40 protein-coding genes and 4 pseudogenes (1 of these 44 only partly in view) are annotated in these 57,671 nt (G+C 69.9%); 22 read left to right on the forward strand and 22 right to left on the reverse strand.

Annotated features, from left to right (window positions below):
- Positions 1-176, forward strand: a pseudogene (locus AB0D14_RS21420) (response regulator transcription factor) (its annotated part extends 550 nt beyond the left edge of the window); the annotation flags it as partial.
- Here AB0D14_RS21420 and AB0D14_RS21425 read toward each other — a convergent pair.
- From AB0D14_RS21425 to lanKC, 4 genes are all read right to left on the reverse strand, one after another.
- A complete protein-coding gene (locus tag AB0D14_RS21425) occupies positions 102-2,057 on the reverse strand; it encodes an ABC transporter ATP-binding protein (RefSeq protein ID WP_362781287.1) in 1,956 nt (651 codons plus the stop codon). The pseudogene AB0D14_RS21420 and the gene AB0D14_RS21425 sit on opposite strands and share 75 nt — an antisense overlap.
- Complete coding sequence (locus AB0D14_RS21430) at positions 2,054-3,760, reverse strand: ABC transporter ATP-binding protein (RefSeq protein ID WP_362781289.1); 1,707 nt, start codon at positions 3,758-3,760, stop codon at positions 2,054-2,056. Before AB0D14_RS21430 ends, AB0D14_RS21425 begins: the two co-directional genes overlap by 4 nt.
- A gap of 256 nt (positions 3,761-4,016) precedes the next feature.
- On the reverse strand, positions 4,017-4,133 hold the full coding sequence (locus AB0D14_RS21435) for a SapB/AmfS family lanthipeptide (protein WP_362781290.1): 117 nt from the start codon (positions 4,131-4,133) through the stop codon (positions 4,017-4,019).
- Positions 4,134-4,212: 79 nt separating this feature from the next.
- Entirely contained in the window at positions 4,213-6,861 is a 2,649-nt protein-coding gene (gene lanKC, locus AB0D14_RS21440) for a class III lanthionine synthetase LanKC (RefSeq protein ID WP_362781291.1), read from the reverse strand.
- 303 nt (positions 6,862-7,164) lie between these two features.
- Between lanKC and AB0D14_RS21445 the strand changes: the two genes are divergently transcribed.
- Positions 7,165-9,639, forward strand: a complete 2,475-nt coding sequence (locus tag AB0D14_RS21445) for a SpoIIE family protein phosphatase (protein ID WP_362781292.1) — start codon at positions 7,165-7,167, stop codon at positions 9,637-9,639.
- A 64-nt stretch (positions 9,640-9,703) separates the two neighbouring features.
- On the opposite strand, the gene AB0D14_RS21450 is transcribed toward AB0D14_RS21445, so the two are convergent.
- The 7 genes from AB0D14_RS21450 to AB0D14_RS21480 all read right to left on the reverse strand — a co-directional run bounded on the left by AB0D14_RS21450 (position 9,704) and on the right by AB0D14_RS21480 (position 17,876).
- Complete coding sequence (locus tag AB0D14_RS21450) at positions 9,704-10,804, reverse strand: XdhC/CoxI family protein (RefSeq protein ID WP_362781293.1); 1,101 nt, start codon at positions 10,802-10,804, stop codon at positions 9,704-9,706.
- The gene (locus AB0D14_RS21455) at positions 10,797-11,927 is read right to left on the reverse strand and encodes a VWA domain-containing protein (protein WP_362781295.1); all 1,131 of its coding nucleotides are present in this window, start codon (positions 11,925-11,927) and stop codon (positions 10,797-10,799) included. Before AB0D14_RS21455 ends, AB0D14_RS21450 begins: the two co-directional genes overlap by 8 nt.
- Entirely contained in the window at positions 11,924-12,793 is an 870-nt protein-coding gene (locus AB0D14_RS21460) for a MoxR family ATPase (protein WP_362781370.1), read from the reverse strand. The genes AB0D14_RS21455 and AB0D14_RS21460 overlap by 4 nt, the downstream gene beginning before the upstream one ends.
- Positions 12,794-12,894: 101 nt before the next feature.
- Positions 12,895-13,755 carry a xanthine dehydrogenase family protein subunit M gene (locus AB0D14_RS21465; RefSeq protein ID WP_362781296.1) on the reverse strand — a complete coding sequence of 287 codons (861 nt, stop codon included), beginning with the start codon at positions 13,753-13,755 and terminating at the stop codon, positions 12,895-12,897.
- Positions 13,752-16,166 (reverse strand): xanthine dehydrogenase family protein molybdopterin-binding subunit, encoded by a 2,415-nt coding sequence (locus AB0D14_RS21470; protein ID WP_362781297.1) that lies wholly within the window; start codon positions 16,164-16,166, stop codon positions 13,752-13,754. Before AB0D14_RS21470 ends, AB0D14_RS21465 begins: the two co-directional genes overlap by 4 nt.
- Entirely contained in the window at positions 16,163-16,678 is a 516-nt protein-coding gene (locus AB0D14_RS21475) for a (2Fe-2S)-binding protein (RefSeq protein ID WP_362781298.1), read from the reverse strand. Before AB0D14_RS21475 ends, AB0D14_RS21470 begins: the two co-directional genes overlap by 4 nt.
- 145 nt (positions 16,679-16,823) lie before the next feature.
- Positions 16,824-17,876 (reverse strand): Lrp/AsnC ligand binding domain-containing protein, encoded by a 1,053-nt coding sequence (locus tag AB0D14_RS21480; RefSeq protein WP_362781300.1) that lies wholly within the window; start codon positions 17,874-17,876, stop codon positions 16,824-16,826.
- Positions 17,877-17,992: 116 nt separating this feature from the next.
- On the opposite strand from AB0D14_RS21480, the gene AB0D14_RS21485 reads away from it, so the two are divergent.
- The 3 genes from AB0D14_RS21485 (at position 17,993) to AB0D14_RS21495 (ending at position 22,765) form a co-directional block, all read left to right on the forward strand.
- Positions 17,993-19,543 (forward strand): AbgT family transporter, encoded by a 1,551-nt coding sequence (locus tag AB0D14_RS21485; RefSeq protein WP_362781302.1) that lies wholly within the window; start codon positions 17,993-17,995, stop codon positions 19,541-19,543.
- Between the two features lie 24 nt (positions 19,544-19,567).
- Entirely contained in the window at positions 19,568-20,740 is a 1,173-nt protein-coding gene (locus AB0D14_RS21490) for a M20 family metallopeptidase (protein WP_362781303.1), read from the forward strand.
- Positions 20,741-20,902: 162 nt separating this feature from the next.
- The gene (locus AB0D14_RS21495; RefSeq protein WP_362781305.1) at positions 20,903-22,765 is read left to right on the forward strand and encodes an endoglycosylceramidase; all 1,863 of its coding nucleotides are present in this window, start codon (positions 20,903-20,905) and stop codon (positions 22,763-22,765) included.
- Between the two features lie 1,179 nt (positions 22,766-23,944).
- On the opposite strand, the gene AB0D14_RS21500 is transcribed toward AB0D14_RS21495, so the two are convergent.
- Both AB0D14_RS21500 and AB0D14_RS21505 read right to left on the reverse strand, forming a co-directional pair.
- A complete protein-coding gene (locus tag AB0D14_RS21500) occupies positions 23,945-24,178 on the reverse strand; it encodes a helix-turn-helix domain-containing protein (RefSeq protein ID WP_362781307.1) in 234 nt (77 codons plus the stop codon).
- Between the two features lie 296 nt (positions 24,179-24,474).
- Complete coding sequence (locus AB0D14_RS21505) at positions 24,475-24,933, reverse strand: hypothetical protein (RefSeq protein WP_362781309.1); 459 nt, start codon at positions 24,931-24,933, stop codon at positions 24,475-24,477.
- A 158-nt stretch (positions 24,934-25,091) separates the two neighbouring features.
- On the opposite strand from AB0D14_RS21505, the gene AB0D14_RS21510 reads away from it, so the two are divergent.
- Positions 25,092-25,316, forward strand: coding sequence for a transposase (locus tag AB0D14_RS21510; protein ID WP_362781311.1), 225 nt, complete (start codon positions 25,092-25,094; stop codon positions 25,314-25,316).
- Between the two features lie 671 nt (positions 25,317-25,987).
- On the forward strand, positions 25,988-27,769 hold the full coding sequence (locus AB0D14_RS21515; protein ID WP_362781312.1) for a reverse transcriptase domain-containing protein: 1,782 nt from the start codon (positions 25,988-25,990) through the stop codon (positions 27,767-27,769).
- Between the two features lie 198 nt (positions 27,770-27,967).
- Here the strand turns inward: AB0D14_RS21515 and AB0D14_RS21520 are convergent.
- Positions 27,968-28,282: pseudogene (locus AB0D14_RS21520) on the reverse strand (hypothetical protein); the annotation flags it as partial.
- Positions 28,283-28,329: 47 nt separating this feature from the next.
- Here AB0D14_RS21520 and AB0D14_RS21525 point away from each other — a divergent pair.
- Entirely contained in the window at positions 28,330-30,171 is a 1,842-nt protein-coding gene (locus AB0D14_RS21525; protein ID WP_362781314.1) for a helix-turn-helix domain-containing protein, read from the forward strand.
- Positions 30,172-30,197: 26 nt separating this feature from the next.
- On the opposite strand, the gene AB0D14_RS21530 is transcribed toward AB0D14_RS21525, so the two are convergent.
- A complete protein-coding gene (locus AB0D14_RS21530) occupies positions 30,198-31,340 on the reverse strand; it encodes an FHA domain-containing protein (protein ID WP_362781316.1) in 1,143 nt (380 codons plus the stop codon).
- A gap of 398 nt (positions 31,341-31,738) precedes the next feature.
- On the opposite strand from AB0D14_RS21530, the gene AB0D14_RS21535 reads away from it, so the two are divergent.
- From AB0D14_RS21535 to AB0D14_RS21575, 9 genes and pseudogenes are all read left to right on the forward strand, one after another.
- Entirely contained in the window at positions 31,739-32,581 is an 843-nt protein-coding gene (locus tag AB0D14_RS21535) for a hypothetical protein (RefSeq protein ID WP_362781318.1), read from the forward strand.
- A gap of 4 nt (positions 32,582-32,585) precedes the next feature.
- On the forward strand, positions 32,586-34,100 hold the full coding sequence (locus tag AB0D14_RS21540; protein WP_362781320.1) for a hypothetical protein: 1,515 nt from the start codon (positions 32,586-32,588) through the stop codon (positions 34,098-34,100).
- On the forward strand, positions 34,097-35,725 hold the full coding sequence (locus AB0D14_RS21545; RefSeq protein ID WP_362781322.1) for a vWA domain-containing protein: 1,629 nt from the start codon (positions 34,097-34,099) through the stop codon (positions 35,723-35,725). The genes AB0D14_RS21540 and AB0D14_RS21545 overlap by 4 nt, the downstream gene beginning before the upstream one ends.
- Entirely contained in the window at positions 35,722-36,744 is a 1,023-nt protein-coding gene (locus tag AB0D14_RS21550) for a hypothetical protein (RefSeq protein WP_362781323.1), read from the forward strand. The genes AB0D14_RS21545 and AB0D14_RS21550 overlap by 4 nt, the downstream gene beginning before the upstream one ends.
- The gene (locus AB0D14_RS21555) at positions 36,741-37,811 is read left to right on the forward strand and encodes a hypothetical protein (protein ID WP_362781325.1); all 1,071 of its coding nucleotides are present in this window, start codon (positions 36,741-36,743) and stop codon (positions 37,809-37,811) included. The genes AB0D14_RS21550 and AB0D14_RS21555 overlap by 4 nt, the downstream gene beginning before the upstream one ends.
- Entirely contained in the window at positions 37,811-41,287 is a 3,477-nt protein-coding gene (locus AB0D14_RS21560) for a hypothetical protein (protein ID WP_362781327.1), read from the forward strand. The genes AB0D14_RS21555 and AB0D14_RS21560 overlap by 1 nt, the downstream gene beginning before the upstream one ends.
- Positions 41,288-41,403: 116 nt before the next feature.
- Positions 41,404-41,840 (forward strand): annotated as a pseudogene (locus AB0D14_RS21565) (integrase); the annotation flags it as partial.
- 184 nt (positions 41,841-42,024) lie between these two features.
- Positions 42,025-42,285 (forward strand): hypothetical protein, encoded by a 261-nt coding sequence (locus tag AB0D14_RS21570; RefSeq protein ID WP_362781329.1) that lies wholly within the window; start codon positions 42,025-42,027, stop codon positions 42,283-42,285.
- 72 nt (positions 42,286-42,357) lie between these two features.
- Positions 42,358-42,831: pseudogene (locus AB0D14_RS21575) on the forward strand (transposase); the annotation flags it as partial.
- Positions 42,832-43,359: 528 nt separating this feature from the next.
- Here the strand turns inward: AB0D14_RS21575 and AB0D14_RS21580 are convergent.
- Positions 43,360-43,578 (reverse strand): hypothetical protein, encoded by a 219-nt coding sequence (locus AB0D14_RS21580; RefSeq protein ID WP_362781330.1) that lies wholly within the window; start codon positions 43,576-43,578, stop codon positions 43,360-43,362.
- Positions 43,579-43,643: 65 nt separating this feature from the next.
- On the opposite strand from AB0D14_RS21580, the gene AB0D14_RS21585 reads away from it, so the two are divergent.
- The 3 genes from AB0D14_RS21585 to AB0D14_RS21595 all read left to right on the forward strand — a co-directional run bounded on the left by AB0D14_RS21585 (position 43,644) and on the right by AB0D14_RS21595 (position 46,855).
- Complete coding sequence (locus AB0D14_RS21585) at positions 43,644-44,240, forward strand: SLATT domain-containing protein (RefSeq protein ID WP_362781332.1); 597 nt, start codon at positions 43,644-43,646, stop codon at positions 44,238-44,240.
- A 2-nt stretch (positions 44,241-44,242) separates the two neighbouring features.
- A complete protein-coding gene (locus AB0D14_RS21590) occupies positions 44,243-45,556 on the forward strand; it encodes a nucleotidyltransferase (RefSeq protein ID WP_362781333.1) in 1,314 nt (437 codons plus the stop codon).
- Between the two features lie 324 nt (positions 45,557-45,880).
- On the forward strand, positions 45,881-46,855 hold the full coding sequence (locus AB0D14_RS21595; protein ID WP_362781334.1) for a hypothetical protein: 975 nt from the start codon (positions 45,881-45,883) through the stop codon (positions 46,853-46,855).
- Positions 46,856-47,577: 722 nt separating this feature from the next.
- On the opposite strand, the gene AB0D14_RS21600 is transcribed toward AB0D14_RS21595, so the two are convergent.
- The 3 genes from AB0D14_RS21600 to AB0D14_RS21610 all read right to left on the reverse strand — a co-directional run bounded on the left by AB0D14_RS21600 (position 47,578) and on the right by AB0D14_RS21610 (position 49,779).
- A complete protein-coding gene (locus AB0D14_RS21600; RefSeq protein ID WP_362781336.1) occupies positions 47,578-47,892 on the reverse strand; it encodes a hypothetical protein in 315 nt (104 codons plus the stop codon).
- A 204-nt stretch (positions 47,893-48,096) separates the two neighbouring features.
- Positions 48,097-49,248: a HEAT repeat domain-containing protein gene (locus AB0D14_RS21605; protein WP_362781338.1), complete on the reverse strand. Its 1,152-nt coding sequence runs from the start codon at positions 49,246-49,248 to the stop codon at positions 48,097-48,099.
- 117 nt (positions 49,249-49,365) lie between these two features.
- Positions 49,366-49,779: an ANTAR domain-containing protein gene (locus AB0D14_RS21610; RefSeq protein WP_362781339.1), complete on the reverse strand. Its 414-nt coding sequence runs from the start codon at positions 49,777-49,779 to the stop codon at positions 49,366-49,368.
- Positions 49,780-50,505: 726 nt separating this feature from the next.
- Here AB0D14_RS21610 and AB0D14_RS21615 point away from each other — a divergent pair.
- On the forward strand, positions 50,506-52,392 hold the full coding sequence (locus tag AB0D14_RS21615; protein ID WP_362781341.1) for an AAA family ATPase: 1,887 nt from the start codon (positions 50,506-50,508) through the stop codon (positions 52,390-52,392).
- Positions 52,393-52,395: 3 nt separating this feature from the next.
- Positions 52,396-54,321 carry a UvrD-helicase domain-containing protein gene (locus AB0D14_RS21620; RefSeq protein WP_362781343.1) on the forward strand — a complete coding sequence of 642 codons (1,926 nt, stop codon included), beginning with the start codon at positions 52,396-52,398 and terminating at the stop codon, positions 54,319-54,321.
- Between the two features lie 63 nt (positions 54,322-54,384).
- On the opposite strand, the gene AB0D14_RS21625 is transcribed toward AB0D14_RS21620, so the two are convergent.
- The 3 genes from AB0D14_RS21625 to AB0D14_RS21635 are packed head-to-tail and all read right to left on the reverse strand — an operon-like array spanning position 54,385 to position 57,634.
- Positions 54,385-54,561 carry a hypothetical protein gene (locus tag AB0D14_RS21625; protein WP_362781344.1) on the reverse strand — a complete coding sequence of 59 codons (177 nt, stop codon included), beginning with the start codon at positions 54,559-54,561 and terminating at the stop codon, positions 54,385-54,387.
- The gene (locus tag AB0D14_RS21630; protein WP_362781346.1) at positions 54,558-55,295 is read right to left on the reverse strand and encodes a hypothetical protein; all 738 of its coding nucleotides are present in this window, start codon (positions 55,293-55,295) and stop codon (positions 54,558-54,560) included. The genes AB0D14_RS21625 and AB0D14_RS21630 overlap by 4 nt, the downstream gene beginning before the upstream one ends.
- A complete protein-coding gene (locus tag AB0D14_RS21635) occupies positions 55,292-57,634 on the reverse strand; it encodes a hypothetical protein (protein WP_362781347.1) in 2,343 nt (780 codons plus the stop codon). The genes AB0D14_RS21630 and AB0D14_RS21635 overlap by 4 nt, the downstream gene beginning before the upstream one ends.
- Positions 57,635-57,671 lie beyond the last annotated feature (37 nt).

Consider the following 57,671-nt stretch of genomic DNA (forward strand, 5'->3'; position numbering starts at 1 on the left):
GCAGTGTGGCCGCCGGCGAACGCTTCGTCGACGACTCGCTCGGCTTCGGTTTCCTCCAGGCGGCGCGGATGCCGCTGACCGGAAGAGAAGTGAGCGTGCTCTCACTGGCCGCCGACGGCGCCTCCGTCGCGGAGATCGCCGGCAGTCTCCACCTGTCCAACGGGACCGTACGCAACTACATGGCGGCCATCACACGGAAGACCGGCGCCCGCAACCGCGTCGACGCCATCCGGATCTCGCAGGGAGAAGGCTGGCTGTGAGGGCCCGGACCAGGCCCCGACCAGATCCCGGTAGAGCGCCGAGCGCTCCAGCAGCTCCGCGTGGTCCCCGTACGCGGTGCGACGTCCGTCCATGACCAGCACGCGGTCGGCTCGGAGTGCGGAGCTGACCCGGTGCGCCACCACCACGAGGGTGCCGCCCCGTCGAGCGAAGGCACCCTCCGCGCGGGCCTCCGCCTCCGGGTCGAGGTGACAGGTCGCCTCGTCGAGCAGGACGAGGGGGGCGTACGCGAGATGGGCGCGCGCCAGCGCGATGAGCTGACGCTCGCCCGCCGACAGGGTTCCCGGGGCGACCTCGGCCGTCAGTCCGCCCAGCCTGTCGAGCAGCGCGGTCAGCCCGACGTCCTCCGCCGCGGCCAGCAGCTCCGCCTCCGGCACGGGCGCCGGCCGCAGGTGCCCCAGGTTCTCCGCGAGCGTCCCGGTGTAGACGTACGCCTCCTGCGGGATCAGTACGCGGTGATGGTCCGTCGGGCGGACACCGGCCATCCGGCGCACCCGCACGGAGCCACCGGTCGGTTCGAGGAGTCCGGCGATGAGCGCGGTGAGCGTGGACTTGCCGATGCCGCTGGGGCCCACGATCGCCAGGTGGGTGCCGTGAGGGACGGACAGGTCGAGGTCCTCGATCACGGGCTCGCTGGAGGGGCCGTAGGCGAAAGTGACATGGGAGAGGGTGATGGCCGCGGGCGCGGCGGAGTGCGCTGACCCAGCCCCCGCTGCCCCTGCCCCATCTGCCGCCGTCGCCGCTGTGGCTGTGGCTGCCGATGCCGCTGTCGGGGCGGACGCGGTCGAGGGCCCCCCGGCGTCCGGAGCGGTCGAGGTCCCCGGGCCCGGGGACAGGCGGCGCAGGACCACTGCCAGCCTGGAGCCGCTCGTGCCCAGGCCGTGGATGAGGTTCTGCAGGGCGGGGAGCAGGGACTGGCCGACGTACGCGAGGGCGCCCACCAGGGCGCCCGCCGTGACGCCGTGCGCGAGAAGCCAGGGCGCGGTGGCGAGCAGGAGCACGATCGGGAGCTGTCCGCCGACCGCCAGGGACACCACGCGCAGTACGCCCCAGCGGGCCAGCGAGCGCGCGGCACGTTGCTCGGCCCCGATCCGCTCCCGCGCGGCGGCGGCGACCTGTTCCTCGGCACCGGCGGCCGTGATGTCCCGCAGCCCCGGGCAGACGGTGCCGAGTTGCGAGGCGAGTTCTTCGTCGGCGACGAGGAACGCCTCCTGGCGTCGGGTCAGCGGCCGCAGGGTCAGCGCGAATAGGGCCACTCCCGCGGCGAGCGGCGGCACGACCACGAGCAGCAGCAGCGGTGCGAGCGAGAACAGGCCGACCAGCGCGCCCACCGCGGTGAACACGAACGAACGCGACACCATCACGATGCCGGCGAACGTGTCGCGCGCGATCTCCACCTGCTGGGTGAGCCGGGACAGCGCGCCCCTGTCCGCGTCCCGCACCCCTCGGTCGACCACGTCCCGCACGAGCCGGTCCCGCAAGGGCTCGACCAGCGCGGCCACGGCCGAGTAGACGCGCCCGGTGCCGTAGGCCCCGGCGACCACGGCGAGGGCGGCGGCCCCGAGCCAGCCGAGCCCCACCGTCGCCCGCCCGGCCAGGAACCCCGCGTCGAGGGCCCGCGCGAGCGCGTACCCGGTGAGGAAGGTCTGCCCGGCCTCCAGCACGGACCAGGCGGCGAGCCGTGCGACCACCCGCCACCTGGCCCGCAGAAAACGGAACCCGCGCCGGTACACCCGGTGTTCGCGCATCCGGTGGTCGCGCACCCGGCTGCCGTTCATCGGCCGCCCCCGAACACCCGCCGGTACTCGGCCCTCGTCCACAGCTCGTCATGCCGCCCCACCGCCCGCACCCGGCCCCCGTCCAGCCATGCCACCGTGTCCGCCCGTGCCGCCGTCGACGCGCGGTGGGCGACGATCAGGCGGCTGCACCCGGGCTTGTTCCTGAAGAGCGCCTCGGTGACGTGGTGTTCGGTCACGGTGTCGAGGCTCGACAGCGCGTCGTCCAGGATCAGCAGCCGTCCGCCCCGGGCGAACGCCCGTGCCAGACCGAGGCGTTGGACCTCACCGCCGGACAGCGGGGCCTCGTCGCAGGGTGTCGCGTAGCCGCGCGGCAGACGTCGTACGAAAGCGTCGGCGCGGGCCGTGCGGGCGGCGGCCAGGACCCGGTGCGCGGGGGGCGTGGGCCGGCCGAAGCCGATCGTGGCCCCGATGCTGTCGCCGAGCAGGGCGGGACGCTCGAAGGCATAGCTGATCTCGCGGCGCAGTTCGCGCCGGTCCAGTTCGTGCAGCGGTACGCCGTCGAGCAGCACGGCACCGCCGTCCGGGTCGGCCAGCCGTCCGGCGAGGGCGGCGAGCAGCGACTTGCCCGTGCCCGAGCGCCCGACGACCGCCAGGGTCGTACCGCCGGGGACGACGAGGTCCACGCCGTCCAGCACGGTCCGCCCGCCGCGGCGTACCGTGACGTCCCGCAGTTCCAAGTGCCCCCGGCCGGGCGGGAGACGGCGGTCCCCGTGCTCTGTCGCGGGCTCGTCCAGCAGCTCGCCGAGGCGACGGGCGGAGGCCCGGGCCTCGATCAGCCCGCCGAGCCGGCCGACCAGCACGCCGACGCCGGACGCCAGCACCGCGTACCGGGAGGCGGCGAGCAGCTCGCCGACGCTGAGCCCGTGCCGGGTGAGCAGCAGGCCCGCCGTGGCCAGCACCGCGATCTGCAGCAGCGGCGCCACCGCGACGGCCTGTGCGGCGGCGCGTCCCTGGACGCGCCACGTCCGGTGGCCTTCGCGGGAGAGTTCGGGGAGCGGCCGCAGGATGCGCGCCACCTCCTTGTCGGCGGTCCCGGCCGCCGCGATGGTGCGCGCTCCGTCGATCGCCTCGGTGAGCGAGCCGGCGATCCGTCCTTGCGCGTCCTGGTAACGCGCCACGCACTGGGAGGAGTTGCGCGTGAACCGTTTGAGGACCGCCGCGACGACGGGCGCACCGCCGAGGAGGACCAGCGCCAGCCGGTAGTCGATCAGCCAGAGCGCCACGATCGCCCCGAGCGGAGCGGCCAGGGCGGCGAGGACACCGGCGAGGGCGGCGGGGGCGGCTCCCGCCTGACCGGCGTTGCCCACGAGGCGCGCGACGAGTTCGCCCGGACCGAAACGGTGGCCGGCCCGTGGCCCCGCGTCCAGCATGTGCCCGGTCAGACGCCCGCGCAGCCACGCGGTGGCGCGGGCGTTCGTGGTGGCGCCCAGCACCGTCTCGCAGGCGTCCAGCACGGCGAGCACGAGCACCAGGACCGTGCAGTACAGCACCCAGCGGGTGGCGCGGGAGGGGTCGGTGAGCAGGACGTCGAGCGTCCGGCCGAGCGCGGCCGGCAGCAGCAGGTTCGCCGCCGTCGCGGCCAGGGCCAGCAGGCCCAGGGTCACGCAGCGGACACCGCTGTGACGGGTCGCCGCGCGCAGCAGCGCATCGCCCGTCGGGGCGGGCCCGGGGGAATCAGTCACCGTGTGCGGCCTCCCGACACTAGGTCCTGTCTGGAGTTCCCCGCCGGATCAGCGAGCGGCGTTCGGTGCGTGCTCTCGGCGTGCCGTGCGAAGAGCCTCGTACTGGACGTACTTGGGTCTTCGCACGGTGCGGCGAGAGTGCGTGCCGGGCGTCGGGAGCCCGGCGGGGAACTCCAGACAGGGCCTAGGACCGACCCCGGACGGCCCTGCCTCGTGAAGAGAGGCGGAGCCGTCCGGAGCCGTGGGAACGGTACCGTCAGAGACAGAGAGTGACGCTGGCGGCGCTGACGCAGGAGAGCAGGCTGAGCGTGCTGGGACCGCCGCCGCCGGTGTGGTCGTCGGACTCCATCGTCTGCAGGTCGAGAAGGGCCATGATTGTTTTTCCTTTCCCTGTGTTCCCTTGTGTGGGGACGGGGTGGGTTGACGGTTCCGCCGGGCGGCGGAACCGGGTATCAGGGCCGCCGTCGTGGCGGCGGCAGGAACGGCAGTCGAGCGGGGACCTCGCCGTCGAGTGCGGCGCCGAGCGCCAGCAGGCACCCTGCCGTTCCGGTGCCCAGGTCCATGGAGAGGCGCATCATCTGGTGGCCGGGGAAAGCCAGTTGGCCTTGGAAGGGCATCGCGAACCAGCCGAGTCCGGCGACCTGCTCGGCGACCCGTTCGGGTGCGGCGCCGGTACGGCTCAGGTGCAGGACCATGCCGGCCCGGCCCTGGAACAGCCCGGGTTGCGCGTAGAAACGCGAGGTGGAGGCCGTCAGGATCCCGGCGCGCGCCCGCTCGAACTCACCGCGCCCCAACTCGCCGTCGCCGTCGTCGTCGTCCTCGGCGAGTCCGAGGTAGTCGTCGATCACCATGCCGAGCCCGGCGCTGCCGTCGCCCAGGTAGGGCAGTGTGCGCCAGCCCTCGTCGACCTCCAGGCTGCCGCCCGGATGCACGAGGCAGCACTCCAGGTCCCGCCGCAGCGCCTCGGCGGCCGACGCGAGGAGTGCGGGATCACCGGTCGACTCGTACCGGCGCAGCAGGAACAGGGCGGGTCCGCTCGCGCCGCGAAGGAGCCCGGCACGTCGTTTCTTGGTGTCGGTCGGCGGCTCGGCCAGGCGTTCCTGGAGGATCCGCGCCACGTCCACGGCCCGTGCCTCCAGTTCGGGTTCCCCGGTCGTCCGGCCCAGTTCGTCGAGGACCAGGCCCAGTCCGGCGAGCCCGCCCTGGAGGTCGGACGACAGCTTGTGCCACTTCTCGTGCAGGACGGTGTCGACGAGGTCCAGGGCCCGCTGCCGGTGCCCGAGCCGGTCGAGGACGTACGCGACGCCGGCGAGCCCGTCGTACAGCCCGAGCGGTGTTCCGGCCGGCAGCGGGTCCGTGTGGTCGAGCAGCCAGCGCTCGCCCTCCCCGTACCGGTCCGCTCCGGTCTCGGACAGGGCGTACAGGACGCCCGCCGCTCCGTACGCGAGCCCGAGCCCGCCGCCCTCGGAGAACTGCGTGATGTCGCCGGGGAAGAGACGGTCGTCGCGTTCGGGAGTGGCCGAGGCGAGGATCGCCTTGACCATCGAGTCACGGCTGTACGGCCAGTCGCCCGGCTCGGCGAGAGTGGCGTACGGGGAGGGGGAGGAGGACACCGCGGACGGTGCCGTGGTCGACGACGTGGTGGGCCGGGAGGACGCGGGTGTCCGGGTGATCTCGGCGACCGCCTCCTCCAGGAACGCCCTCGGCACGTCCGGGAACTGACCGAGGACGACCTCGGCGAGGTGTGCGGCCTTGGCCCGGTCGACCACGAACAGCGTGGTGACCGGCATGAACAGGGCGAGCCGCAGACACGCCAGCGCGTACCGGTCCACGTCCGCGCCCCTCCGGTCCGGCGGCGCGAAGAACCCGGGGTGGGCGACGACCTGGCGACCGTCCTCCTCGATGGGCGCCGCCGCCTCGAAGTCGAGGAGGGAGACGGACTGCTCGTCGGGGGCGACCATGATGTTGAAGACGTGCAGGTCGTTGAAGGCGATTCCGCGTCCGTGCACCGCCTCCACCGCCTCCTCCACCAGCCGGTGGACGCGCAGCGCCCAGGCCGTGTAGTCGGCGACGGCGGCCGGGTCCGGATCGGGGGAGAGCAGTGGATGGCGCTCGGCGAAGAAGGAGTTGAGCGGCCGCCCCTGAAGGAAGTCCATGACGAGGAAGCGGTGGTCGCCGAGGGTGAACCAGTCACGCACCTCGGGCACCATGCCGAGCCCGGACACCCGCTCCAGGGCGTACTTCTCCCGGGCGAGCCGGGTGACGGCGTCCGCCCCGTCGGCGGCGAGCCCCGCGTGCGGCCGGCCTTCCTTCAGGACGACCCGCTGTCCGTCCCGGGTGTCGACGCCCGAGTACACGCCACCGCCGTTGGAGAAGTGCAGCGCCTTCTCGATGCGGTACGGCAGGTCGCCGACCGTCGTGGTGTTGCGTGCCGCGAGCTGAGGTTCCAGGAACGCGGGCAGGGCCACCCACTCGGGCACCTGGAAGGAGGGCGCGCGCCGGTCGGGGACCAGCCGGCCCTCGCCGTCCGTCACCGCCGGCACCAGCGTGCCGCGGTCGTCGACGACGAACGACCTGGCGAAAGCGCCGTAGCGCACGTACAGCGGTCCGTCGTTCCAGCGCAGATCGGTGAGGATGTACGGGCCTTCGAGACCCTCAAGTAACGCGCCCAGCTCCTCCAGCACCATCTGGAGCTGCCGCTCGTCCGCCGGGTAGACGGTGACGAACTTGCCGCTGCCGTCGCGGGCCGCGTACTTCACGTTCCGCAGGTGCAGCAGTTGCGGTCCCGGGACGAACTTGAACGGGATGGCCCTCGGGACGCAGTAGTCCCACACGATCCCCGCGATCCGCTCCGCGTTCTCCCGCGTGGCCGACGCGTGGATCTTCCAGCCCTGGGCCGGTCCGGACCGCGGCCTGCCCTCGGTGTCGACAGGGGTCAACGCCAGCCAGTCGCCGATCCGCGCCGCCCGCCATCCCGCGGGCACCGCCCGCTCGGCCGTCTCATAGACGGGAGCGGTGTCGCGCCCCTCTCCGGTCAGCCGGTCAGGCGTCTCGTAGAAGTATCTGTCGGCCAGTGCGTAGACCTCGTACCGCTTGTCCATCGAAACCCCCTCCGGCTCTTCGTTGAGCGTTCCACCTCACCCCGGGCACGGACAGTCACGCCTGTCACGAGGTCACCGTGCACAATGCACGGCTTTCCCGGGCCGGTGCCGGCGGACCGCTCGTCCATCCGCGTACGCAGCGTGACCCCTGTCGGCGGAACTTGGGAGTGGAGCCGGAAACTCCCTGTGACGCCGCCCACGGGCCCGCGGGCACGGCCCGTGCGCGCCCGGCCGACGCGCCACGCGACTTCGGAACGGTCACAGGGGCTGCGCCCGCGTCCGGGAAGCGCTGTAATTGCGGACGTGGTCAGTGAGGGCGGTGCGGGACGCAGAACGAGAACGCTGCGTGCCGAACTTGCCCTCAAGGCGCTCCGCGCGGACCTCGGCTCCCCGGAACGACTGCGGAGCGTGCTCGAACAGGTGCTCGTCTATGGCGGCGCGACCCTCGCCCTCGTGTACGCACCGGGGGAGCACGGTGACCAGCTGTGCCTGATCGAGTCCGCCGGCGTACCCCGCGCCCTGTACGGCGTACGCGACAGCTACCCGCTCTCCGGCGGCTCGCCCGCAGCCGACGCCTACCGCGCCGGGCAACCCCGGTGGCTCAGCCCGGAAGAGCTCGCCGTGGCGCCCGGCGCCCGGCCCACCCCGGCGGGGGACTTCTGGCTGGCCGCCCTGCCACTGCCGCCCGACCCGCGCGGCGGCGGCTGTCTGGTGGCCGTGAGCGAGAGCCCGGGCGGCTTCGACACCGAGGACCGCAAGTGCCTGGAGCTGTTCGCCGAGGCGGTCTCCTTCCCGCCCTCGTCCGGGGCCGGTGGCTCCGGGGCGCTGCCCAGCAGCTCGTTCAGCCTGGCCCTGGACTCGGGGCGGGTCGAGGTCGACCACGAGATGCTGGAGCTGTTCGGACTCGTCCCCGACGTCTTCGACGGCAAGGTCGAGACCCTGCTGAGCATGACCGTGCCGGAGGACCTGCCCACGCTGATGTCCGTGGTGGAGGCCGACCACATGTCCATCGGCGAGCGGGAGCTGGAGTTCCGCATCCTGCAGCCCTCCGGCGAGCAGCGGTGGCTCAGGCTGCGCGCCCGGCTGCTGCCCGCCGCCGACGGACGCCCCTCCCGGCTGGTGGGTACCGTCGCCGACGCCTCGAAGCTGCGCTCCGGCGGCAACGAGGTGGCTCGCGTCCAGCGCCTCGCCGCCGCCCTCGCCACCGCGGGCACCGTCCGCGACGTCGGCCAGGCGGTCGTCACCGCGCTGCGCCGGCCTCTGATGGCCGACCGCATCGCCCTGGCCGAACTGGAGGGCGACCGGCTCGTCGTCACCGTCCTGGACCCGCCGGAGCCGGAGGCCTGGCCCGAGGTGTGGCGCACCGAATGGCGCTCGGAGTGGCCCGACGCCCCCGTGCGCACCATGCCGACCCTCGCGGCGGCCCTGCGGGAGGGACGCGCGGCGATCTGGCCCGCCGGGACCCCGCTCGAACCCGCGCTCGCCGACGTCGGCCCCGGCGGCCTCGCCGTCCTTCCGCTGCCGGCCGGCGGCCGGATGGCCGGCGCCTGCCTCATCGGCTGGGACACCCCGCACGACTTCGGCCCCGACGAGCGCGCCCTGCTCACCGCCTCCGCCGGCCTCGCGGGCCAGGCCCTGATGCGCGCCCACGCCTTCGACGCCGAACACGAACTCGTCGGCATGCTCCAGCGCACCCTGCTCCCGCGCAGGCTGCCGCCGCTGCCCGGCGCCGAGGCCGTCGCCCGCTATCTGCCCACCACGGCGGGCCTGGAGGTCGGCGGCGACTGGTACGACGTGATCCCGCTGTCCGACAACCACGTCGCCCTCGTCATCGGCGACGTCCAGGGACACAACGCCCAGGCCGCCACCCTGATGGGCCAGATGCGCACCGCCCTGCGCGCGTACGCCGTCGAGGGCCACCCACCGGACGTGGTCGTCTCGCACGCCAACCGGCTGCTCGTGGGCATGGAGACCGACCTGTTCGCCACCTGCTGCTACGTCGACGTGGACATGGAGGAGGGCACGGCGTGGTGTGTACGCGCCGGGCATCTGCCACCGGTGCTGCGTCACCCGGACGGCACCACCGACATCGTCGTCACCGAGGGCGGGCCGCCCCTCGGCGTCATCATGCAGGCCGACTTTCCGATGAGCCCCCTGCCGCTCCGGCCCGGCACCCTGGTGGCCCTCACCACGGACGGCCTGGTCGAGTCCGCCGAACTCGACCTGGAGGACGGCCTGAACCGGCTGGCCGGCCAGCTGGCCGCCGCCGACCCCGCCCACCTCGGGCTCGTCGCGGACGCCCTGCTCGCGGACGCCAACCGCAGCGACGACGTGGCCCTGCTCCTCATGCGCTACGACGGACTGGACCTGCGACCGCTGCGCGAGAGCTGGACCGTGTGGCGCGTACCCGAGGCCGTCCGCCACGCCCGCCGCTTCACCCGGCGTGCCCTGCGCGCCTGGGGTGTCACGGACGAGCCCGACGCCATCCTCCTGGTCGTCTCCGAACTCGTCACCAACGCCCTCGTGCACACCGACGGCCAGGTCCGTCTCGACCTCACCCTCATCAACAGCCGCCTGCGCGTCGCCGTCGCCGACATCTCACCGCGTACACCCGTCAAGCCCAGGAGCATCGGCTGGGAGGCCACCGGAGGCCGCGGCATCCTCCTCGTCGAGGCCCTCTCCGCCACCTGGGGCACCGTCCCGGTCAGCGGCGGCAAACAGGTGTGGGCCGAACTCGCCGTCACCGAACCCGCCCTCACCGAACCCGTCGAAGAGTGAGTGCTGAAGACCGAGCACCGAACCCGTCGGAGACCGAGCAAGGAGGCTGATCCACCGCCGTGGTCTACCGGCGCGGGTGGATCTCCCCGGCCGTCGCCGTCAGCGGGGCGCCACTGCCGCCCCAGCGCAGCGCGACGATCTCGGCGGCGACGGACACGGCCACCTCCTCGGGCGTCCGCGCCCCGAGGTCGAGGCCGACCGGCGAGCGCAGCCTGGCGAGGCCGGCCGCGTCGAGCCCGCCGTCCCGCAGCCGTTTCATGCGGTCGTCGTGGGTGCGGCGGCTGCCCATCGCCCCGATGTACGCGGCCGGGCGGCGCAGCGCCTCCTCCAGGAGCGGCACGTCGAACTTGGGGTCGTGGGTGAGGACACAGATCACCGTGCGCTCGTCCGTGTCCGTCTTCTGGAGGAAGCGGTGCGGCCACTCGACGACGACCTCGACGCCCGCCGGGAAGCGCTTGGGGGTGGCGAAGACGGGCCGCGCGTCGCACACCGTGACCCGGTAGCCGAGAAACGCGCCGATGCGGGCCACCGCCGCCGCGTAGTCGATCGCCCCGAAGACCAGCATGCGCGGCGGGGGAGCGAAGGAGTGGAGGAACACCGTCACCGCGTCCTCGCGCCGTTCGCCCCGCGGTCCGTAGTGCCGCAGGCCCGTCGCGCCCAGGGCCAGTTCGCCGCGCGCGTCGGCGGTCACGGCCACGTCCAGGCCCGTGGTGCCGAGCGTCCCGGACACCTCGTCCGCCCAGACGGCGAGGGTCGCGCCGCGCCGCGCGGGACCGTCGACCACCGTCGCCACGGTCACCGGGCGGCCCGCGGCCACCGACTCCGCGACCGCCCCGAAGGACGGATCGAGAGAGGCCGTCACCGGCCGTACGAGGAGGGTGATCTCCCCGCCACAGGTCAGCCCGACGGCGAACGCGTCCTCGTCGCTGTACCCGAACGTCTCCAGCCGGGCCTCACCCGACCCGGCCACCTCCTGGGCCAGCTCGAAGACCGCGCCCTCGACGCAGCCGCCGGACACACTGCCCACGACCTCGTCACCGGGCCCGACGGCCATGGAGGCACCGGGGTCCCGGGGCGCGCTCCGGCTGACGGCGACGACGGTGGCGAGACCGAAGGGGGAGCCCTCCGCGTACCACCGGCCGAGCGCCGGGAGGATCTCACGCATCGTCCGCTCCTCTCACCACCGCCGCCAGACGTTCCAGCGCGGCCAGACTGTGGCCCTCGACGAACGCGTCCACGCTCGGCAGTGCCGCCGCCATACCGGCGGCCAGGGGTGCGTAACCGGGGCGGGCCTTGCGCGGATTGGCCCAGATCACCCGGTGAGCCAGCCGGTGCAAGCGTCGCATCTGGGCGGCGAGCAGTTCCGGATCGCCACGCTCCCAGCCGTCCGACAGCACCACGACCACCGCGCCGCGCGCCATGCCGCGCTGCCCCCACCGGTCGAGGAAGGCCCGCAGCAGCTCACCGAGCCGGGTGCCGCCGCGCCAGTCGGGTACGGCCGCCGCGACCGCGGCCAGCGCGGTGCCGGGATCGCGATGGGTCAGCTCACGGGTCACCCGCGTCAGCCGCGTACCGATGGTGAACACCTCCGTCCGCACCCGGCCGCCGTGTGCGGCGGCGTGCGCGAACCGCAGCAGCGCGTCCGCGTACGCCGCCATGGAACCGCTCACGTCCACCAGCAGCACCACCCGCCGCGGCCGCTCGGCCCGTGTGCGCCGGCGGGGCGGCGCGAGTTCACCGCCCCGCCGCAGGACCTCCCGCACGGTCCGCCGAGGGTCGAAGGACCCACGCCGGGCCGGGCGCAGCCGCGCGGTACGCCGGGGCTCACCGGGCAACGCGAACACTGCGAGCAGGCGCCGCAGTTGCCCCCGCTCCGCATCGGTGAGGTCGGCGAAGTCCCGGTGCCGCAGCACCTCGGCCGAGCTCGCGAGCACCGCCGCGGGTACGGCGTCCCGCTCGCTCTCGTCCCCGGTACGGGGAGCGGGCCCCGCGTCCCGTACGGTCACCCGCAGCCGCGTGGCGCGAACGCCGCGCACCGCCCCGCCTCGGGACACCGAGCCCCCGAAGTACGCGGCGAACACCCGGTCGTACCGCTCCAGATCGTCCCGGCTGCCGCACAGGGTGAGCCGCCCCGACCAGTACACGTCGGACCGCACGCCCGGCCGCAGCACATCGAGCGCGCCGATCAGCGCGTGTACGCGGTCGGGGCCGGCGTCCACCCCGGCGGCGCGCAGAGCCCGGGCGAAGCCGACCAGAACGCCGGGCGCGTCGACACCCGGTCCGGTCACCACACGCCACCGTCCACGGGACCCGCGAGCAGTGCCGTCAGGTCGAGCCCGCGAGCCCTCTCCAGGTCCTCCCGGTACTTCAGCACCGACCCCAGTGTGACCACCGCCAGCTCCGCGTCGACCTCCGTGGCACCCAACGCGGCCATGGCCTGCGCCCAGTCGATGGTCTCCGCCACCCCCGGGGGCTTCACCAGCTCCTGCGCACGCAGTGCCTGGGCGAGAACGGTCACCTGCTCGGCGAGACGCGCCGACGCACCCGGAACCCGCCTTCGTACGATGGCGAGTTCGCGCGCGAAGCCGGGGTGGTCGAACCAGTGGTAGAGGCAGCGCCGCTTCAGCGCGTCGTGCACCTCACGGGTCCGGTTGGAGGTGAGCACCACGACCGGCGGCGACTCGGCGCGCAGGGTGCCGAGTTCGGGGATCGTGACCGTGTACTCGGAGAGCAGTTCGAGCAGGAACGCCTCGAACTCGTCGTCGGCGCGGTCGATCTCGTCGACGAGCAGCACGCACGACCGGGTCTCCAGGGCCTGCAGGAGCGGCCGGGCGATCAGGAACCGCCGCCCGTACAGTTCGCCCTCCAGCCGGTCCGCGTCGGTGATCCCGGCCGCCTCGGCCGCCCGCAGATGCAGCAACTGGCGCGGGAAGTCCCAGTCGTACAGCGCCTGCGAGGCGTCGATGCCCTCATAGCACTGGAGGCGGATCAGCGGAGCGTCCAGTGCCGTGGCGAGGGCCGAGGCCAGCGCGGTCTTCCCCACGCCAGCGTCGCCCTCGCAGAAGATCGGGCGACGCAGCCTGAGGGCCAGGAAGCAGGCGACCGCCAGCCCGTCGTCGACGAGGTATCCGCTCTGTCCGAGCCGGGCCCGCACATCGTCGGGCTCCGCCGGCCACGCGGGCCCGCCGCCCGCCCCGTTCCCCTCTTCCTGTGCTGACTCTTCGTGTTCTTCCTGCTCTTCGCGTGCGATCGGCCTCACCCCATCCTCGCGGCGGCCAGCACCGAACGCCGCGTGAGCACCCGGGCCAGATGGCTGCGGTACTCGGCGGAGGCCGAGGGATCGGAGGACGGCCGTGTCCCCTCCGCCGCCGACTGCGCGGCCCGTGCCACCCCGTCCGCCCCCGCGCCCGTCAGCGCGTCCTCGGTCGCCGAGGCCCGCAGGGGAGTGGCCCCCATGTTGGTGAGGCCGATCCGTGCCTCCGCCAGGTGTCCGTCCTCGCGCCGCACGAGCGCCGCCACACCGACCATGGCCCAGGCCTGCGCGACCCGGCTGAACTTCTCGTAGTGGAAGCCCCAGCCGTCGGATTCGTCGGTCTTGGGGACCCGTACCTCCACCAGCAACTCGTCCGGCCGCAGCGCGGTCTGGAGGAAGTCGACGAAGAACTCCCGGGCGGGAATGGCCCGTCGGCCCTCGGGCCCCACCGCGATCAGTTCCGCGTCCAGGGTGAGTGCCACCGCCGGCAGATCGCCGCCCGGATCGGCGTGGGCGAGCGAGCCGCCGAGGGTGCCCCGATGGCGTATGGCGGGGTCGGCGACCGTCGCCGTGGCCGCCGCGAGGAGGCCCGCGTGACGGCGTACCAGTGGGTCGGCGATGACGTCGTGGTGGGTGGTCAGTGCGCCGATGACCAGCGTCCCGCCGTCCTCGCGGACCCCGCGAAGCCCGGGTATCCGGCCGATGTCGACGACCAGTTCGGGGAAGGCGAGCCGCAACCGCAGCAACGGCAGCAGGCTCTGCCCGCCCGCCAGGACCTTCGCGTCCTCGCCGGCCTCGGCGAGTGTGCGTACGGCGTCGTCGATGCTCGCGGGCCGCGCGTACTCGAATGCCGGGGGAATCACGACGGCCCCGCCTCCTTCTGAGTGGATTTCTGAGCGGACCGCAGGGCTTCCCAGATCCGGCCAGGCGAGCAGGGCATCCGCACGTCGTGGACGCCCAGTGGCCGCAGCGCGTCCACGATCGCGTTGACGACGGCGGGCGTCGAGGCGATGGTGCCCGCTTCCCCGACTCCCTTGACTCCCAACGGATTTGAGGTGGCGGGTGTCTCCGTGCGGTCGGTGGTGAACTCGGGCAGGTCCGGTGCGCCGGGCACCAGGTAGTCGGCCATGGTGCCGGACACGAGGTTGCCCTCGTCGTCGTACACCGCCTCCTCGTAGAGCGCCTGCGCGATGCCCTGCGCGAGCCCGCCGTGCACCTGTCCCTCGACGATCACCGGGTTGACGACCCGGCCGACGTCGTCCACGCAGACGTACGAGCGGATCGAGGTCCGCCCGGTCTCCGTGTCGATCTCGACCGCGCACAGGTGGGTGCCGTGCGGGTAGGAGAAGTTCTCCGGGTCGACGAGGTGCTCGGCGTTGATCGTCGGCTCCATGCCGTCGGGCAGGTCGTGCGAGGAGAACGTCTCGAAGGCGACCTCCTGGATCGTCCTGCGCGCCTCGGGCGAACCCGTCACGGAGAACACGCCGTCCGTGAACTCCAGGTCGCGCTCGTCGGCCTCCAGCAGATGCGCGGCCACCTTCCGCGCCTTGTCGACCACCTTGAGGGCCGCGTGATGGACCGCCGTACCCCCGACGACCAGCGACCGCGACCCGTAGGTGTCCATGCCCTGTGGTGCCGACCTGGTGTCGCCGTGCACGACCTCCACGTCCTCGAAGGGCACCCCGAGCACGTCGGCGGCGATCTGGCTCCAGCAGGTCTCGTGCCCCTGCCCGTGCGGGCTGGTACCGGTGACCACCTCGACCTTGCCGGTGGGCAGCATCCGGATGCTCGCCGCCTCCCAGCCGCCGGCCGTGTACCGCAGATCCCGCAGCACCCGGCTCGGCGCGAGCCCGCACATCTCGGTGTACGTGGAGACACCGATGCCGAGCCGCACCAGGTCACCGCTCTCGTTGCGCTTGGCCTGCTCGGCCCGCAGCTCGTCGTACCCGAAGAGGGCGAGCGCCTTGTCGGTGGCGGCCTCGTAGTTGCCGCTGTCGTAGGTCAGACCCGAGACCGACGTGTACGGGAACTCCTCGTGCCCGATCCAGTTCCGCCGCCGCAACTCCACCGGATCCAGGCCCACTTCGACGGCCAGCTCATCCATGATCCGCTCGATGGCGTACGTGGCCTCCGGGCGCCCCGCACCCCGGTACGCGTCCGTGGGCGTCCGCGTCGTGAACACCCCCGTGCAGGTGAACTCGTACGCGTCCATCTTGTAGATCGCCGGATACATGAAGGCGCCGAGGATCGGGATGCCCGGCGTGACCAGCATCAGATAGGCGCCCATGTCGGCGAGCAGGTCGACCTTCAGGCCGAGCAGTCTGCCCTCGCGGGTCGCGGCGACCTCGATGTCCTGGATCTGGCCGCGCCCGTGGTGGGTGGCGAGGTAGCCCTCCGAGCGGGACTCGGTCCACTTGACCGGGCGGCCGAGGCGGCGTGCGATGTCGAGGGCGATGACCTCCTCGCCGTACACCTGGAGTTTGGAGCCGAAGCCGCCGCCGACGTCGGGGGCGACCACACGCAGTTTGTGCTCGGGGACGCCGGTCACCATCGACAGCATGACGCGCAGGACGTGCGGGACCTGGGTCGCCGAGTACACGGTGTACTCGCCGGACGCGGCGAGCGGGGTGACGACGACCGACCGCGGCTCCATGGCGTTGGCGATGAGCCGTTGCTGGAGATAGCGGCGGTGCAGGACCACGTCGGCGCGCTGCCGAGCCGTCTCGTAGCTCTCCCCTGTGGCCAGCGGCCAGACATAGCTGCGGTTGGTCCCCTTGTCCGCGTGCACCAGTGGGGCGTCGTCCGCGAGCGCGGCCTCCAGATCGAGCACCGGGGGCAGGGGCTCGTAGTCGACCTCGATCGCTTCGAGCGCGTCGGCCGCCGCGTACCGGTCGCGGGCCACGACGACCGCCACCGGATCGCCCGCGTACCGGACCTCGTCGACCGCGACGGCCGGATGGTCCGGCAGGACGATGTCCTCGGTCACCGGCCAAGCGCACGGCAGCGAGGCCGTGCTTTCCGCGAAGTCGCGGCCGGTGAACGCGGCGACGACACCCGGCCGTTCGAGGGCGGGAGAGACGTCGACACGGCCGACGCGGGCGTGCGCCATCGGGCTGCGCAGGATCGCCAGGTGCAGCAGGCCGGCGACACTGATGTTGTCGGTCCAGTTGGTCTGTCCGGTGACGAGCCGCGCGTCCTCCTTGCGGGGGCGGGACCGGCCGACTTCACGCTCGCCGGTCTGCTCTCCCGTCTGCTCTCCCGTCTGCTCGCTCATGTCGTCACCTCCTGGGCGTCCTGAGGGTTCTGGGCGTCCCGGGCGGAGGGTTCGGCGGCTCCGGAGGCGGCGAGGACCGCGCGCACGATGTTCTGGTAGCCGGTGCACCGGCAGAGGTTGCCCTCCAGTGCGTGGCGTACGTCGTCGGCGCTGGGCTCCGGGTTCTCCCGGAGGAGGTCACGCGCGGCCATGATCATCCCTGGGGTGCAGTACCCGCACTGCAGGGCGTGCCGTTCGTGGAACGCCTTCTGGAGGGGGTGCCACTCCCCGTTCGTGGCCAGCCCCTGGACGGTGGTCACTTCGCTCCCGTCGGCCTGGACGGCGAGCACCGAGCAGCTCTTTGCGGTCTCGCCGTCCAGGTCGACGGTGCAGGCCCCGCAGTTGGAGGTGTCGCAGCCGACGGGGGTGCCGGTCAGGCCCAGCCGGTCACGCAGGTAGTGGATCAGCAGAAGACGGGGTTCCACCTCGTCCTCGTACGTCGTGCCGTCCACCTTCACCGAGATTCGGGTCATGTGCCCTCCCAGGGAACCGTGCGAGGGAAATCAGCCACCAGACGTGATGTGGGTCACCCTAGAACCGTGTCCCGGGAGGGGCGAGTGCCGCGACAGGGCTTTGTTGAGGATTAGAGGATTACGCGGAGCGGAGGTCCCGTGACTCCTACCGGACCTGTCGGGTGTGGTGGTTCGCCGACAGGATGTCGTGGGCCCGGTGCCCCAGGACGAGGTCGTCGTCGCGGTCGATCCACTGGCGGCGCAGGACGGACAGGGCGATCAGGGTGTTGAAGCCGTTGAGACCGGGGAGTGCGCCGAGGTCGTCGGTGACGAACCTGGACAGGTGGTTCTCGTCGGTGAACACGCCGTGGTGGAGGATCGAGGCCGGCCCGGCCGTCATGACGGTGAACCGCGCGCAGGGGTGCTCGCCGAGCGCGGTCAGCACCGCGGGGATGTGCCGCGGCTGGACGTCGAGGGTGAACAGCGCGGTGATCGGGAACCCGAGAACGGCCGGCTCTATCTCCACCCGCGGTCGCACGGCCCCCGACTCCAGGAGCGACTGGATCGTCCGGTAGGCGGTGGACCGGCTGACGTCGAGTTCGCGGGCGACCTGCGCCGCGGAGATCCGGCTGTCCTCGACCAGCAACTGGAGCGTCCGGAACTCGATCTCGTTGAGGGGTCCGACGGTGGTGGGCGCCGCATCGGGGAGGGTGTCGGCCTGCTGGCGCAACTCCTGCGTCTGCCGGGCGGTGAGCCGGTCGAGCCGCCAGGTGAACGCTTCGCGGGCGGAGCGCAGTACCAGATGCGACTGGATGGACGCGATGCCGGGGATCTCGGGCAGCGTCCGGGTCAGCAGGCGGCGCGGGTCCGTGCCCGGCAGCGGATAGAGAGTGCAGTAGATGTCCGAGTCGCCGGTGGTGGTGATGAGCGACTGGGCCTGCGGCACCTTCTGGATGGCCGCCGCGACGTCGACGGTGGCGCCCGGCCGGCACTTGATCCACACCACGTAGGGATTGCCGGTCGTGATGAGCGACCAGTGCACGGTGCCGATGAAGCGCAGGAGCCCGAGCTGCTGCAGCCGCTGGATGCGCCGCCCCGCCGTGCTGGCCGAGGTGCCCAGGATCTCGGCGACCGTGTTCAGCGGTGCTCGGGGCGCGATCTGCAGCGCAGCCACCAGATCGAGGTCCGCGTCGTCGGGCCCTTGTTCCATCGCTTGCATGCGGACAGCCTACACAGAGCGATTCTGTCGTTATACATCTCCTGCTTGACACAAAGAAGCACAGCGCTGTCTGATGGCGGGCTATATCGCCACTGATCAGCAGCGGGAGGGTTCTCATGACCGAGGTGACGACGAAACGGCGGCGTTCGCCGACGACAGTGATCCTGCGTGGGCTGGACTTCGTGGACCGGGCGGGGAACAAACTGCCGCACCCGTTCTGGCTGTTCGTGATCCTGAGCGGGCTGATCGTGGCGGCGAGCTGGCTCCTTGCCACCCTCGACGTCTCGGTGGTCTCACCGGCCGACGACAAGGTCATCGAGGTCAAGAGCATCGTCTCCGACGCCGGCGTGAAGATGGTCCTGGGCGACCTGATCACGAACTTCGTGAACTTCCCGCCGCTGGGGCTGATCGTCGTGGTCATGCTCGGCGTCGCGATCGCGGACGGCACAGGGCTGCTCCCCGCACTGATGCGCGCTGCGCTCGCCCGGGTCCCGGCCAAAATGGTGACCTTCGCCGTGGCGCTGACCAGCATGTTCTCCCACGTGGCCGGAGATGCCGCGTTCGTGGTGATGATCCCGCTCGGCATGATCGCGTTCCGCGCGGTGGGCCGCAGCCCGATCATCGGCGCGGTCGTTTCGTACGTAGCCGTGGGCGGCGCGAGCAGCGTCAGTCCGGTGATCGAGGGGTCCGACGCCATCTTCGCCGGCCTGACCACTTCGGCGGCGCACACCATCGACCCGTCCTACTCGGTCAGCCCGGTGTCGAACTGGTACTTCTCCGCGGCGTCCTGCCTGTTGCTCGCGGTCGTGATCACGCTCGTCACCGAAACCGTCGTCGCGCGCCGGGTCGCCGCGATGAACGCCACCGAGGCGGAGCTGACCGACGTCGAAGAACTGCCCGACATGACCCTGTCCGCCGACGAGCGCAAGGGTGTACGCCGGGCGATCACCGCCGGAGCGCTGTACGTGGCCGCGGTGGTCCTCGCGATGCTGCCCGCCGGCTCGCCCCTGCGCGGCGACGGCGGTTCCATCGTGGAATCGCCGCTGCTCGACAACGTCGCCGTGGTGCTGATGGCGTTCTTCATGGTCATCGGCACCGTGTACGGGCTGACCGTGCGCACCATCACCGCCGCGCAGGACATCCCGGACCTGATGGCACGAGGGCTGCGCGAACTGGTCCCGGTCCTCGTGCTGTTCTTCGCGGTCTCGCAGTGCCTCGGCTACTTCAAGTGGACCAACCTCGGACAGATCATCGCGATCACCGGCGCCCGGGTGCTCGACTCGCTCGGCGCGCAACCCGTGGTGATCTTCGTCGGTGCGGTGCTGCTGGTCAGTCTGCTGAACCTGTTCCTCACCAGCGGCTCGGCGATGTGGTCGCTGATCGCGCCGATCCTGGTGCCGATGCTGATGCTGCTGAGCATCCGGCCGGAGACCACCCAGGCGCTGTTCCGTATCGCCGACGCTCCCACCAACAGTCTCAGCCCGATGAGCCCGTACTTCGTCATCGCGCTGGGGTTCATCCGCCGCTACCGGCCGTCCGCGGGGATCGGCACGCTGATGTCCCTGGTCCTGCCGCTGGCCGTGGTCAACCTCGTCGTATGGCTGGCGATGTTCCTCGCCTGGTACGCGCTGGACATCCCGCTCGGCCCCGGCGTCCCCGTCCGATAACTCCCTCACCCCCACACACACAGATTGGCGTACCCCTTGTCCGCGAAGTCGTTGTCCACCTGGACCCGAACCCACCTCGACGACCTGCTCACCGATCTGTCGGCGCTCGTCGGCCTCGAGTCGCCCAGTACCGACAAGGCGTTGCTGGACACCACCGCCGCCTCGATCAGGTCCTGGGTGGAGGACCGGCTTGGCCCGCCGGCCGCATGGATCCGCCACGAGCAGGTGGAGCACGGTGATGTGCTGACGGTGACCTATCCGGGCACCGGCACCCCGGGGAAGCCGGTGCTTCTGATCTGCCACTACGACACGGTGTGGCCGGCCGGCACGCTGGCCGAGTGGCCCTTCACCGTGGACGACGGGACAGCCAGGGGACCGGGTGTCTACGACATGAAGGCCGGGATCGTCACGGGGGTCTGGGCGCTGCGGGCCCTGCGCGCCCTGGGACTGCCCCACCCGACGGTGACGTTCGTGTTCACCGGTGACGAGGAGCTCGGCAGCCCCCTGTCGCGCCCCCTCATCGAGGACGCGGCACGCGACTGCGCGGCGGCGCTGGTACTCGAACCCGGAGTCGGCTGGGACGTCAAGACCGAACGCAAGGGCGTCGGCACCTTCAGCCTCACCACCACCGGCATCGAGTCCCACGCCGGTAACGACCCCGCGGCCGGCGCCAGCGCGGTCCACGCACTCGCCGAGCTGGTCACCCGGCTCGCCGCGGCGCAGGACCCCGATGCCGGGACCACGATCAACATCGGTACCTTCGACGGCGGCACCGCCCGTAACGTCGTCGCGGGCCGTGCGCACTGCCTCGTCGACGTCCGCATCAGCAGGCAGGACGAAGCCGACCGCGTCGACGAGGTGCTGGCCGCGCTCCGGCCCAGTGATCCGCGCGTCGACGTGCTCGTCGGCGGGCAGTGGAACCGCCCGGCGATGCGCCTGACCCCGGCGAGCGAGGCCCTGTTCGGCCTGGCCGACGAGGTCGCCACCGAGCTGCGCGGGCCCCTTGAGCCGATCAGCGTCGGCGGCGGCAGCGACGCGAACTTCATCGCCGCGCTCGGCGTGCCGGTCCTCGACGGGCTCGGCTGCAGCGGGGCGGGCCCCCACGCCCGCCACGAGCACGTGATCGTCGACGACATCCCCGACCGGGTCGCGCTCGTGGCGGGTCTCCTGCACCGGATGGCCACCGCGGCCGGTTGACGCCTCTTCGCGTACTCCTGCCGAGGGTCGGCAGGTGACCACCACAGCGGCGCTGTGAGGAACGCAACCCCGCGACGAACGCAACAACCCTGCGCGAAAGGTGACTTACCCTCAAGTCAGGAGTCTTGACGGGCTGAAGACACGCGCGGGACTGTTGTGAACATGTCCAAGCTGCGTGTGCATCTGCTCGGCGTCCTCATCCTCCTGATCGGTCTCCTGACGACCACAGGAGCCCAGTCCGCCGCCGCCCTCCCCGATGACCTGTGGTTCGACCCGGCGGCCGCCGCGACCCTCACGGTCTCGAACGGCCGCTTCACCGACGGTCTCGGCCGGGAGGTCGTGCTGCGCGGTTACAACGTCTCCGGCGAGACGAAGCTCGACGAGAACCACGGCCTGCCGTTCGCCTCGGTCGCCGACGCCAGGAAGTCGGCGACCGCGCTGCGTGCCCTCGGCGGCGGCAACTCGGTCCGCTTCCTGCTTTCCTGGGCGTACGCCGAACCGGTGCGCGGCAAGGTGGACACGGCGTACCTGGCCGCTGCCACCGACCAGATGCGTGCCTTCCTGGACGCCGGGATCCGGATCTACCCCGACTTCCACCAGGACCTCTACTCGCGCCACCTCTTCGATTCCGACAGCTGGTACACGGGCGACGGCGCCCCCAAGTGGGCCGTGGACGCCGGTGACTACCCGGACGAGTACTGCGGCATCTGCCCCTTCTGGGGCCAGAACATCACCTCGAACGCGGCCGTCACGGAGGCGACGTACGACTTCTGGCACAACGCCCACGGGCTTCAGGACGCCTTCCTCACCACCGCGCAGACCACCATGGCATACGTCGAACAACACCTGACCGACGCCCAGTTCGCGGGTGTCATCGGCTTCGACCCGTACAACGAGCCGCATGCGGGCGTCTACGACTCGGGTCAGACGAGCCGGGCGTGGGAGAAGGACGTGCTCTGGCCGTTCTATGTGAAGTTCCGGGCGCGGATGGACGCGGCAGGCTGGCAGGACAAGCCCGCCTTCGTGGAGCCGAACCTCTTCTGGAACGCCAACATCGACTTCCAGAAGCAGGAGGGCGGCCTCCTCGACGCGGGCACCCTCGGTCCGCGCTATGTCTTCAACACACACTTCTACGACCAGAAGGCGATCTCGGGCATCTTCATGTGGGGCAAGGCGAAGGACGGGCAGTACGCCACCGACTTCGGCACCGTGCGTGACCGTGCCGCCGCCGCCGGTACCGCCGCGGTCGTCAGCGAGTTCGGCCATCCGCTCGCGGGCAACGTCTCCGACAAGGCGCCGACCGTCCTCAAAGCCATGTACCAGGCCCTCGACTCCCGTGTGCCGGGCGCCGGCTGGTGGACCAGTCCCACCAAGTCGGGGCCCGTCCTGTCCGGCTCGCAGTGGCAGTGGGACATCTACAACGGCCGCCACCACGAGCTGATGAACGGCAACCCCGACAAGGCGCTCACCTCGGGTGACGCCTGGAACGACGAGGACCTCTCCGCCGTTCGGCTCGACGACTCCGGGACAGCGGTGCTGCGCCAGGACGCCCGGCTCCTCGACCGTGTCTATCCGAGCGCCACGGCGGGCAGGACCGTCGCCTTCACCTACGAGGACCGTTCGCGGGACGGCTCCACCACCCTGACCTGGAACCCCGTCCCGAGTTCGCTGCCGCGCGTGGCCGAGCTGGTCGGCTCCGGCCAGTACGCGCTCCAGGTGTGGCGCTCGGACGGCAGCGCGGAGCCGACCGAACTGCATCTGCCGGCGTCCTTCCCGACCGCCTCCACGACGGTGGTCTCGGACCTCGGCGTGACGGCCGCTCCACCCGCCTACACCAGGACCACACCGGTCGCGGTCGCGCGCGAACCGGGCGGCACGGGCAGCCGCCGCCTCCTGCTGACCGCCCCGGACTCGGGCACCCTGCACTACGCCCTGGTCACCAACGGCGCGACAGCCCCGTCCGCCGCACTGCTGAGCGCAGCGCGCACGGAGTTGACCAACTGGGCCGCCACGAAGCTGGGCTGACGGCAGACGCGGTTCCGGTCCGCCGTGACGTGAGCGGGGCGTACGGACATTGACAGCGAGGCCACCCCCAACTATGAGAAAGCGTACGGCCTTCGCAAGGTCTGATTTTTCTGGATCCTTCGTGTCCGGCAAAGAGGGGTTCGTCCCCTGAAGGGGGTGCCTGATGCGTCATACGCTCAGCCCCGTACGCCCCGCTCACCACCACTGCGCCGCCGCCTGCCCCGTACCGCTGGCGCCACAGGCCCTGGCGCAGCTGTACGCCCGCTTTCTCGAACTGCGCAAAGAACGCCGCCTGCCCAGGGACATGACCTTCGAGGGGGTGTGTAACACGACTACCCCAGTACGTAGGGTCCGCAGAGAGCATGGAAGACCAGGTCGGAGGCCCAAAGTCTGCATCTCGCCGCCGATTTGGTGAGAGACATGAGTGAGACGAAAGGGCCAGTGGATCAGTGTGGAGGGGTTCCTGCAACACCCCGAAAGGGCTGTTCTCTCAAGAGCCGTGCGTGACGTGATGCGGGCTGCTCTGGAGCTCTCGGCATCCCTTACCCTGCGACCGGGGGCCGCGAGCGCACGAGTCGAGTGGATCTTGAGCGAACGGGCCATGTGCGCGGCAATTGCGCTCGGCAGCACGCTGGACGGGTGCCCCCTCGAAATCGAGTGGACAACCGGATATCTGCGAGAATGGCTCCCTGAGTATCCCGCTACCGGATATGGCCGGTGAGCGGGTCGGTAGCCGCAGAGGCTCTGCGCGGCTCTCCGAGACGCAAAAGAACCCCGGCGTTGTCCGCTGGGGTTCCTGTCTGCGTGACGCCCCTTCAGGGGCTCTCCAGGTGGTTCACGGCCCTGACGCGGAACGGCCGCCATGCGGACCCGTAAGTAGTCATCAGGAAACGCCATGCCTGAGGCGTACTTTCTAGGGGACGGCATCCGAAACAGGTAATCGTCCACGGATACCTGAGCCCGTACGAGAGCGGCTGCGTCGACCGTCGTAACGGTCCCCTGGGGATCGGAGGCTGGACGCGCAACCCTGGTCGAGTACTACGGAATGACCAACCCGTGGTGGTTGCCCGATGCCGTCACCGTTGCGAGCGGCTGAGACACCGGAGGGGCAGTTGAGTTGCCTCCCCGTAGCTCAGCGATGAACGGAGCCGTGACCAAGCCTCGCGTTCCGCACGTTGATTAGATGGAGCCGTCCAGCAACTTCACCAGTGATGACGTGATGACGCGTATGGTTCCGACCCTGATAGTGGATAGCGGAGCCTCGTTGGTTCGGATGAGGTCGTATAGCTGAGATTTGCTGATACCGAGAGCTGTGGCCGCTTCCTTCACGCTCACGGTTGCTGGCCAAGATCGGATGTCATCGAGGGTCGGTGGTCCGTCCATGTCGCTCCTGTCCATGTCGCTCCTGTCCATGTCGATATCTGAACGGAATCACGTCTATTTTCGGGTGTCGAATCCTCCCGTAGAGGCTTGATCGCCGGTTAGGGGGTTTGGTTCCCGAGCCGGACGGAGAAAATCTGAGGCCCGTATGGAATGCGGATGCGCTGGTCGGCGTGCCCAATCACCGCGAACACGTACAGCCGCGCCTCGGACAGGGTGACCGCTTCGAAGAAGTCACACGCACGCCGGCAGGGCATCGGCCTGGGAGTGCAGAAAGTCCGTCCAGGTGCTGGAACCCCGCCCGGGTGCCGGGTCGATCCCCACCGTTTTCAGGATCGCCCACGCCGTGGAGGCGGCCACCTGCACGCCCACAACCAGCAGCTCGCCGTGGATGCGCCGGTTGCCCCAGCCGGGATGCCCCGCGCCAGGGGCGGCACGAGAACGCGGATCGAGCGCACGGTACGCGGCCGACCCGCACGCCCCGGCCGGGAAAGGACCGCGTGGCGGCGCGAGACCAAGTCGCGGTGCCAGTGCAGCCCAGTGTCCGGGCGCATCAGCAGCCGTGCCCGGCGCAGCACACCGCGCGGGAGCCGGTGCAGTAGCGCGGCCAGGAAAACCCGGTCACTCGGGGCGAACCGCACCCGATCTCGGTCGAGCCGGCGCTCCAGCACGGTGATCTGATGACGCAGCGCGAGGATCTCCGCGTCCTTGTCCTGGTTGCTCACCGGCAGCAGCCGCAGCAGGGCGAACACGCTCGCCACACCCCGATAGGCAAGTCGCAGCAGCACGATAGATCATCCTGCCGGGGCACTCACCAGGTGCCCAGAGCACCCGCCCAGGCGCCTGCGCTCGACACCACCCGTACACCAGCCCCACCAGGACGGATGAGTGGCTGCGCGGAGCCGTTCGCGATGCTGAGGGCCGCCAGGAGGGGCCGAGTGCGCCGGTGGTGGACTCACAGTCGGTGAAGGCGGACGCCACCGTTGCCCTCGCCTCCCGGGGGTACGACGCCGGGAAGAAGATCAACGGACGCAAGCGGCACGTGCTCACCGACACGCTCGGACTCCTTCTGGCCGTGCTGGTCACGCCGGCCTCCACGACCGACCGGGACGCCGCCCGGATCCTGTTGACGGCGGCGAAGAGCCGCTTGCGGCGGCTGTCGCGCATCTGAGCCGACAGTGGTTACACCGGCCACCTTGAGGCCTGGACCGCGGCGCACCTCGGACTCGTTCTCGGCATCGTCCGCCGCAGTGACGACGTCACCAGTTTTCAGGTCCTGCCCCGCCGCTGGGTCGTGGAAAGGTTTTTGTGCGCCACGAGGCGCTCTGTTTGTATTCCCGGTTTAGCCGGGAGGAACTCGGAAGGAGGTTCCTGGGCCAATGACTTACCTGGAGCCAAAAGGTGAAGGGGACAAGAGCATGTCAGGAAACCAGTGACCGGGCCCAGTTGTCAGGGACGGTGCGCTGGGTGGCCCGCGCGATATGGCGAAGACTGAACTGTTTGAAGCCCAATCTCCAGCGGATGCAAGTTCCCATCCACTGGAAGGACAGCTGTAACCGGTGCCGTACTCTGCGACAGTTTCTATTGTGTTGACTGACGCAACTTCCGGAGCGCGGAGCGATTCCCAGCGAGGGAATTCAAGGAGATGAGTGGGACGCCTACGTCGCGCTATGACGTACAGCAGAGACGAACGTGGGATCGCCTACGGGACGCGAGTCCTATGGCGACGGAGGCCCCGTAGTAGTCGTCGGAGCAACGCCCGGCCAGGGAGGACGGGAAAGCCGTCCGCAGGGCGAAGGGGGCCAGGTGGTTCGGACACCCGAGACCCGGGAGGTATGCGAAATGCAGAGCGCCACAACGGTGCTGGGTGTCCTGCGTGAACGCGGCAGGCGGGGCCTGCCGTGCACGGAACTATATCGACAGCTGTTCAACCCGCAGTTGTATCTGCTGGCCTACGGACGCATCTACGCCAACCACGGCGCGATGACGCCCGGGGTCACGCCGGAAACCGTGGACGGCATGTCACAGCGGAAGATAGCCCGGATAACTGAGGCGATGCGTCACGAGCGATACCGCTTCCGTCCGGTCCGGCGCGTCCATATTCCGAAAGGCAATGGGAAGACGCGTCCGCTGGGGCTACCGACCTGGTCGGACAAGCTCGTCGGTGAAGTCGTGCGCCTCCTGTTGGAAGCGTATTACGAGCCGACGTTCTCCGACCGCTCGCACGGGTTTCGCCCCCGGCGTGGCTGCCATACCGCATTGCGGGAGGTGGCTCACACATGGACCGGGACAGCCTGGTTCATCGAGGGCGATATCGCCGATTGCTTCGGTAGTCTGGACCATCAGGTCCTTCTGACGATTCTCGGCGAAAGGATCCGCGACCAGCGGTTTCTGCGGCTGATACGGAACATGCTGACAGCCGGGTACTTGGAGGACTGGAAGTGGGGAGCCACGCTCTCCGGGGCACCGCAGGGCGGAGTGGCCTCCCCGGTCCTGTCCAATATCTACCTGCACAAGTTGGACGAGTTCGTAGAGACAGCACTGATTCCGGAGTACACCCGAGGGGAGCGTCGGGCCCGTAACCCGGCGTATTTGGAGTTACAGAGTCTGCTGCGGACAGTCCGCCAGCACGGCGACCGGCCCTTGGCTCGTGCCGTGCGCCGGCGGATGACCAGTCTGCCGAGTGCGGATCCGAATGATCCGCGCTACCGGAGGCTGCGTTACACCCGCTACGCGGACGATCACCTCCTTGGTTTCACCGGACCAAGAGCCGAGGCCGAGCAGATCAAGCAACGCCTGGCAGTGTTCCTGCGTGATGAACTCAAGCTGGAACTCTCCCGGGAGAAGACGCTGATCACTCATGCCCGCACCCGGGCAGCGAGGTTCCTCGGCTATGAGATCACGGTCCAGCACAACGACACGAAGAAGACCGGCCGTTACCGACGTGTCAACGGCCAGATCGCCCTCCGTGTCCCTCGTGACGTGATCAAAGCCAAATGCGTGCCCTATCTCGCCCGCGGAAAGCCCGCGAAGCGAAAGGCCCTCGTCAACAGCAGCGATCATGCGATCGTTGCCACGTTCGGGGCCGTTTACCGGGGCATCGTGCAGTACTACCTGCTCGCCGGGGATGTCTCCCGGCTGCACCGTCTGCGCTGGGTCATGGAGACGTCCATGCTCAAGACCCTTGCAGCAAAGCACCGTTCATCCGTGCCGAAGATGGCCGCCAAACACAAGGCCAGAATCGACACGGAACAGGGTCCCCGAGTCTGTTTCGAGGCCCATATCGAGCGGAAGAACAGGAAGCCGCTGGTGGCACGGTTCGGAGGAATCCCCCTCTATCGACAGCGGTCGGCGAAGATAGTGGACCGTCGGCATGTCTGGGTGAACTATCCGCACAAGGAGCTGGTCACGCGGCTCTTGGCGGACACCTGCGAGATCTGCGGGAGCACTGGTGATGTCACGGTGCATCACATCCGCGCTCTTGCCGATCTCGCTCATGCCGGATGGCCGCCGTCCGACTGGGCGCGCGTCATGCTCGACCGGCGCCGCAAAACGGTCGTGGCCTGCGATACCTGCCACGACCGCATCCACGAGGCACAAACGGCCAGATCATTCACGCCGTAATCACGGGAGATCCGGATGATAGCGAAAGCGTCAAGTCCGGTTCGGCGGGAGGCCGCGAGGAAAAGGACCTGCCACGGCAGACACCTCGCCACGCGGCCGACCCAACTGCCTGGTTCGTGCGCAGCCGGCGTCTGGTCCGTGACTACGAGCGGCGCACCGATACCAGCGAAGCGGTCATCCTGTGGTCGATGACCATGCTCATGAGCCGCCGCCTGGCCGCTCAGCACCACAAACCTGTTCCGGTGCGGGCAGCGTGAACCTGCCCGGTTTCTCCTCCACCAGCCAACCCCGCTCCACCAGCCGCTTCAGCCGTGCCCGCGCTCCTTCGACGCGGGAGGCCAACGCGCTGTCCCAGCCCAGCACCACCGCTGCCCGCCGGGCACCCAGTCCGTCGCCGCCCGCCTCCACAGCGGCGGCCGTCAACGCCTGGTAGTCCACCGACAACACCTCGACCCCGGCCGCGTTCTGCCGATGAGGCACCGCCCGGCGCGGTCCCACCGACTTTCTCTGCGACGACCTCCCGCCTCCGTCCGCACCTCTACCCTGGGCGAGGACGGCAGGTGAGGGAGCGGCAGGGGGGGACCGTGGGCGAGGGCGTCGGTGTGGTCGGGCAGTTGTTCTTCGGGCGGGACGACGCCGAGAACGATCTGGTGGACGGACTGCTGAACGGCGCCGTCTTCCGGCCCAACTACGCCTACCGGGAGGTCCTCTCAGGGCGGAAGTCCCTGATCATCGGCCGCAAGGGCGCGGGCAAGAGTGCCATCTGCCGACGACTGGCCGCCCCGGACGGCCACCCGGGTGCGTGTGTCCTGATCACCCCCGACGACACCGCCGGAGACGAGATCCGGCGCTTCGAACTCCAGGGCGTCACCGCCGACACCGCCAAGTCGCTGATCTGGCGGTACGTCCTCGCCGTCCACGCGGCCCGCCATCTGACCCTGCACGCTCGCGCCGCACACGGCCGCCGCCCGCCACCGGCGGTCCGCGCCCTGCGCGTCTTCTTGCGCGCGAACGGCGAGTTGGACGACGCACGCCTCTACGACCGGCTCCGGCGCGGCGCGAGCGGGCTCCAGTCGGCCAATCTCTCCCTGAAGGCGTTCGGCGTCGAGGCCGCCCTTGGCGTGAACGGTGCCTCCGAAGGGGCACGGGCCAGCCGCCAGTTGGAGGTGCTGGAGGACGGGGTGGCCGCCGCTTTCGCCGCCCTCGGCTGCGCGGCCGCGCACCCCCCGCTGCTCTTCCTCGTCGACCAGCTCGAACAGGTGTGGACGGTCGACGCCGACAGCCACGCCCTGGTCACCGGGCTCCTGCTCGCCGCCAAGCATGTGACGGGCCGCTACGGCCGGGCCGTACGGAGCGCCCTGTTCATCCGCGCCGACATCTACGACACTCTCGACTTCAGCGACGGAGACAAGTTCCACAGCGACGAGATCCGCATCACCTGGACCCACGACGGACTCAAGGACATCGCGCTGGCCAGGGCCCGCGCCTCACTCGGCGCCGAACTCACAGCCGACCAGCTGTGGGAGCAGCTGTTCCCGCCGAGCGTGCGGGGCGAGCCGACCGCCGAGTACCTCTTCGCGCGCGCCCTGCCGCGCCCGAGGGACGCGATCCAGTTCCTCAACGCCTGCCGGAGCGTGGCCGACGAGCGGGGCGGGCTCGCCATCACGGAGGAGGACGTGCTCGCGGCGTACGAGCGCTTCTCCCGCTGGAAGCTGCAGGACCTCGCCAAGGAGTACCTCGTCAACCATCCCTTCCTGCGGTCGCTGTTCCTGCTGTTCGCGAACAGCGGATACGCCGTCACCCGGGAGCTGATCGAGACCCGGTTCGAGGCGCGCAGGGAGGCGCTGCACGAGGAGTTTCCCGCCTACGCGGACAGCCTGACCCCGCAGGGAGTGATCGACGTGCTGTACGGGGCGGGCTTCCTGGGCGTGTGGCGGGGTGACGACGTCGTCCACACCGGCGGGATCCACGCGCCGCCCGGCCCCGGGGAGGACGAGTTCCATGTGCATCCGTGTTTTCGGCCCGCCCTCAACAGCCTGGGGCCCGGGGGGAGCGCCCCGGTAGGGGGCGTCCGGCTGAGGGGAGACGTGGACGAGGCCTGCGAACGTCTGCGGCGGCTGCTGGATCGGTCTCCCCTCCCGATGCCGGCGCACACGGAGCCTCTGAACCAGATCCTGTCCATCGAGACGGAGGCCCTTCGGCGCAGAACGCGGGGGCGCCATCCCACCTCGGCTCAATTCGCCGACGTCGCCAGGCGGTTCGAGGTCCTCGCCGACGAGCTGGCTCGGACCGGACTCGTCGGCCACCCCGTGACCCGGCGTCTGCAGGACGAGGCGAGGGCCCTGCTCCGCACGTCCGGCGGTGCGGTGGGCAGCGGCCAGGGATCGAGCTCGGGGGGTTGACGACTCGGGGGGCTGACCACGCCACCTCAATACATCCGTGTCACCGCCCCCGAAGCCTCCTCCGGCGGCGGCGTGCGCCGCTGCCAGTCCTGTGCCAGCTCCGTGGGGAAGCGGCGTCCGCTGCGGGCCAGCACGACCCCCTCGGTCAGTTCCAGTTCGTCACCGCCGCGGAACTCCCGCCGCGCACCCTTGGCGACGTCCTGCCACAGCCCGGGGCCCGTCTTTCCGGCGGTCGCCCGCCAGCGGGTGCCGTAACTGCTCAGGTCCTCGACGTGTAGGACACCTCCCGTGACCCGGAGTTCCACGTGCGCCCGGCTGATGCCGACGGCACGCTCGTCGGGCACCAGGCCGTGCAGGGCGATGCCGTCGGGTCCCGGGCGGCGGCCGATCCGTACCGTCGAGCCGTCCTCCAGCGTGAAGCGCGCCAAGCAGGCGCCGTCGAGCATCAGCTTCACCTGCGCCGTGGCCGTGCGGGGCCCGTCGTCGACCAGTGCGAGGCTGTGCAGGTCACAGGTCGGCACGCCGCCGCGCATGCGGGGCAGCATCACGGACGATCCCTTGCGGATGTCGTAGAGCGTGCATCGGCGGTCCGGGCAGCGCCAGTTGCGGCGGACCACCTCGGAGCGGGGGGCGCGCCGCGGCCCGAGCAGGCCCTGCTTCTTCAGGACCGTCTCCTCGGACTTGCGGGAGATCTGTGCGTCGCTCGCCACGCCCATGTCCAGGGGCGTGAGTCGGACCGTGCCGTCGGGACCGGGGACCGGCTGGAGGAAGTCGTCGGTGTTGCCCTGCAGGAAGGGGAACTCCACGCGGGCGTCCCGGTAGTAGTCGTAGGTGATGACGGGGATGCCGGTCATCTCGCACAGTTCCAGGACGCGCCCGTCGGCGTCCTCCAGCTCTTCGACGAGGCCCCGTCGCACCCAGTCCCGCAGCACGCGCACGTCCGCCGGATCGTTGAACTCGTCGCGGCTGCCTCCGCGCAGACTGCGGTCGGCCACCAGGAACAGCTTGACGTCCGGGTCGCGGGCCAGCTCCGCGGCGGCGTCGACGACCAGGGTCAGCCGGCGGAGCGAGCGCAGACCGGGTTCGCCGATGTCCCTCCGGCGGACGACGGGTGACAGGTCGACGAGGAAGTATGCCTCCTCGAAGTCCGCCGTCAGGTGCTTCTCCACAGGTTTGCCCCGTTTCCTCGAAACTGACCACGCGGCGGGCTGATGTGATGTTAATTACCTTACGAGGGGCCATTATTGGCGATTCGCGTAGCGCGTGGACACCCGTTGGGGAAACGGATGCGCCGGTGTGGGCGAGCTGGACTTGAACCGTGGGGGCGCTTGTGTCCGAGTGGGGTTCGTTCGTGGACGAGTCGCCGTCGTCCGGAGGCGGTCCGCCGTCGGCTCCGCCCCCGTCGTCTCCGTCGGCCGCGGACCACGAGTGGGGATTCTACGAACCGGAACCCGAACCCCAGTCCGAACCCGGGACCGGCCGGTCGCCCTCAGCCGCCGTGGACACGGATCCCGTCTGGGGAGTCTACGAACCCGAACCCGGGACCGGCCCGTCCCCCTCACCCGCGGTGGACGCGAATCCCGGCTGGGGCTTCGACGCCCCCTCCGCCGCGAGCGCACCATCGCCGCCCTCCCCTCCGGCGGGTGTGCCGACGCCCTCGCCGGAGGTCGTCGCGTCCCTGCTGACCGTCGGCGAGACCCTGTGGGCCCACGTCGACGGCCCCGTCGCGGTCCTCGGCTCGGGCTGTCCCGTCACTGCCGTGTACGACGGCGAGCCCGACGGCTTCAGCGGGTGGCGCCCGGTCACGGTGGTCGACCCCGCCAGGCTCACCGTGCGCCCGGTACCGCTGTCGCTGGGCGAACCGCCCGTCGGTGCCGCCACGTCCGTCGCCGAGCTCTACTCCGACCTCGAGCCGTCGTCCGCCACCGAGCCCCGCCGGGCGGCACCCTTCCCGGTCGGCCAGGGGCCCGACCTGGACGCCGTGCTGAGCCGGGCGGTGGCGGAGGAACGCGAGCGGGTGCGCGCGGAGGCCGCCGCCGCGGCGCACCTGGCTGAGGCTGAACTCAACGTGGTGAAAAGGGAGTTGGCGGAACGGACCGAGCTCGCCGAACGGCATGCCCGGATCCGCGAGGAGCAGGCGCAAAGCGAGGTGCGGCGCACCCAGCAGGAGGCCGCCCAGCACGTGTCCGCCGCCCAGGCGCAGGCGCAGGCGCAGATCGCCGCGGCCCGTGACCAGTTCAACCAGGCCGAGCAGCAATGGCAGCTCCGGACCCGGCAGGCGGAGGCCGAGCGGACCCGCATGACCCGCGAGCTGAACCGGGCGAAAAGCGCGGGCGCACAACGCCTCGTGCTGGTCGGCGTGCTCGCCGTGCTCGCGGTCGTCCTGACCTTCGTACTCAAGGGGGCGTGACGCGATGGAGTCACCGCTGAGCGGAACCCCGGCCGACGAGGACACCTCCGAGACCTCGGAGGCCTCAAGCACCTCCGAGACCTCAAGCACCTCCGAGACCTCAAGCACCTCAAGCACCTCGGACCCCGAGGACACCGTGGAGACGCCCCTGCCGCCGGAACCGGCCCAGGAAGCCGACACGGACGGGGACGCACCCGAGTTCACGGCCGTCGCCGTCCCCGAGATCGCCGTGCGCTGGAACCAGGAACTGGCGCCGACCCTGCGGGACGGCATCGTCGAGCACGACAGCCTCGACCGTGCCGACCTCCTCGACGAACTGCCCTCGTTGTGGCCGACGGTGGACGCCGCCCTGGCCCGGGTCGGACCCGGCTGCCTGGTCACCGAGTCTGTACGGCACGACGTGTACGAGGGCTGGCAAGTGGCCGCGTTGCCGCGCTACGACCTCGACGGCGGCATCGAGCTGCGCGACCGGCGCGACGGAGCACCGCAGTCGCGGGACCGGCGCGCCCTCGTGCAGGCACTGGTGGACGCGGTCGCCGACCGGCCCTGCCTCGACCTGCGGGACGCCCTGAACCTGCTCGACGTGTTCGCGGGCACCTTCCCGCCCGGCCTGGACGCCCTCTGCCGCCGACTGCTCGGCCACGACCTGCGCCAGGGGCTGGCCGTCGGCATGGCGCCGCTGCACGAGGCCCTCGGACGCCGCGCGGCGGGCCACGTCTCGGCGACCTGCTACCAGGAGAGCGCGGTGGGCTCCCGCAAGGCCAAGGGCGACCCGGCCACCGACAACGAGGACGCGGCCGGCGCCCTGCGCGGCCCGTCCGGCACCGTGCGCTGTGCCGTCTTCGACGGCGTGACGGGAGACGGCGACGGCTCCGGCGCCAGGGCTTCCCGGGCCGCGCTGGAGCAGGCCACGCGCCGCTGGGCGAGGGAGGAGGACCTGTCGCCGCGGGAGCTGGTCGCCGAACTCGACGCGGCCGTCGGCCGTGCCACCGAGGGCAGCGCCACGGCCGTCCTGGCGACCGTGCGCCCGGACGGTGCGGCGTCGGTGGTGTCCGTCGGCGACTCGGAGGCCTGGCTCGTACGACCGCTGCGCACCCCGCCGCGCGACGAGCCGCACGGACCGGCCCGGGGCCGCGAACTGCCGTACGCCGCCTGGAAACTGACTCCGGCCCACACCGGCTACGCCGAGCTGCTGCGGGGCAGCCCGGACGCCGAGGGCGAGGAGTCCTCGCTGGTCAACTTCCTCGGCGGGGGCGGTGGCCTGGGCCGATGGGCCCACAGCATCGTCGAGTTGGCCCCGGGCGACCTCCTCCTGCTCGCCTCGGACGGGGCCACGGAATCGGAACGGGAGCGCTGGTTCGGAGCGGTGCTCGCCGAACTGGCCACGCAAGTCGACGCGTCGGGGCGCCCGCCCGCCCCCGCGCTCGCCGCCGCTCTCGTCCAGCGGGCGGAGGCTCTGGGCGGCTGGGACAACGCCACGGCACTGGTGTGTGCGATCGGAGAGGCGAAACACGTATGACCGAGGACATCAAGATCGCGGCCGACCGCCACGAGGCGCACATCGGCGAGGAGTTCGTGGTGTCGATAGCGCCGCCCGTGCTGCGCCGCACCTCGCGGGTCAGCGACGGCGTCGCCTACGTCCTCGCCGTGGACGACAGCTGGTCGATGGCGATCAGGGCCGACTCCAAGTCCGAGGAGTTCGCCGACGAGAGCGACCCGGACGACCTCAGCCGCAAGGACGTGGCACATTCCGGCGTCCGCGAACTGGCGGCCGCGCTGCCGCACGGCGCCCGTGTCGACGTGATCACCTTCGCGCAGAACTCCGGACTGCGCTTTTCCGGCACCGCGGGGGAGCTGCTGCGCAAGGGCAGCTGGGACGACAACCCCGAGAACGAGCGCGGCTGGACCAACATCGACGGCGCCCTCCACCGCGCGTACGAACGACTGGAACAGCATCGGGCGGGCTCCCGCCGGGTCGTGCTGCTCAGCGACGGGTTGCCCAACTTCGGCGAGACCGATCCGGGGCGACTGGCCGCGATCGCCCGAGATGCCGCCGACCGGGAACTGCACACCGACGTCATCGGAATCGGCGCGGGCGCCGACTACGAACTCCTGGCGGGGCTCACGACGACGGGGAGGGCCGATCACGTTGCCTCGCGGACCAACGCCGCCGACGAGATGAAGCAGATCGCGGCGCGCCTCGCGGCGCACGGCAGAGACGTGGTGGTGGGCAGCGGCGAACTGTCGCTGGAGATCAACCCGTACTTCCAGGTGCTGGGCGTCTACCAGATCGACCCGACCCGCCGCCGGCTCGACGGCGTCCTGGCCGACGGTGGCGGACGCCGCCCCAGCGAGGTCCGCCTCACCCTGGGGGCCATCGCCGAGGGATACGACGGACAGCCGCTCTACGCGCTGAAACTCCGGGCGCCCGGGCGGGTCAGCGCGGGATCGGTCCCCGTGCTCAAGGCGACCGGACGGATCGGATCGGGGTCCGAGGCGCGGGAGTTGACCCCGGGTAGGTTCGAACTGCGGACGGTGAACAACCCGTTGGCGCCGAACATCCGGCCCGAGTACGCGCGCGCGGTCGCGGCCGCCGATCTGGACCGGGAGATCAACGACCGTGCCGCCGCGGCCGGTTCGGACGGTGAGAGGCAGCGGATCTTCGAAGAGGGCGTGGAACGCGCCCGCCGCATCCAGGCCCCCGATCTCGCGACCGCCTACCAGCAGGCGAGCGGCGGTCTGCGGGAGGGTCTGCAGACGAAGGACGTGCTCAACGAGTCGCGTGCGACGTCCAGCCGCAGTTCCACCAGGAACAAGCGGGACTGGTTCCAGGACATCCCGGTGGAGATGCCTGACGAGATCCGGGCCCGCCGCCGGCGACGCAGCCTGGACGACGACGATGACGACGACGCGGGTGCGTGCGGGGGCGCGGCAGCCGACAGCCCGTACGCCGGGAGTTCCTACGGCGGCGCTTCGTACCGCGACGGCGTCTACCGTGACGGCGCCCACGGCGGCGGGTCCGGAGGTGACCCGTACGGCGATCCGTACGGCGGCGACTCGCACGGCGAGGCCTCCGGCGGATCGTACGGCGACGGTGCGGACGCGCCCACCCGGCCCCCGGCGCCCGGGCAGGGTCCGGCATGAGCGCTCCCGGCGTGATCATCGACGCCTCCAACGTCGCCGCGACCAGAAAGAGGCCCTGGCCGTTCTCGCGGGTCGTCGACGTACGGGAGGCATGGATGCGCCACAACCCCGGTACCACTGCCGTGGCCGTCCTCGACGCCAGCGTCCGGCCCGTCCTCGACGACCAGCACCTCGTCGAACTGGCCGAACACGAACACTGGCTGGAGGTCCACCAGGGCGACGCCGACGACCGGATCCTCGCGCTGGCCGACCAGTTCGACGCCGCCATCGTCTCCAGCGACAACTTCCGCTACGCGCGCCGCGAGTACGCCTGGCTCCAGGGCAACGGGTCGCGCGTGTGGAGCGTGCGCAGGATGCGCGGGCAGATCATGTTCAGCCCCCGCCAGCTCGGCGTGGCCAGCGACGAGGAGATAGAGCGCGACCGGCAGAAGAAGCTGACCAAGGCGGGCCTGCTGCGCCAGGACGCCGAGGAGCGGTTTCGCTGCTCCTCCGGGCCGGGCGGCTGTCTGCGCGGCGGCGAGGTGCTGCTGCCCCGGCAGGTCAACAAGGACGGCACCCGCTGGTACTGCCTCTCCTGCGGCTACGAGGCGGTCGAGATCATCGCCGAACCGCCCCTGCTCGACGACCTCGACGGCGGGCCCGTCCAGGTGACGGTCCAGCACGGCTACTCGGTCCGGCGCACGATCACCGTGCCGTCCGACGGCCTGACCCTGGGCCGGGCCACGCGCAGCCGCGCCGGCGTCACCGACGTCACCGAGGGTCTCGGCCGGGACCAGGCCGACGAGATATCCCGCACCCATGTGCGGATCTTTCTGGACGACGACGCGAAGCCACTGGTCGAGCACGTCCCGGACCAGGACCAGAACGCCTCGTTCCTCAACCCGGAGCTGGACTTCGCGGGTCGGCCCCAGTCCGGCCGGCTCGCCACCGCACTGCCGTACGCCTTGGAGGACGGCGACGAAGTGCACCTCGGGCCGGGCACGGTCCGACTGCGCATCGGTTTCGGGGGGGAGCAGTGAGCGGGTTCACACCGGGCTGGATCCAGGCCGAAACCGGCGACGAGCACGGCTCGCCGCGCAGGGCCTGGATCCCCGCCGACTTCGGGGCGGACGGCAGGTTCGTCACGCGCGACCTGCTCGCCACGGCGGGGCAGGGATACATCGTGCTCGCCGAGGACCGCTGGTCCGGCGGCGAGGTCGTGATCAAGGGCATGTGGTGGTCGGAGACGGCCCTGGACGACCCCCGCCTGGTCCAGAACGCCCTGTCCGTCCAGCAGGCCCAACGCCGGCAGGGGCTGAAGGCCGTCCGCCAGGCCACCCAGCTCACCCAGCAGTGCCCGGTCGTCATCAGCGTGGAGTCACAGCCCTCCCCGTCCCTGACGGCCGCCGGCCGGCATCCGGATCCGGTCCCGCCCGAGAGCTTCCTGGTGCAGCAGTTCATCGGCCAGCGGGGCGGCGCCTCGCGCAACCTGCAAAAGGACATCGAGGCCAGGGCCGAGGAACAGCGCCGGTTCACCGAGGACGAACTCCTGGATCTGGCCGAGCAGTTGTGCAACACCCTCGCCGCCCTGCACCGCGAACGGCACAGCGACAGGACCTCGTCCAAGGGCTGGATCCATGCCGACATTAAGCCGGAGAACATCCTCGTCCTCGGCCCGCCGGCCCGCTATGTGCTGATCGACTACGACGCCGCCGTACAGGTCGGCGACCACATCTCCACCACCACCCAGGCGTACGCGCCTCCCGGCCAGGAAGGCTCCGACGAGGCTGGCGAGCTGCGCGAGGCACACGTGCGGTTCGACATTTACATGCTCGGCGCCACCCTCGCGCACGCGGCCGCGCTGAAACGGCTCGATGCGCATCAGTACCGCCAGCTGTACGCGGAGGACCGCGAGGCGAGCGCCCAGGGCCGGAAATACCTCACCTCCCTCGGCTACGGACCGGTGCTCACCAACGCCCTGGCCACCTGTCTGTCGGCGCGCAAGTTCCGGCTGGCCACCGTCGACCGGGTCCGTATCGACCTCGCCCGCGCGCGCAGCGCCACCGTCCTGCAGTCCGCGCTCCGCACGCTGGGAGGCCGGTCCTGATGACCACCGCCAACGCCACGCACGGCAGGCTCCTCACCCGTATCCCCGGCCGTTCCGGGCGCTTCTGGGAGCCGCACACCGTGCAGCTGCGCCCCGGACACCTGCGCTCGGCGGCCGCCGCCGAGATCCGGGCCACCCGCATGGTCAAGGACGAGGACGAGGACGTCTACGGCGCCCTGCGCGTCTTCCCCAACCGCAGGCAACGCGGTCAGGCGGCCGCACTGCTCGCCGCCGGCAACCCCGTCACGCCCGCCCTCCTCGACCTGGTCGACCACCCCGGTCTGCCGCCCGCGCTGATCACGGCCTGGGCCCCCGGCGCCTCCTCCGTGCCGCTGCGCGCCCTGCGCGAACGCGACGACCTCGACGCCATGCTGACCGCCGGGCACCGCTGGACACCGGCTGAGGCGCTACGGACCCTGGTTCCGCTCGGGCGCGCTCTGGACGACATGGCGCGCGCCGGATTCGTCCCGATCGAGCTGTCGCCCGACCACCTCGTGGTGAACTCCGGCTCGATGATGATGGCGGGCATCGGCCGGCACGGCTACATCCCCTCGGAGGGCCGGATGCCCGGTGCCCAGGGGATGTCGCTGCCGACCGCGCTACTGCTCGGCAGCGACCTGCCGACCGCGGGCACCGGGAAGGAGGCGTTCGCCCGGTGGCGGGAGGTCCAGGTCCGCGCGCTGACGCGGCTCGCGGGCTGGATGGCCTGCGGACTGCCGCCCGGCGCCTGGGGTTCGGTGGACGGCCCGGCCGACCTCGGCGCCTATCTGCGGGCGGCCGGCTTCCGCCGCGTCCCGGCGCTGCGGCCCGGTCGGCTCGCCGACACCCTCGCCCGGGAGGCCCACGAGGAGGAACAGGCCCACGCCGAAGCCGACATCAGCGAGGCGCGGGCCCTGCTCGTCTACGACGACGTGGCGCAGTACAGCGGCGGCTCCCGCCGGGAGATCAACCCCGAGGCGCTGCGTCTGGCCCTGCTGCACGACCACGGCCCGAAGGTGATCGCCCTGGCCGCCTTCGACGACCGACGGCTCAACACACGCGTCGCGACGCTGCTATCCGGCGCGGGCTGGGTGCTGGTGCGGCCGGACGAGCTGATGAACCGGGTCTGCCTGGTGGCGTCGGCCGCGGCGCACGCCCGCGTGGTGATCGCCGGCCGGATCGGCGCCGCCGACCTGCGCCGTGTCCAGCGGGAGAGCGCCCGGAGCGTCGAGCAGGTCGACCCCGAGGACCTCTCGCTGACCGCGTCGAAGATCGCCGGCATGCGCGCCGACCAGCTGCCGTACCTCACGGACCCGGCCCTGGAGCAGTACACAGAGGAACTCCTCCAGGACCCGAGTGTTCCGGTCGCACGCCGGCGCAGCACCGGCCAGGCGATCCGCCGGCGTACCTTCGCCGCGGGCTGGACCCTCAAACTCGGCGGCGCCGACCGCATGCGCCCGCGTGAGCGCGGCATGCTGCTGGACCGGATGGCCGACTGCTTCGGCACCAACACCGAGCTACTGGTGGCGGTCCGGGCCCGGCAGAACGCGCCCGGCCTGCGCAAACGCAACCGCCAGCTCGACGACGCCGGAATGCGTCGACTGGTGACGGCCCTGTCGGGCGTGCCCCGGTCCGGGTTCCGGGACTGCCTGATGTCGGCGCTGCTCGGTCCCGCAGAGGAGGACCTGTACGGGGAGGCCGCGCGCCGTCTGCTGCCCGTGGCGGGCCGGCTCGCCGACGTCTTCGACGCTCGCCGACCGGTCGGTCCTGACGCGCTGCCGATGGACGACGCGCTGCGGCAGCGCCCCGGCATCCGCCGCGTCGGCCTGTACGGGCGGCTGTGCACGGCCGTACCCGAGGTGGAGCCGGAGCGGATGGCGGCCGCTGTCACCCAGATGGACGACACTCTGGTCTCGCTGCTCTCCCAGATCCCCGCCCCGAGCCTCCAGTTCCTCGCCGGCCGTCTGGAGGACCCGAAACTCCTCGACCTGCTGAGGCCCCACCTCCAGGGCGACGACCTGGACCTCCTGGCCCGGTACACCCCGCAGATGTGGCGGCGACTCCTCGAAGGGCTGCGCCAGCCACAGCACTTGGGCGTGCTCGGTCTGGGCTGGGTGCAGGTCGTGGAGCAAGACGTCACCGGGGCGGTGGACGCCCGCGTGCTGTCGCAGATCGCAGCCGACGCGGATGTCTCCGGGCACGACACGGTGCGCGCCCTGCTCGGCACGGCTCCCGCCGACTGGCCGGTCGTCTGTACCCACCCGGCCCTCGCCGCCCGCTGGCTGGCCGAACAGGGCGCCCTGGACATCGCCGAGATCGTCGCGAGCTTCCCCGACACCCGGGCGGCCCTCGCGGAGTACGGCACCGAAGGCTTGCGGCACGCCCTGGAACTCGGGCTGGACCAGCTGTCCATGAGCCGGATCAAGGGGTACGCCGACGGGATCGGCCGTACGGCGGACGAGGTCCTCACCGCCTTCCAGGAACGCGGCTTCGAACGCGCCGAGCAGACCGAGCCGCTGGACACGGCGGCCGCGGTCGCCTGGTCGCGCTGGCAGCTGGGGCGCGGTGAGGAACTGGACTGGGTCCTCGGCAACGTCATCTCCCGCCCCGGCAAGATCCGTACCTGGGCCGTGTACGGGCCCCGGCTGGAGCAGCGGGTCGCCGCCGCCGTCATGGGCCCGGGAGCGGTTCCGGAGACGGCCGACGCACTGGCCGCCGACCCGGTCCTGCTGCCCCTGCTGGCCACCCTGAGCAGCCCCGACCAGCGCACCGCCCTGCTGCGGCTCTACGCCGCCGAGCGCGAGGCCACCCTCGATCCCCGCGCGCGCCGCGAACTGCCGCTGATCCTGTCCGCCGCCGACCCCGCACAGGCGCTGCGCACCCTGCTGCGCGACGGACTGGGCGTGGTGGCGCAGCAGTTCGCCGAGCGGCACCGCCTCAGCCCCGAACAGCGCCGCATGCTCGCCGAACTGGCACCGCTCACCAGCGAGCTGGCGGCCCGCTCCCTGGAGTCCGTGCTGCAGGTCGGTGCCCGGTTCGGCCCGCGGGTCGCGGTCACCGCGGCCGTCGTCGAGCAGCGCCTGCCGGGCAGCGCCGAGGAGGTGTCGGTCTGGGGCCCACGCTGGCTGCCCCTGCTCGCCGGCGGTTCCGGACCGCGCGTACTGCGGCTGCTGGTGGAGCAGCGCGCGAAGCACGGGGCCCGCGCCGGAGTGCTCACCCCCTGGCTGCTGGCGGCGGGGGAGGACGGGCTCGCGCTGGTCGAGCGGTTCGGTTCCGACGCGCTGGACCTGGTCCTCGCCACCGAGGCGGCGCCGGCCGAGGCCCGCCTACTGGGCGAGCTGCTGATGCTGCCCGGCTTCGGACCCACCCTCTACGGCCTGGTCACCGGCTACGGCCTGCCACCGGAAACCTGGTCGCGCACGGCCCGCATGCTGGCCGGCGGTGAACAGCCGGAGCGGGTCCTGCTCAGACTGTGGAGCAGCGCGCCCGCCCGATGACGTTGCCCTTGCCGAATACCTCTTCCACGCAGGTGGGATGGGGTTTGGGTGTTGGCCGAGGCCGATCGAGTCGCCGGTATCGCGCGGCACCGGTTGGCGCGGCATCATGATCGGTCGTGCTGCTGAGACTGGCGTACCTGGGTGTGCCGAACGCGTTCGCGATGCTGCGACTGCTGGCGATGAGCGACCGGGCGAAAGATGTCGAGATCCTCGCTCTGTGCCACCAGATCGGCGTTCTGGAACGGCAGCTGAACGGGCAGCAGGTCCGGTTCCACGCGAGCGACCGGGCGTTTTTGGCGTCGCTCCTCCATGGCCTGCCACGGGAAGTGCTGCGCCGGATGCGGCTGCTGGTGCGGCCGGACACGGTACTGCGCTGGCACCGCAACGTCATCGCCCGCCGACACGCTTCCCCGTCCCGGCCGAAGCGCGGAGGCCTGCCCCGCCCGTGCACTCGATCCGGGCGCTGGTGCTGCGCCTGGCCAGGGAAAATCCAAGTTGGGGCTATCGGCGCCTGCACGGTGAGCTGCTCGTACTCGGGGTAAAGGTGGCAGCACGGTGGAAGGGCACCCTGCTCGTTCTCCTTGACGGCCTGATCGTCCTGGCTCTGGCGTGTTCTTGTTCACGGCGTGGATCTTCGACACGCTCTGGTACTTGCTCTTCGGCTTCCTCCTGGTTCCGTACCGCCCATCAGGCGGAGCGACCGTAACCGAAGGCGTGACGCTCTCCAGCACCGTGAAGTGCTGGATGCGGCCATCGCTGCTCAGGTGGCAGCAACTCACCGTGCCGCTGTCGACGAACGCACCGCCCACCCGGACCTTGAAGTCGTCCGGCTGACGAACGAGATCCGCAACACCGCCGACCTGATGGCAGCGTTCGGGGAGCAGGAAGGTTATCTGCCCTACCAGCACCTCAGCTCCTATTTCCACACCACACGAGAGACGGCGCAGCTGTATCTCCATCCCACACGGGTCGGCGTGAACAGCCCCGACAGGCCGTGACGCCTGCCGAACGACACTTCGCCACGGCCGACGACGTACTCAAATTCGTCGCGGTAGGAGACGAAACACCACGTTGAATCCTTACGGCTTCACCTGCTGCGGAACTCCTTCCGCTATGCCGCCCGCCAGGACTGGGACAAGATTGCCAAGGTGCTCAAGCCCGTCTACACGGCGCCCAGTGAGGACGCGGCCATGGAGCGGTTCCTGGAGTTCCAGGAGGCGTGGGGGAAGAAGTATCCGGCGATAGTGAAGCTGTGGTCGGACGCCTGGGCCGAGTTCGTGCCCTTCCTTTCCTTCGACGTCGAGATCCGCAAGGTCATCTGCAGCACGAACGCGATCGAGAGCGTCAACGCCCGCATCCGCCGAGCTGTTCGCGCCCGCGGACACTTCCCCAACGAGGCCGCCGCCCTCAAGTGCATCTACATGGCGCTGATGAGCCTGGATCCGACAGGGAAGGGCCGCAAGCGGTGGACCATGCGCTGGAAAGCACCACTCAACGCGTTCCAGATCGCTTTCGAAGGACGCCTGACCCCGAGCAACAACTGACCACTCAACAATCAAGATCAGCCGTTAAATTGACACACCCTGGCCTGACGCCTCCGGGGTAGGGAATGACCTCGTCATGCCTTTCCATGCCTTTTCCGCGTTCGGAGTGCTGAGCCTCGGTCCTCCTGGGCTCAATAGGGTCATGCAGTGAAGTACAAGCAGGTACTCCTTCTCCCGCGGTGTCTTCTCGTACCTGACGCAGGAGGCATGAGGCAGGGCCGTTTCAAAGTCCTGTTTGCGGGTGATCGCGAAGGTCAGACGATGCCGCGTAGGTCGAGCGGCCGGTTGAAGGGGTCGTGGCCGCCGAGGTCCGGGCTCTGGGCCTGAGCTGGGAGTGCTTCATGTCGAGCTGCGGCTGACGGCGAGCGGTCCCGCGTGATCGAGGTCAACGGCCGGCCGCTGGCGACTCGCGGGCCGTACCGTTGCACGACGCAGGGGGCTCCGGGACGGTCGCCGCCTACGGAATCACCACCGCGCACGCGGCACAGGCGTCGGCGAGCTGCTAGGTCTGGCCCCAGTCTGCCCGGATCAGTACCAGTTGCTCTGACCTTCGCTCTCGCCCGGGCCGGGATCCAGGAGCTTCGCGGGGCCGCCGCGGAGAAGGAGGGCGAGCGGCTCCGCGGCATCGTGTCCACTGGTCTCCGCTACCTGCGCGAAGCAGGAGAGAGCCGCAGGGCGGGGCCGGATCGAGCGCGGCCTGAACGGGAGGTAGCTCAAGTCGGTCGGAGTGTCAGTGGTCGCCGCCATACTCAGAAGATGTGCAACTGACGTTCAGGCGCATGTCCAGGAGTCCTCGACCGAGTAGGAACGAATTGACACCCGAGAGCGACGCGGTGCCTGACCGCGACCCGTACCTTCTGGCGCAGCTGCGAGAGGCCTTCGGGCGCGTGGTCTACAGCCACAAGACCCATGAGAAGCAGGCGGACATCTGCTTCACCAAGCACCGGTGGCAGCAGGGCGTCCTCATTGCTCTCACCGCGATCAGCTCGGGCACCTTCCTTGCTGCGGTGGTCGGCCTGCTCGGCAACGCAGTGCTGACGAGTCTTGCGACCTCTTCTATCGCGCTCCTGGTCAGCTGGATGAGCCTTGGGACGCAGACCTTCAAGTTCGAGGAGGAGTCCGAGGCCCACCGCGGCATCGCCTCTCGGCTATGGGACGTTCGGGAGTCCTACATCTCCCTCATCGCCGACCTGATGTCCGGCACCGTCTCCAACGCGGAGGGCCGAGAGCGGCGAGACGAGCTGCAGCAGGCCGCGCGCGACGCCTACGCCGACGCGCCCAGGACGAGCAGCAGGGCGTTCGCGCGCGCCCAGGGCAGGCTGCAGAACAACGAGGAGATGACGTTCACCTCGCGCGAGATTGACCTCTTCCTCCCGGAGGCGCTCCGGCTCGGCGAAGGCGAGGCATGACGATGAAGACCTCAGAGATCTTCGAAACACTGCTCAAGAACCTGAAGGTCGGGGAAACGGCCACGACGGTCGCCTCACGGCGGGACGAGATCACGAAGGCGCTCAACAAGGACTTCCGCGACAAGGACGGCTGCACCGACTACAAGCTGATGGTCGGATCGTTCGGCCGACACACCGCGATCAAGGGCGTGTCCGACCTCGACATGATCTTCATCCTCCCGCCCGGGATCCGGTCAAGCTACGAGGGGGACACCGGCCCGCGGAGAATTCTCGAGAGGGTCCGGGACGACCTCAAGGCGCGGTACAAGAACACGGATATCCGCGTCGACCAGTGTGTCGTCCGAGTGCGGTTCACGTCCAACGCCTTCAAGTTCGAGGTCCAGCCGGCATTCGAGAACGCCGATGGCAGCTTCGACTACCCGGACACGAAGGCTGAGGGCTGGAAGGTCACCAAGCCGCGCGAGGAGATCGCTGCGACCAAGGAGTGCAACGACCGCACCTCGACGAACATGCGCCACCTCGCCCGGATGGCCCGGGCATGGAAGAACGCGAACGGCGTAAACATGGGCGGCCTGCTCATCGACACCCTCGTCTACAACTTCTTCGACCAGACCGACGACTACGACGCAGCGGGCACAGGCTCGTTCGACCTCATGGCCTGCGACTTCTTTGAATTCCTCAAGGATCAGTCAGAGCAGGAGTACTACCTGGCGCTGGGCAGCCGGCAGCGGGTCCACGTCAAGGCGCAGTTCCAGCCGAAGGCGAAGAAGGCGTACAACCGATGCCTCGAGGCGATCGAGGACGAAGGCAAGACGTCCGCCAGCAAGAAGTGGCGCGAGGTCTTCGGCACGTCGGTGCCGCTGGCGAAGAGCGCGAGCGAGTCGTCCCGGTCGTTCAGGGACACCGAGGAGTTCATCGAGGATGAGTTCCCGGTCGACGTGTCCGAGACTGTGTCCATCGACTGCGAGGTCACGCAGGCCGGATGGCGTCCAACCTGGCTCCGCGCGATGCGTCGCGGCGGGATCCTGCTCAGGGCCGACAAGGGCTTGAGGTTCGTGGTCACCAGTTGCTCGGTCGGGGAGCCCTACACGCTGAAGTGGAAGGTGCTCAATCGTGGTGCGGAAGCCGAGCGGCGGGACGCGATCCGCGGCCAGATCGTCGACTCGAGCAAGCGGGGAGTCCGCGTCGAGCACTCGGACTTCAAGGGCGAGCACGTCGTCGAGTGCTACGTCGTCAAGGACGGGGTCGTCGTCGCTCGGGACCGGATCGACGTGCCGATCGGCAACACGAGCGTCAAGACGGCGAACGCCTTGTAGGGAATCGATCCTCGGTGCGCGACGAGGCCCCGACGAATCTGCCGGGGTCTCGTCGCATCGGACGCATCCGCCCGTAGGGTTGAAGCACGAGCAGTTCTCTCGCTGCCATGTCTGAGTCCCTGCTCAACGCCGAGATGGCCTTCGCGGGAGCGGTACGCTGCCCGCCGCCCGGCTGAGCTGCGTTCCGAGGATCCCAGCAGGTCCGCGGAGTAGATCGTCGACCTGCTCTGCGACGAAGCAGATGCCGCGGAAGCGGAGTTCCGGCGGCTTCGAGACCCTCGTCTGAGGCTGGTTCTCCGTCGGACGCTTCCGGAGAATGGTGCCGTGGAACGGCAAATCGACTTCTGGCGCGAGCGGCAGATGCTCTGTGGGCGCTGCGATCATCGGTGGCGCGTCGATCTGGACTGGATCGATCGGTGGGAGCAGGCGACGGAAACCTGCCCCGGCTGCGGCATGACCTGCGAGCACGAGGACTCGCCTCGGGTGACGGTCGACTCCGGCGACCCGGCACTCGACGACGACAGGGTCGCGCAGTTCTCCTGGTACCACACGAGCACGCAGCCGGACTGGCCGACGCGGGACTTCGACCCGGCAGCCGTCTTGGCTCCCGAGGCCCGCAGGAGGATGGGCGGAGAGCAGCGGGTTTCCGCGTGGGCCGCGCGGCAGCGGGCGAAGGCACTCCACGTCGGCACGCACGAGGCCGCTGTCCACAACATGCTGCGTCGGATCCGCGACCAGTCCGACCAGCGCAGCCAGTTCTATCTGTATCGGGTCCGTCTGAAGCCATCCGTCGTGGTGCGGGAGGGGTGGCTCGTCGACCCCAGCAACTTCGTCGGCGACGTCGGGCTCGACGAGGTCTGCCCGCCAGGCGTCGACGTCGCCCGCTACCTGAACTACCACGAGGATTCGGGAGGGCTCTCGCTCGCGCTGGGGAGGGACGCGATCGCCAGCGTTCAGCGGATCGCTGTTCCGCTCCCCGACACCTGGGATGGCGGCTGGGTGCGCGATGCCGTCGCGGCTCTCGAGGGCGTGAGCGGCACCGCCGTCCCGGCGGCCGGCAAGTTGGCCCGCTTCACGCGGCCGCCATCGTCGCGAGCCGACCTGGGCCGAGAGGTCGGTGCGTCCCTGGCTGGCAAACTGCCGGTCAACCTCCAGGACCAGTTCGCGTCGGCCGCGGCGTTCGTGGAGGGAGAGGATTCTGCGCAGTGGGCGCGACGGACCAGCGGCCTGTTCAATCTGATCGACGATCCGACTCGCGTGCTGGCTGCGCTCGACCAGCACGATCCCCGGGAGGTCTGAGAACGGCCTGTCCGCTGGTGAAGACTGATCGTCTCGCACAAGCTCCCGTCAGGCTTCGGCCTGGCGGGGCGCTTGCTGTTTCATGCTGATCGAGTAGTGGCCGGTACGTGCCCCGCCGACGCTGATCCGCCCTTTGCCCTGAGCTGCCTGGGGCAGGGGCTCACCGTCACACGAGGGGCTATAAGTTGACTGACTGCCACGGAGCGTTTGATGGCGTCGCAGGAAGCCTGCGAGATCGTGAAGAGTCCACACCTAGGCGCTCATGGCTGGTCCTGAAGGGAGTCTCGCTCTACGAGGTCCAGCATCTCCTCGGTCACGAGAGCTTCCAGACTCCCCAGCGCGTTACACCTGCAGCCGGACGCCCACGAGGCGGTGCTCGGAGCCTGGGAGCGTCTGGACGAGCCGCTGACCATTGCCGCATGAACGTTCTTTGCCCTGTCCATCAGGACAGGGCAAATGTGTTTGTGGAGACGTCGGTCAGGGGAGTCGGTCGGTCGGCTCGTCTTTCTTTGGCGGGGACAAGGGTGACTGAGCACTGGATGTCTGGTGGGGTGCGGTGGCTTGGTGACCGTAGAGTCGGTAAACCATTTCGTCGGGACAACGGTCCAGGCGGGCCTGGCGCCAGGCAACGTCGTAGGACAGGGGTGTTGCGCTGCGCCGTTGAATGAACATGGCTCGGAGGCTGGTCAGAGGGGCTAGCAGCATCCGCCACAGGGCGGCCTTCATGCGTGCGCCCTTCGGGGTGTGCCGTCAGACCCGGACATGTCCACTGCTGCGATGCCGCTGGGGAGACTGCCGCCGTTGAGAGCCTTGAGTGAGTCGAGCAGCACGATCATGGCCTGCTGTCGCTTCTCGATGTCCGAGAACCCCTGGCCGACCTTCTCCCATTGCTCCAGGAGCGGGAACCACCAGCTGTCGCAGGAGTAGATCAGACGAGCAAGGCGCTGGAGTTCGACAACGTGTTCGTCACCCAGGGCGCCGGGGGCGTGGTGTTCGATTCCGTGGTCAGCCCACGAGGTGGTGCCGAGCTCCCGCATCAGGCCGGATCCTTGGAGGATCCGGGTCCTTTTCAGTAGCGGGGGAAGGAGGACGGGGTCTGGTGGCCCACCCGTCTCCTCAGGCCTGGCTGCGCATGTGGAAACCAGGAACGGTTTTCGCAGTGTTCTGAGAACACGCCTTGGTCTCCTCGTGCCACGTGGCCCTGGGTTCAGGATGACCGTCAGTCGAGACGAGCGTCGAGCTCAGGTCGATGCGGTGCGCGCGCGAATGCGGTGCGCGGTCCGCAGCCCCTGTTTGGCGGCGGTTGCCACGAGGCCGCCGAGGGTGGTTCTGGCGAGGTCGTGGGCGGCGAGGCGTTCCAGCGCCGGCAGGGCCCGGTCGTCGGCGGTGGAGCCGAGAGCGCGGCAGGCCAGTGCTCGGAGGTCCGGGTCCGGATCGGCGGTGAGGGCGATCAGGTCGTCCACCACCGGCGGGCCGAAGGCAGCGATCGCTGAGGCGAGATAGCTGGCCTTCGGGTTCCGGCGTTCCATCATGGCCTGCCAGAGCCCAGCGAGTGCCCGGTCGCCGCCGATCTGGCCGAGCGCCAGGGCGGCCCTGCTGCGAACCCAGTCGGTCTCGTCGTTCAGCCGGGCTGTCAGGGCAGGCACAGCGGCCGGTTCATCGAGGAGGCCGAGCGCCTCGCAGGCGCCCTCGCGGACCATCGGATCGGGATGCTCCAGCAGGCCGGTGATCAGCGGGACGGCCCGGTGGAAGCCGAGTTCGGCACAGGCGAGCGCCGACCACCGCACCCCGCTGTGCCCGGTGTCGGCGAGCGCGCGCAGGAGACCCGGTTCGACGCTCGCGTCGCCGAACAGGGCGATCCGGTTGAGCGCCTTGGTCCAGACGGTGACATCCTGCGTCCGGTGGTCGGAGACGACCTGGGACAGGGCCGCCCGGGCCTGCGGATGGCCGAGCTCGGCCCACTCCAGCAGGGCGTCGATCGCCCGCAGCCGGATCGTGCGGGGCCTGCTCAACTCGGCGGCGTGGACGGTGACGAGGGAAGTCGGCCCTTCCGGCGGGGGGCCGAGTGCGTCCCCGAGCGGGTGGGCGAGCGGTGGTTCGAGCTCGCCCACCCGCAGGGCCAGTGGGCCGATTCGGGTACCGACATCCGCGTCGTAGAGGCCGTCGCCCCGCAGGTTCGCGGCCAGCTTGGCGACCGTACGGAACAGGAGCCATGCCGGGTCCGATGGGGAATCAGCGAGGGCGTCGAGTCGGCCGGATATCGCCGCGGTGACGGCGGTCGGCGGGCGGCCGGTGGCCTCCAGTACCGCCACCGCCCAGGCGAGTGGCTCGCACTGACGCTCGTAGAGCTGGCGACCCCACAGGCGGAGGACGGCGTCACGGTGGTCGGTCATTTCAGGATCGTTCCAGCAGGGAACACCGACAGCCAACGGATTTGCCCGTGCATCCCTGCAAACTGCGTGGGCGCCCGCCTGCAGCGTCACCTGCCTGTTTCCGGGCGCCCGCCCGTTTCATCCCCGTCGCCGGGCGGCTAGCACGGGTGCCAGATGCTGCTGCAGCCTTTCAGGCAGCGGTTCCTGACGGGCCGTCGCGGCCACCAGCGCTTCGGCCACCTCATGCAGTTTGGTGTTGCTGTGCTGCGAGACCGTCACCAACATCTCCCAGGCGTCGTCGGGGCTGCAGGAGTAGGCCGTCATCAGGATGCCGCGCGCCATGTCGATGGTGGGGCGGCTCTTCATCGCTTTTCTGAGCTGCTGGGCTTCCCTGCGCCACCACTCCGCATCCGCGGCGTCCTCGGCCGGGACAGCGGGGTCGGCGTCATCGTCGGGGCGTGAGCGGTGGAAGCCGTGGCAGGCGCTGGCATTGACCGCAGCGCCTGCTCCGGAGCGCCCCCGCGGGGGACCGGCGCGTCGGGAGGGTCGCATAGTCCACGCCTGCCCTTCCCCTCGAGCGCGCACACGCGTTGCGAACGGCCGGCCTCAGCTCGGGGCCGGAGTTGCGCCGCTTCAGTGACGCGGAGCGCTCTGCTTGACCGCGATGGTCCTGCGGAACGCGCGGTCGTGATGGCGCGAGATGACGGGTCCTGCGTCGTCAGTCGATGAGGATGTCCAGCAGGAGGCCGAGGATGCCGCCGAGGTTCTCGGACGGGTCCCGGTCTTCGGACGGCTGTGATTGGCCGTTCTGGCAGAACCGCCCCATCGGTGAGGGAGCGTCATGCGCGATGAGCAGTCGGTGGCCGGAGCGGATGCGGCCTGAGCGCCGGGAACGGCCGCGAATACGGCTCCGGTCCCGCAGAGCATGGTGAGTGAAGCGCGCGCGAGCATGCGCATGGGCTTCCCATTTTTTTGTTGCGGAGTAGAGATACCGGCGGCATCTGGCCTGGTGATCTTCGTCGATGTGGCGGGCCTGAGGGCACTGGCCGCGCCGGGGTATCCGCTTGGCGTCACCTGTCCGCGCTCAAGCCGAGCATCTCCTGCTGTCTGGAGTTGGCGGCCTGACGTGTCCATTTCCAGCCATGGGGAGGGATTCGTCTAACGAGGCACCAGTGTCGCGATGAATCGTATGATGCGTCAGAACCGCATGCAGGTGGGGCACTTGAGGCGGTTGCAACCGCCTGTGTCGTCGAGGGCGCGGGCCTCATCGCTCGGGGGATGTCGGTGTACCTTGCCTGTCTGTATGCGGAAAACTTCCGGATCTTCGGCGCGGCGCCGCAGAAGGAAGGCGACAAGGACGCCAGCCTGAGCCTGGACTTCGGTCCCGCCACGAATGTCCTCGTCGGCGAGAACGACAGCGGCAAGACGGCCATCATCGACGCGATCCGCCTGTGCCTGCTGACGACCGCCGCTGACTTCTACCGCATCACACGCGACGACTTGCACGTCGGACCCGGCGGCCGCGCGGGCACTTTCAAGATCACCTGCGGATTCAAGGACCTCACAACGGAAGAACAGGCCGTCTTCCTTGAGTTGCTCACCACGGACGCTGACGGCAACGTCGCCCTCTACGTCACCGTCAAGGCGGAGTTGATGGACCCGCTGCGTCCCCACCGCGTCGCGATGACCACCCGCACAGGCCGTGATGGGCAGGGGCCCGCTCTGGACGGTGCCGCACGTGAACTGCTGAAGGCCACCTACCTGCGGCCCCTGCGGGATGCCGAGGCCGAACTGCGCTCCGGCCGCGGATCACGGCTGTCACAAATCCTGGCCGGCTACCCCGCCATGCGTGCCCAGGGTGAGGACGACTTCGACGAGGAGGACGACAGCGCCTCCACCCTCGTGGGCATCCTGCGCCGCGCGGAGCGGCACATCAGCGACAACGAGGCCATCAGGACGGCCCGGGACGACATCAACACCGGTTACCTGCAGAAGTTCTCCATCGGCTCCGACGTCCTGCGCGGTGAGATCGGCGTCGCGGGTGATGCCACGCTCGCCCGCGCGCTGGAGCGGCTGGAGCTCACGCTGTTCGCTGGCACGGGGGAGTGGACCAGACACGGTCTGGGTTACAACAACGCCCTGTTCATGGCGGCCGAACTGCTCCTACTCGGCAACAGCGTCATCGCGCCCCTGCTGCTGATCGAGGAACCCGAAGCTCACCTCCACCCGCAGCTCCAGACCCGCATCATGGACCTCCTGCGGGATCGCGCCGAGACAGCGAACACAGCGGAGACGCCGCCGGTCCAGGTCATCCTCACTACCCACAGCCCGAACCTGGCCTCGGCCATCCCGGTCGAACACCTCACCCTCGTCGCCCGCGGATCCACCTTCCGCCTGGCACCGGGACTAACCAGGCTCGATGAGGGCGACTACGCCTTCCTCACCCGCTTCCTCGACGTGACCAAGGCCAACCTGTTCTTCGCCCGCAGCGTCGCCATCGTCGAGGGCGACGCCGAAGCCATCGTTTTGCCCGCCCTCGCCCAGGCGGTCGGCCGGTCGTTCAGCGAATGCGGTGTCAGCGTCGTCAACGTCGGTGGCGTCGGTCTCTTCCGCTACAGCCGGATCTTCCAGCGGGAGGGCGAGCAGATACCGGTCGCGGTGGCCTGCATCCGGGACCGTGACCTGGTTCCCTCCGGTACTTCGGAGGAGATGCGCAAGAAGCTGAAGTGCTCGGCGGAGATGACCAAGCAGGAGATCGACGACCACGTCGCAGGGTTGAAAGAGGAGGACAGCGGCCACGTACGCACCTTCGTCTCCGACCACTGGACGTTGGAGTACGACCTGGCCGCCGGCTCCTGGACCATGGCGACCCTGATGCACCAGGCCGTCCGCGCTGCTGTCGCCTCCAAGACCACCTGGCCCACCGCGGACAGACTCGCCGACCTGGACCGACTGGCGCAGGAGGAGGTCAAGAAGTGGCGAGAGAGCAACGTTCCCCTGCAAAAGGCGGCCTTGGACATTTATGAGCCGCTGCGCATGGGTCGGGGCAGTAAGCCGATCGCCGCCCATCACGCGGCCCGGCTGCTGCAGAGTACGCCCGTGACCGATGAAGACCTGCCGCCCTACCTCGTGGCCGCCTTCACGTACCTGTGCAGCGAGGTCTGAGCGATGACATCCCTGTATGCGCCCGACGCCTTCATCAAGGACAAGGTCGAATCCCTCGCCCAGCAGCTCGGCCTCGATCTGCCGCACCAGGAGCAGTGGAACTTCATCCAGAGCCTGGAATCCCTGGACCTCCAGGCAGCTCCCGGCTCGGGCAAGACCAGCCTGATCGGTCTGAAGCTCGCCCTCCTGGGTCAGGCATGGGCCTCGCCCACACGCGGCATCTGCGTCCTGTCTCACACCAATACGGCCAAGGACGAGATCACTCACCGCCTCACCGTCACACCGGCGGGACGCCGCCTGCTGCAGTACCCGCACTTCATCGGCACGATTCAGGCCTTCACTAACACCTTCCTCGCCCTGCCGGCCCTACGGTCCCGGGGCATTGAAGTCCAGACCGTCGACGACGACGCCTACGAGGACGAGGCCCTCCGGCTGCTCGAACGCCACCCCCGGTTCCGGAAACTCAACACCGCACTCGGGCACCGCACGAACGGTCCCGCACTCGTCGCCGAGGCCCGCTACGTCTGCGACGCCGGAGACCTGATCGCGACAGGACCTGACGGCACTCCTCCCTTCAAAGCATCCAGCGACAGTGGCCAACAATTCGCCGCGCTCAAGGAAACGCTCGCCGAGCGAGGCATCTTCCGTTACCACGACATGTTCGCCCTCGCCGAGCACCACCTCTTTCATCATGCCCAACTCGCACTGGCCGCAGCCCACCGCTTCCCCTTCGTCCTCCTGGACGAAATGCAGGACACCAGCGGCCTCCAGCAATGCCTGCTCGACAAGATCTTCGGCCCGGCAGGCACGGTCGCCCAGCGCGTGGGCGACGTCAACCAGCGCATCTTCGCCGACGCACCGGATGCCGCACAGCCCTCGTCGTTCCCCCTGCCGCACGCCGCCCAACTCCCCGTCAGCCGCAGGTTCGGCAGCAAGATCGCAGCGCTCGCCAGCGACCTCACGGTCCACCGCCGCCAACGCATCGATGGCGCCGGCCACGACGGGACCGTCGCCCTCCTGCTCTTCGACGACGACACCGTCGCGGAAGTGGTACCGGCCTTCGAACGGATGGCAGCGGCCACGGTCCCCCGCCAGCTGCTGTTGGATAACCCGCCCCGAGTCCTGGGCGCCCGCCTCACGCGGGGAAGCGCCAAGGCATTTCCTCAATCCCTTTCCTGCTACGTACCCGGCTTCACGAGCATGCCGGTCCAGACAACCGGCAGTCTCATCACGACGGCACGCGCCGCCCAGGCTCAGCGGCAATCCGGCGACAACCACGCAGCGATCACACTCCTGTGGAGCGCAATCCGTGATGTAGCCCGACTCGCCAGTGTCGGCGGTCTGCCCCCGCTGAGGCGACTGGACCGAGACCCGGCCACCGCCGGAGGCCGGGCACGCCTGCTTCTGCACGATCTGCTGACGAGCCCTCTCAACAGCCACGTCGAATGGGCAGTCCTCACCGCCCGGCTTCTGCGGCTGCTGCCGGACCTGACTCAGAGCCCCTTGAAAGGTGTCGCCCGTCTCGCAGATCCCCTTGCCCACATCCCGTACATCGCCCAGCCAGCGCCCGTGCCCGATGCGTCGGCTGATGCGGACCAGGGTGTAGTGGCGTCGGTTGCAGGATCGATCCAGAGCGCCAAGGGCGAAACCCACGCGGCCACACTCATCCTCGAATGCCTGGAACGCAGCGGCAAAAAGCACGACGTACACGAGGTCCTCGGACTCCTGAGCCGACAGCAGGACGCCTCCAAGGCCCTCGTCACGATCCAGCGCGCGGCACAGCTCGTCTTCGTGGGCGCCACCCGCCCCACCCACCTGCTCGCCTTCGCCGCGTACCGCACACGAGCCGAACCGTACGTCGAGGCGATGACGGCCCGCGGCTGGTCGGTCCACGAGATCCACGCGCGCAATGCGATCCCCACCGTGTGATTGGGAGCTCAGGCCGTCAGCAAGGTGCGAGTGAAGGCGCTGAGCCCGGTCAGCCAGCGACGGTCAAGACGGCGGGCCGTGGCCATGGTTGCGGTAGGGCACCTCGTCGGGGTGCAGCTGTAACCGGGCCAGCCGCCAGGCTGTGTCCGGGGACATTTCGTGATCTCTGTTCGTGCGGATGCGGTGCGCGAGCAGGCTCGTGCGCGGGGCCAGTACCCAGCGCAGCAGGCTGAGGTTCACTCCGCTTCCTCGGCGGCCGCGATCTCCTCGGCCAGGTGCCGGTGGCCGAGTGTGGCCATCGCGCTGCGCAGGATTTTCAGGAAGTCCTGCGCGTTGTCTTCAGTGAGCCTGCTGACGAACGTGTGCAGTGTCTGGGCGATCAGCACCCAGCGGGAATGCGGATGCCACTGATGGATCTGCCGAACCAGCTCTTCGGGATCGCTTCCCTCGGGTGGGCCGCCGATGCGGGAGGAGTGTTGGAGCAGCATGTACAGGCGTGCCGCTGCTGGATTCGCGAGGAGTTCGTCGCGCAGGAACTCCACGCGGGCGCGAGCCTGCCGGCGATCCATCTCGTCGAGTTCGAACTCATGCCGGGCGCGTTCCATGAGGCGAGCGCGTTCCGCTGCGTCGTCGTCGACGCGCAGGGTCACGCTGATGTTGAGTAGTTCAATGCCGTCACGGTGGAGGGGCAGTTGGTCACGTAGTGTCGCTGCGAGTTCCTGTTCGGCGGCTGCGATGCGGCCCACTGAGTCGCTGGCCAGTTGCTTTTCCACCAGGAGCCGTGCGACGCGGCTTGCTGCATGGCGGGCGTCCGGGTTCGTCGGACCATGCAGTGAGTGACGCCATTCAACGCGGATGACTGTATCGAATGACAGGCCTGCATCACGGCTTTCCGGGCGGTCGTGGAAGACGGATGTCCACGTCTGACGGGTCAGCTCGGAAGGGTTGTCGCGGCGCGTGCGGCGTCGCATCATGCAGGCTCTTCCTCGTTGTCGGCCTGGGTTAGGGCTTGCTGGAAGGTCTCGATGATGCCGTCGTCGAGTAGCTGCGTTAGCTCCGTGTACACGGCGCGGTGGGCCAGCCCGGCAGACGGGAGCTCGATGCGGCCTGCCGATTGCTGGAGGGCGGCGGCCTTGGCCCATTGCCGTGCGATTGCTCGCAGCCGGTCGCGAGGGCTCTCGCCTGGCGTGCCAGCCTGCTCCGGGAGCTTCACCGCTGTGCTCAAGGCCTTCAGCACGTCAGCGTGTATGTGGGGATGACTGAGTGCCGCGTCCAGCCACAGACGCACGACCGCCGATGCCTGGCCGTCCCGCTCGAATCCTTCCGTACCTTGAAGGAGTGCTCGCCAGCCGACGATCAGATCGGCGACGGGAGCCGTGAATTCCGCCTCGTCGCTGTGGGGGAGCAGGGCTGGGAGCGTGGGAGCATCGGGGTGTGTCGACTCGGCCAGGGCCCTGAATGCTTCCTGCCCGGCTACCAGCTTGGTCCCACCTTCCCTGCACCAGTCGATGACGTAGCCGAACAGAGTCCGGCGTGCGCTGGGATCGCTCCACAGACTGTGCACAGCTCCTTGCAGCGCTCGGCGTACTTCCGGGTCTCCCGAGCCGGCTGCATGGCGCAGCCGCCGCAGCGCCTTGCCGGTGTGGAGGACCCCGAACTCCCCGGCGCACACCTGCACGGTGGCCAGTTGTTGGGCGGCGTTGCCGGTCCTGGCCCACTGCAGCAGCATTTCGTGGATGTAGGAGGCGCTGGCCGTCTGTAGACAGGCTGACGTGAGGAGTTCCACGGCCGATGGCCATAGCGGGGTGTTGTGCCAGCGCCAGACCAGCTGGCGCAGTGGTTCTTGTCGACGATGACGTACCGCCCACCGCAAAGCGAAGCTCCCGATGCGCTCGGCCATCGTCTGCCGTTCTGCGTCAGTGAGCGTTTCGAGCGCGGTCTTGGGCTTCTTCAAGGGGGCGTCGGCCAGCCACTCCAGGAACTTCACCCGGGACAGGGGCCGATCGACCCAGAAGTACTCCAGTGCCGCGTCGTCCCATTCGGGGCGGTTGAAGGTGACGGTGTCGTCGGCCAGCAGTTCGGCTTTGATCGAGTCGACCATCTCGATGACGCCGGGTTCCTGCTGTCCCCTCAGGGATGGGTCACCGTCCCCGAAGACGGATGCCAGGTCGGCCGTGCTGGCGTAGACGTGCGCAACGGACGCTCCGCGCAAGGTGGCGCAGGTCAGCAGGAAGTTGCGCTGGAAGCTGGTACGGCCGGACTCCTTGTGCCAAGCCAGAAGCTGGGGACGCCAGTTGTTGCGGGCCGCGATGACACTGAGAACCTGCCGGTCGAACGGTGTGTCACCGCCGCTCTTCCGTTTACGTGCCAGCGCCTCCAGGTTGGGCAGGTTGCTGTCGTTGGCATGGTGCGCGTCCAGAATGAGACTGACGATTTCCAGGGCCTCCACCGGTGGCTGACCATTCAGCAAGGCGATGATGTCGTCATCGGTCAACCATCGGTCGACCGGCAGATCAGGTGGCCCCTCCGCGCCCAGCCACTTGCGGGCGATTTCCAATGGCGAGGGCACCCCGAGGGAGGGTTTGATGCCCTCAGGTGCACCACCGCCCACGCGGCGCCACTGCTCCGGTGTGCTCAGCACCACAAGCCGGGCACTGCGACGTTTCAGCGTGTACTGCAATCGCTCGATCGTCGCACCGAACGTGTCGGCTATCTCGAAGCCTTCCTCATCAGGCGGGAGTTCGAGCAGATAGCCGCGGTTCTCCGCCTGCGGCAGGCGGCGCAAGGGGAACTCCAGACCACCGCCGAAGCTGAGCGGTCCCACACGTACGGCCGGGAATTCATGACGCAATTGTGCGAGGAGCGCGCACGCGGTGGTCGTGCGCCCCGTGCTCGGCTTCTGGGCGAGTACCACGACAGATCCGGGGTTCTTCCACCACTGATAGATTTCGTCGAACGAGTCACCTCCATCAGGGCGCACGTAAACGGTGCGCAGCGCATTGAGGTAGGTGTCCGAAAATTCATTGTGATCAAGTGGGTTTTCGAAACTCGCCGTGACTTTCAGGGCGTTCATTTCACCCAGGTTGAGCAGGGCCATCTGCCGGAGACGCTTAACTGCCTCCGTGTCCAGAAGGTATTTGAGGCGCTCCTGCAGTTCCTCATCCAGTTGCTCATCCGCGTCCGGCGGTACGGTGTCCGGCGTCTGCGATGTGTCCGTGGATGTGAAAGAGCTGGTCTCACCCCAGCGCGGGCCTTCGGACCGCTGGCCGTTCTCGTGAGGTGGCTTCAGCCCATAGTCCTGCTGATCGTTCACCCGTACCCCCGTGGTGTGCCGCCCGGAATCCCGCTCG

Source organism: Streptomyces sp. NPDC048484 (genome assembly GCF_040651415.1).
In the GTDB taxonomy this organism is placed as follows: Bacteria; Actinomycetota; Actinomycetes; order Streptomycetales; family Streptomycetaceae; genus Streptomyces.

Coding starts and splice junctions, on each gene's coding strand:
- AB0D14_RS21425 (WP_362781287.1), bottom strand. CDS start 2,057: ATGAACGGCAGCCGGGTGCGCGACCACCGGATGCGCGAACACCGGGTG.
- AB0D14_RS21435 (WP_362781290.1), bottom strand. CDS start 4,133: ATGGCCCTTCTCGACCTGCAGACGATGGAGTCCGACGACCACACCGGC.
- lanKC (WP_362781291.1), bottom strand. CDS start 6,861: ATGGACAAGCGGTACGAGGTCTACGCACTGGCCGACAGATACTTCTAC.
- AB0D14_RS21450 (WP_362781293.1), bottom strand. CDS start 10,804: ATGCGTGAGATCCTCCCGGCGCTCGGCCGGTGGTACGCGGAGGGCTCC.
- AB0D14_RS21470 (WP_362781297.1), bottom strand. CDS start 16,166: ATGAGCGAGCAGACGGGAGAGCAGACGGGAGAGCAGACCGGCGAGCGT.
- AB0D14_RS21475 (WP_362781298.1), bottom strand. CDS start 16,678: ATGACCCGAATCTCGGTGAAGGTGGACGGCACGACGTACGAGGACGAG.
- AB0D14_RS21480 (WP_362781300.1), bottom strand. CDS start 17,876: ATGCAAGCGATGGAACAAGGGCCCGACGACGCGGACCTCGATCTGGTG.
- AB0D14_RS21485 (WP_362781302.1), top strand. CDS start 17,993: ATGACCGAGGTGACGACGAAACGGCGGCGTTCGCCGACGACAGTGATC.
- AB0D14_RS21495 (WP_362781305.1), top strand. CDS start 20,903: ATGTCCAAGCTGCGTGTGCATCTGCTCGGCGTCCTCATCCTCCTGATC.
- AB0D14_RS21500 (WP_362781307.1), bottom strand. CDS start 24,178: ATGGACAGGAGCGACATGGACAGGAGCGACATGGACGGACCACCGACC.
- AB0D14_RS21515 (WP_362781312.1), top strand. CDS start 25,988: ATGCAGAGCGCCACAACGGTGCTGGGTGTCCTGCGTGAACGCGGCAGG.
- AB0D14_RS21540 (WP_362781320.1), top strand. CDS start 32,586: ATGGAGTCACCGCTGAGCGGAACCCCGGCCGACGAGGACACCTCCGAG.
- AB0D14_RS21545 (WP_362781322.1), top strand. CDS start 34,097: ATGACCGAGGACATCAAGATCGCGGCCGACCGCCACGAGGCGCACATC.
- AB0D14_RS21550 (WP_362781323.1), top strand. CDS start 35,722: ATGAGCGCTCCCGGCGTGATCATCGACGCCTCCAACGTCGCCGCGACC.
- AB0D14_RS21560 (WP_362781327.1), top strand. CDS start 37,811: ATGACCACCGCCAACGCCACGCACGGCAGGCTCCTCACCCGTATCCCC.
- AB0D14_RS21580 (WP_362781330.1), bottom strand. CDS start 43,578: ATGGCGGCGACCACTGACACTCCGACCGACTTGAGCTACCTCCCGTTC.
- AB0D14_RS21590 (WP_362781333.1), top strand. CDS start 44,243: ATGAAGACCTCAGAGATCTTCGAAACACTGCTCAAGAACCTGAAGGTC.
- AB0D14_RS21600 (WP_362781336.1), bottom strand. CDS start 47,892: ATGCGGGAGCTCGGCACCACCTCGTGGGCTGACCACGGAATCGAACAC.
- AB0D14_RS21605 (WP_362781338.1), bottom strand. CDS start 49,248: ATGACCGACCACCGTGACGCCGTCCTCCGCCTGTGGGGTCGCCAGCTC.
- AB0D14_RS21610 (WP_362781339.1), bottom strand. CDS start 49,779: ATGCGACCCTCCCGACGCGCCGGTCCCCCGCGGGGGCGCTCCGGAGCA.
- AB0D14_RS21615 (WP_362781341.1), top strand. CDS start 50,506: ATGTCGGTGTACCTTGCCTGTCTGTATGCGGAAAACTTCCGGATCTTC.
- AB0D14_RS21620 (WP_362781343.1), top strand. CDS start 52,396: ATGACATCCCTGTATGCGCCCGACGCCTTCATCAAGGACAAGGTCGAA.
- AB0D14_RS21630 (WP_362781346.1), bottom strand. CDS start 55,295: ATGATGCGACGCCGCACGCGCCGCGACAACCCTTCCGAGCTGACCCGT.